Genomic DNA, 45621 nt, shown 5'->3' with positions numbered 1-45621 from the left:
GAACATCGTTTGGTGGCGATGGCGGAGGGGAACCACGCGTTCCCATACCGAACACGACCGTTAAGCCCTCCAGCGCCAATGGTACTTGGACCGCAGGGTCCTGGGAGAGTAGGACGTCGCCAAGCACACAAGACCTACCGTATGTATTTACGGTAGGTCTTTTTGTGTGCGTGGCGACTTCACTCTCCCTGTTGGGAGAGTGTCTGAACCCTATGATCGAAGTAATTCGACGAAGTGTGACCCGGCCTTAAGTGGTAGGTTCAGACGCCGACCGGCGATGTGATAGCTTCGAAGCTGATTCATCGCCGGTGCGGAATGGACGTCGTCCCAAACTTGTCTAATGTAATTGACGAGTTACAAGTTAATACCAACCATTTGGACTAGCCCCAATACTTATGAGATGATAGAACGAGCAAAGCATCTATTGTTCGGAGGAGGGTTATGGATGGGGAACGTACAATTGAAGCTTCTTGGAGATGAGCATTTTCAAGAGAGCATGAAGCTGGCGCAGTTTGCGTTTCAGTACACGAGAACGGAAGAGCAGTTGGAGGAGGCGCGGGTTCGGATCGCGGAGGAGCCATCCGAGAGGTGGGGCGTGTTCGTGGATGGGCAGTTGGCGGCGATGGCGACCGTCTTGAGTTTGACCACTTATATTGGCGGACGGTCATTCGCCATGGGCGGCGTCGCGGGTGTGGCGACATGGCCAGAGCATCGGAGGCAAGGATACGTCGGCAAGCTCCTGGTTCATTTGCTGGAGCGCATGCGCGGTAACGGGCAGAACGTGTCGTTCCTGCATCCGTTCGCATTTGGTTTTTACCGCAAATATGGGTGGGAGACTTATACAGAGCTGAAAACCTATACGATTCAAGTGAAGCAGCTTCCTCCTCGGGTGCCCTATAATGGCCGATTCGAGCGGCAGGATTCATACGAGGCTATCCACGATGTTTATGAAACGTACGCTTCGAGATACAACGGTTCCTTGTCCAGATCCGCGCTCTGGTGGAAGCATCGGATTCCGGTGAGGAAGCCAGGACAAATCGCGTTATATCGCGATGGGGCAGGCGAAGCGCAGGGGTATTTACTATATGAGGTCAAAGAATCGAGCCTAACGGTACACGAGCTAATTTATCTGACGGGTGAAACCTATGAGGCGATTTGGTCATTCATTGCGCAGCATGATTCGATGATCGAGAAAGCGGTGTGGAACGCGCCCATCGACGATAGGCTGCCCGATCGACTGCCGGATCCGCGCATCAAGCAAGAGGTTGTTCCATATTTTATGGCGCGTATCGTCGATGTCGAAGCTTTCTTGAGGGATTATCCGTTTCTGGCGGCGGAACAAGAAGATCGGGTATACTTAGAAGTAGCAGATGAGCATGCTCCGTGGAACAACGGCTGCTTCGAGCTCGTCATTACGCCAGCAGGACAAGCTAAGGTCAGTCGGCTAACCGATGTACCGGAAATTGGCGAGGCGCTCAAACTGGGAATTGGAGCCTTATCCTCCCTGCTGCTTGGGTACCGTAAAGTGTCGGATTTCATCTTCATGAATCGCATGCAAGGGGCATCCGATACAATAAATCGCTTACAAAATCGAATTCCTGGAAGAACGGCGTACTTACCGGATTTTTTCTGAAGATTGCCAAAATTCTGTACAATTAAAGGCGGGAGAAACCGCGCCGTTACAGCCTTTTCCCTGCCTTGACAGCCCCTACCCCCTCTGCTAATATTGCAATAATATACATCAGAGGCATCGAAAATAAGGGAGGAACATACTCGTGTGGGAAACGAAATTCGCTAAAGAAGGGCTAACGTTCGACGACGTTTTGCTTGTTCCGCGCAAATCAGAAGTGCTGCCAAGAGAGGTTAATATTTCGACACGGTTAAGCGACAACATCAAGCTCAACATTCCGCTCATCAGCGCAGGCATGGACACCGTAACGGAATCCGCTTTGGCGATCGCCATCGCGCGCGAGGGCGGAATCGGCATTATTCATAAGAATATGTCGGTCGCTCAGCAAGCGGAGGAAGTGGACCGCGTGAAGCGCTCGGAGAGCGGCGTTATTACGAACCCGTTCTCGCTTACGCCGAATCATCATGTGTATGATGCGGAAGAGCTCATGGGCAAATACCGGATCTCCGGCGTTCCGATCGTTAATGAAGACAAGAAGCTGGTCGGCATCCTGACGAACCGCGACCTTCGTTTCGTACATGATTACTCCATCAAAATCAGCGAAGTCATGACGCGCGACAACCTGGTGACGGCGCCGGTTGGCACGACGCTGCAGGAAGCGGAAGTGCTTCTCCAGCAGCATAAGATCGAGAAGCTGCCTCTCGTGGATGAGGAGAACACGCTTAAAGGTCTGATCACGATCAAGGATATCGAGAAGGCAATCCAATTCCCTAACGCGGCGAAGGACGAGCATGGCAGGCTGCTGTGCGGCGCAGCGGTAGGCATCTCCAAAGATACGATGGACCGCGTGGAAGCGCTCGTGAACGCAGGCATCGACGTGCTTGTCGTTGACTCGGCTCACGGCCATCATATCAATATTCTCGAAGCGGTACGCAAGATACGGAACGCGTATCCGAACTTGACGATCATCGCAGGCAACGTCGCGACAGGCGAGGCGACTAGAGATTTGATCGAGGCAGGCGCATCGGTCATCAAAGTCGGCATCGGACCAGGCTCGATCTGTACGACGCGCGTCATCGCGGGTATCGGCGTTCCGCAAATTACGGCTATCTACGATTGCGCTTCAGTCGCTAGAGAGTACAATGTGCCGATTATCGCGGACGGCGGCATCAAATATTCCGGCGATATCACGAAGGCGATCGCATCGGGCGCAAGCGCGATTATGATCGGAAGCTTGTTCGCGGGTACGGCGGAGAGCCCTGGCGAGACGGAAATTTTCCAAGGCCGCAGCTTCAAAGTATACCGCGGCATGGGCTCGATCGGCGCGATGAAGGAAGGCAGCAAGGATCGCTACTTCCAAGAGAACGAGAGCAAGCTCGTTCCGGAAGGCATCGAAGGCCGCGTTCCTTACAAAGGACCGCTCGCGGATACCGTGCATCAGCTTCTTGGTGGATTGCGCTCCGGCATGGGCTATTGCGGAACTTCGACGCTCGATGAGCTGCGCAACGACACGCAATTTGTCCGCATCACGGGCTCGGGTCTTCGCGAAAGCCATCCGCACGACGTACAAATTACGAAAGAAGCGCCGAACTACTCCCTTTAAGCCGGGATTGCGACGACATCGGCGTGACAAACAAAACCAGCAAGCGACAATCCTCGAAGGTTGTCGCTTGCTGGTTTTTTGCTAGACGTGAATGGGGATGCAAAATACGAGGCGATTTGACAATTTTGGACAGGTTACAGATTGGTTACAGATGAAGGAACTCTCATTCCGCATCAGGCGAAAGAGGTTTAATAGGGCGGTCGCCTATGTTACAATTAGCAGTGGAAAAACCAATGGGAAAAGGGGAAACGACATTGAAAGTAATGGGAAGACCGGTTCGATGGTTGTCGGTCATGGCTACCAGTTTGGCGCTCTGGATCGCTGTGTTGTCTTTGGGCGCGACAAGCGCTCTGGCTGTAGGGTTCGATAATAGGCCCAGCACGGAGAACTCGCTAGGCTTGCAGGTAAAGTCCGCCATTCTCATGGAAGCGGAATCGGGACAAGTGCTGTTCGAGGTGAATCCGGACCAGCCGCTTCCGATTGCTAGTATGACGAAGCTGATGACAGAGTATATCGTGCTGAATGAGATCAAGAACGGGCGAATGAAATGGGAGGACATCGTAAGCGTTCATCCCGAAGCGGCGAACACCGATCCGTCGGAATCGCAAATTTATTTGGCCGCAGGCGATCAGCATTCCGTAAAAGATTTATATATAGCAATGGCGGTTGGTTCCGCGAACGACGCAACGAAGGCGCTGGCCATTCAAGTTTCCGGCAGTCTGGACGCTTTCATCGAGAAGATGAACGCGACGGCGGCCGAGCTGGGCTTAAGCACGGCGCATTTCACAAGCGTTACGGGATTCGAGGATACGACCGTTATGTCCGCAGGGGACATCGCAAGATTATCGCGTCACATCCTGCTGGAGCATCCGGACTTTCTAAAGTACTCCAGTATTCAAGAGTATAAGTTCCGCGAGCGCGATACCAAGCCGATGGTTAACTTCAACTACATGCTGGGCTCGAACGTAAACAATGAATTTCTGCGGCACTTGGCGTATGAAGGCGTAGACGGTATGAAGACCGGCTTCATTAACGCGGCGGGCTACAACTTCACGGGTACGGTGAAGAAGGGCGATATCCGCTACATCAGCGTTGTCATGGACACCGCGACCAAGGACGCTCGTTTCTACGAGACGGCGAAGCTTTACAACTACGCATACGCGACTTTCGAGAAAAAGACGGTGCTGCCTCCGAAATCCGTGGTAGAAACCGTGGAAACCGTCAAAATTAAGAAGGGCAAACAAAAGACGATTCCCGTCGTAACCGACAAAGACATTACGTTCATGGTTACGAAAGGCGCGGAAGCGAAGATCGAGATGAAGGGCTACGAGCTTCTTCCAGAGAGCGAGCTGGTTGCTCCGATTGCCGCCGGCACGAAGGTCGGAACGGTTACGTACACGTACGCGGATCAGGCGACGGGCAAAAACCTCGACTATACCGTTAATTTGGTGACGACGGAAGAAGCGGAGAAAGCAGGCTGGTTCAAGCTGTTCTTCCGCGCGATCGGCGACTTCTTCTCCAACTTATTCAACAGCATTCTCGATTTGTTCTAATTCCGAGCACTTTACAGGGTTAAAGGCTTGTCGATTATCGGTTGTTCCTGTAAAATCAATGGTTAGAACTACTGCGGTATTTAACATTCCAAGGGATGAACAATAGGAGGAACGAGAGAGATGGAGACAGGTACATCGCGCGTAAAACGCGGTATGGCAGAGATGCAAAAAGGCGGCGTCATCATGGACGTCATGAACGCCGAGCAAGCGAAGGTAGCGGAAGCGGCAGGCGCTACGGCGGTTATGGCGCTTGAGCGCGTGCCTTCCGATATTCGCGCGGCAGGCGGAGTAGCCCGTATGGCTGATCCGACGATCGTGGAAGAGGTTATGAAAGTCGTATCCATTCCGGTTATGGCGAAGGCTCGTATCGGCCACTACGTGGAAGCAAAAGTGCTGGAATCCATGGGCGTAGACTACATCGACGAAAGCGAAGTATTGACGCCGGCGGACGAAGTGTTCCACATCAGCAAAAGCGAATTCACCGTTCCGTTCGTATGCGGAGCAAAGGACCTGGGCGAAGCGCTTCGCCGTATTCAAGAAGGCGCGGCCATGCTCCGCACGAAGGGCGAGCCGGGAACGGGCAACATCGTGGAGGCCGTTCGCCATCTTCGTCTGATTAACGGTCAAATCCGCAAAATCCAAGGCTTGTCGAAGGACGAGCTTTATAATGAAGCGAAGGTGCTGGGCGTTCCTTACGACCTGCTGCTTGGCGTACACGAAACAGGCAAGCTGCCGGTTGTTAACTTCGCCGCAGGCGGCGTAGCGACTCCTTCCGACGCGGCTCTGATGATGCACCTGGGCGCAGACGGCGTATTCGTCGGCTCCGGTATTTTCAAATCCGACAACCCGGAGAAGTTCGCCCGCGCGATCGTGGAAGCGACGACTCACTACAACGATTACAAGCTGATCGCGGAAGTGTCCAAAAACCTTGGCACTCCGATGAAAGGCATCGAGATCAGCAAGCTTCACGCTGCTGAGCGCATGCAAGACCGCGGAATCTAAAAAGGGGCTTTGGGGCCTCTAATATTGCAGATTAGCCGGCCAAGCCTTCGGGGGAGGCCGGCCTTTTACAAAAGGTGGCGAGGTTACGATGAAGATTGGCGTTCTGGCGCTGCAAGGCGCCGTAGCGGAGCATATTCGAAGCTTGGAAGCGGCGGGCGCGGAAGCGGTCGCCGTTAAGCGGGTGGAACAGCTGGATGAGCTGAACGGTTTGGTTATCCCAGGCGGGGAAAGCACAACAATCGGCAAGCTGATGCGCAAGTATGGATTCATGGATGCGATTCGCGAGTTCTCGGCGCAAGGCAAGCCTCTGTTCGGGACTTGCGCGGGATTGATCGTCTTGGCCGATAAGATCGAAGGGCAAGAAGAAGCGCATCTGCAGCTGATGAACATGACGGTGGCCCGCAACGCTTTCGGGCGCCAGCGGGAGAGCTTCGAGACCGATCTCGAGGTGAAAGGCATCGAGGAGCCGATTCGGGCCGTATTCATCCGGGCCCCTCTGATCAAGTCGGTCGGGGCAGGCGTAGAGGTGTTGTCCGAATACAATGGCGAGATCGTTACGGCAAGAGAAGGAACGCTTCTGGCGGCATCCTATCATCCGGAGCTGACGGACGACTACCGGCTTCACGCGTATTTCTTGGAGATGGTGAAAGAAGCCGCGGCCGCCAAAGCATAGACTTAAAGCATAAGCACAGCCATTGCTGTCAAGAATGGACTTATTACGCTCTCTAGAGAGGAGCTTGGACTCAACGTGTTGGATGTCAAATTGTTACGGACGGAATTCGAGAAAGTAGAGCAGGCTCTCCGCAACCGCGGCGCATCGTTGGACCTGATCGCGGGCTTCCCCGAGTTGGATCAGAAGCGCCGTGAAGTGATTGGGGAAACGGAGCAGCTCAAGAATCGCCGCAATATCGTATCGCAAGAAGTGGCGAAGCTGAAAAAATCGGGCGGAGACGCCGAAGCGCTGATCGTGGAAATGCGCGAGGTCGGCGACAGGATCAAAGCGCTTGACGACGAGCTGCGCGAAATGGATGTTCAGGTGGACGAGCTGATGCTAAGCATCCCGAATATTCCGAACGAAAGCGTGCCGGTCGGCGCTTCCGAGGAAGAGAACGTCGAGATGCGCCGGGTTGGCGATGTACCGCAGTTCGGCTACGAGCCGAAAGCGCATTACGATATCGCGCAGGAGCTGGGCATCCTCGATTTCGAGCGCGCTGCGAAGGTGACGGGCTCGCGCTTCACGTTCTACAAAGGATTGGGAGCAAGGCTGGAGCGCGCGCTGATTAATTTCATGATGGATCTGCATAGCGACAAGCACGGCTACGAGGAGATTCTGCCTCCGTATATCGTGAACCGCGACAGCTTGATCGGCACGGGGCAGCTTCCGAAATTCGAAGAAGATCTGTTCAAGCTGAAGGATACGGAATATTATTTAATTCCAACGGCTGAAGTGCCGGTGACGAACATTCACCGCGAAGAAATTTTGGACAACGAGTCGCTGCCGAAGAACTTCGTGGCGTACAGCGCTTGCTTCCGTTCCGAAGCCGGATCGGCCGGACGCGATACGCGCGGTCTTATTCGCCAGCATCAATTCAACAAGATCGAGCTGGTGAAGCTCGTGAAGCCGGAGGATTCGTACGATGAGCTGGAGAAGCTGACGGCCGATGCGGAGAAGGTGCTGCAGCTGTTAGGCTTGCCTTATCGCGTGCTGACGCTTTGCACGGGCGACATGGGCTTCACGTCGGCGAAGACGTACGACTTGGAGGTATGGATTCCAAGCGCGAACACGTACCGTGAAATTTCGTCCTGCTCCAACTTCGAGGATTTCCAAGCTCGCCGCGCAGGCATCAAGTTCCGCCGGGAGCCGAAGAGCAAGCCGGAATTCGTGCATACGCTGAACGGCTCGGGTCTTGCCGTAGGTCGTACCGTAGCCGCTATTCTCGAGAACTATCAGCAGGAGGACGGCTCGGTCGTTATTCCCGAAGCGCTGCGTCCGTACATGGGCGGAATCAACGCCATAACCGCTCGTTAACAGCTAGCGGTAACGACTGCTTCGGCAGCCATTAATTACGAGGTGCCACAGGCCAAGAAGAGCTTGCTATTCATTTTTGGCCTGTGGTACAATATCTTTTGTTACGCCGTAACTTTATATGTGGAGAGGTACCGAAGCGGTCATAACGGGGCGGTCTTGAAAACCGTTAGAGTGCAAGCTCACGTGGGTTCGAATCCCACCCTCTCCGCCAAACGAAAAAACAGCCGATTCCTGAAGAGGAATCGGTTTTTTGCGTTTGGCGGGGAGGGATGAGAACGGGCCGTGAAGCGAAGATGCGGAGGAAACATTTGTACGGGAAACGCAATAAGCGAGGACGTTCGCAATCGTATAAAAAGCGCTTCGCCATCGCATCTTAAGCTTGTGGAGGTGCTACTACTTATGGCGAAATCTGATGAGCTTCGAATCGATCCGCAACAGCTTGCCGATGCTTGGCAGCGTACATTGCCGAGGACAATGAACGTGTCCGACCGCTGTGATGTGAAACGCGACGAGGCGGATGACAAAGCGCTGCGCGTCACGATTCATTCGGCTGGACATCAAATGTACGAATTCGATTTCAAAGTGACTTACGTGGACAGCCGCGAAGTCAAAGTGGAGCTGGTCGACGTGGAGAAGGACAATGTCACGGTAGATGAGCGTACGGATATAATCCAACAGTTGATCCATGATTATCAGAGACATCTGCATGAATGCGCGCAAGCGCTGCAGCAGCTGACTCATGCTTAAGGAGAGAATAGGATGACGAAAGCCAAAGGAACGGCGGACAAAAATTTATCCAACGTGGCGGAGGCTCTGGATATGAATCCAGTGAACAGCCATCAAGCGCAGCAATTCAACCAGGATAAAAACGACCGCCGGCATCAGGATTCGTTGAACTTCGACCAGCCGACGGATTTGAGCCATCAACGAGGCGACAGCGACAACTAGCCTCTCGAAGAGCTGCCGATTTTGGAGATTAGAACCCCTATAGGAGGATACATGCAATGAGCAAACCTAGAAGCGTGCCTAATCCGGATGCCGTGCCGCACAACGAGAAGAAACGAATGGACGACGACAGCGGCGGTCCGGCGCCTTTGTCCGGCTCCAAGAAGGTCAAAAGTAGGAATCATGTAAGTCATTTGAACCCCGAGGGTTGATTCCAATAAGGACTTCCGTATCAGATAAATGCTGGTACGGGAGTTTTTTTGTTCCAATTGCTTCTAATCGGCGAACATTTATTATAGAATGGAGGTGCTGTGAAAAAAAGAGATAGTGGAGGTAAACCGATCAATGAAGCAAGTACAACGTTTGGCCCTTATTTTTATGCTTATTCTGACAGTCGTTATCGCAGGGTGCAGCGCGAAGACCCCGCCGAAGGAAGCGTTGATCAACGCTACGATGAAGACCATGGAAGCCAACACATACAAAACGTCGATGACGATCCAGCTTGACGAGCTGGAGCTGCCGGAGGATACTGCCGATGCAGCCGAGATGGGCATGTCGACAGCCGCGGTAGCAGGCATTATCAAGGACGCGACAATTAAAGCCGACGCTACGTTCCAGAAGGATCCAATGCGTATGGATATGAATATGGAGATTATTCTTCCAGGCATGATGGATATGAAGCTGGCGGTGCCAATGATCATTACGGAAGAGAAGATGTTCGTGAAAATCCCGAATATCCCGATGCTGGGTATTCCGGAGACGATCGCCGACAAATACGTAGAGATCAACATGAAAGAGCTGGCGCAGGAGGAAGGCATCGAAATCCCGGAGATGGATATCGCCGAACAGCAAAAGCTGGTTCAAGAGCTCTCCGCCGTGCTGCTCAAGCATTTCGACGAGAAAACCTATTTCTCCGAAGTGAAAGCGGCGGATGCCGGTCTTCCGGAAGGCGTGAAGGCTGACCAAGTCGTGAAGTTCGCGATCAGCGAAGAGAACTACGCGCAGACGGTTGAGACACTGGTGAACAACGCGCTTCCAGAGGTATTAGATATTCTGCTTGCGAACGAATCGTTCCTGCAATATGCGCAGTTGGAGAAGGCGGATCTGGAGCAGGCGAAAGCGGATCTGGATACGAACAAAACAGAAATCCTCAACGTGCTGCAAAATAATCTGAAGTTCAACGTGCTTGAGCTGACTGGCGCGGTTCAAGATGATTACCTGGTCTACCAAGCAGGCAAGATCGGCGTGGAAGTGAAGGACGAAGAGAGTGGACTTGATGCGAAAATCGGATTGTCGATTACATCGCAATACTCCGAGCTGAACAAAGAAGTGAAGTTCCCTGAGTTCCCGACGGACGCTCTGACCATGGATGAGTTGACGGAGCTGTTCGCAGGTTCCATGACCGGACTGTAAGATCATTGCATTAAAAATATAGGAAGGCCCCTCTGCTAGAAGCGGAGGGGCCTTCTTGCGTCTTGCTTTAAGCGATGACCATCGATCGCTTCAGCAGCTCCTTCATCATTTGAGCGCCTTTCACCTTCACGTGAAGGCAAGGGGATATTTCCAGCTCGTAGCGCCCTTCTCGAATGAGACTCCGAAGCTCCTCGGCCGTCTCGCATCGTTGCTCCAACTTATTAATGACGCTGCCGAATTGCAGAGGCTGATGCGAATCGCTTCCGGCGGTGACGGGGAGCATCAGGCGGTCGGCGAGCGCCCGCACCTGATCGGCCGTCTCGAGCCCGGCTTCGTAGAGATCCTTGGCATTCAGGTCTAGAGCGTCCAGTCTGGCTAGCAGCTGTGGATCATGATGGGTCAGCGGCGTGCTTGACCTTGTTGGATGAGCGCCAATGCGCAGCGCGGGCCAGCCTTCGGTATGATCGAGAAGCGAGCTGAGCGGGATGTAGCTGTCATGCTCCGTATGCTTCTCCAAGTCGCGGCGAAGCTGGCGGATAAGGTCGCGGTTCGCGATGATCAGAATATGTCCTTTGCCGCTGACATCGACCTCCATGCCAGTGAATACGCGGAGCCCCTCAACCTCGTAGTAATCCTCTTTATAGTCGAATGAGGCATCAAGCTGGTCCATCATATCGCAGAAGTTCCGCGTATTGAAATGCTCCGTGAGCGCAATCGCTTGAAGGCCGTTCTCCGATGCTTCCCTCGTCATGGAGAGGAAGTAGTCGAGGGAAAACTCTGTTTTTTTGGACAGCTTGCCGTGGGTATGCAAATCGATATTCATTGTAGATTCTCCAATCTGTCGTTTATAGGGGAAAGATAGCATGCGCCGTCCAGAACAGCGCCGCCATATAGATAGCGCTAACGGCCAAGAAGACATAATCCCGCCAGGAGACGCGAAGATAAGCCAGCTTCAGGCGTTTGGCCTCCTTATTGACAAGCGAATACGTGAAGCCCCGCACCTCCAGCGCTTCCACCGTGGTCCTCGTTCGTTTCGCCGTATTCAGAATAAGCGGATAAAACGCGATGACGCTGATCTTCGCCATATATAGCAGGGAACGCCACCGCAGCCAGCTGTCTGCCTCGGGGGCTCTGCCGCGCAGACGGTAGGAGTGAATCAGGTTATGATATTCCTCGATGAGGATCGGCAGCGTCCGATAGCCGTAGGAGACGCCGAAGCTGAATTGCGCGGGCATGCCCAAGCTGAGCAGGGCATCGCTCAGCTTCTCGGGGTCCATGCTGGAGAACACGGCGATGCTGGCTAGCGAAATAATGAGTATTTTCAGCGTCAGAGTGAGGAGAGCCCATATTCCTTCCATGCTGCCGCCAAATAAAAAGGACGCGATGAGGATGTACGCAAGCTCGCTCAGAAGTCCGATGGCCATAATGATAAGGACGAGCGGACTGACTTTGGAGGACAGCGTGAAGAGGATCATCGGCAGCAGCAAGCCGAAGAGGACGGCTTCTTCATGGATAAACCATGGCATGACGGCGAAAATCGAATACCAGATGATGAGTATTCGGGGATCCAATCGCCCGAGCAACGTCGACTGGCGGCCGAATGCCGTGCGCATCAGCTCCAGCTTCACGTTTTCCACGTTTATTTTATCCAGCAGGGTTCGCTTCATGGCTTCCATCGGTCCACCTCCCCTCCTTATGTGAAATAGGTCCAATCCCCATCCGCTCCAAGAAGCGGGATACGGTCAGCGCGGGCGGCGACAAGGCGAGACGATGCGACAGCTCCGTCATTTGCGGGGCAACAAGCCCGGCCTGACGAAGAAGAGCAGGCTCGCTGAACAGAGTCTCAGGATTCGTATCCATCGCAATAGCACCTTCATAAAGGACGATCACCCGGTTCGCCCATTCCGCAACCAGCTGCATATCATGGGTCGCGATGACGGTCAGCTTCACCCGGTCCTGCAGCTCCTTCATCATCTCGCCTAGCTCCCGCCGGCTTGCCGCATCAAGGCTTGCCGTCGGTTCATCCAGCAGCATGACGGTCGGACGCATCGCGAGCCCGATGGCGAGCGTCGCTCTCCGTTGCTGTCCCCCGCTGAGCAATCGACCGTCTCGTTGCTGAAGGTCCTGAAGACGCAGCCTGGAGATGACCTCATCGATAAAGGAAGAATCGTTAAGCTGATGACGCGCCTTCAGAAAATATTCCACGTCCTTCCGGACGGTGTCTTCAATAAACATCTCCTCCGGATTCTGATGAATGTACGCGACGAAGTCGGCCAGCTTCTCCGGAGAAGTACGCGCGGTCTCCCGGCCGCAGACGGTCAATAGGCCGCCTTCCGGCTTCTTGAGCCCGGATATCAGCTTCAGCAGCGTCGACTTGCCGGCCCCGTTATTGCCGACAATGGCGACGCGATCCCCTTCATACAAGTGAAGGTCGGCGCTTCGAATTACGGGATGCCGCTCTTTGGCGACGGTTTTGTAGGCGTAGGAAACGTGCCGGATTTCGATGAGGCCTTCCTTCTTCGCGGAGACCTCAGCATCGGAACGGATTGTCGCCGATTGCCCGGGCAATGAAACGCTCCTGGCTACCTCCCGGAAGTAAGCCTCGCCCTCCTCGAGCGTAATAGGATACAGGGCTCGTGACGGATCCGCCGCATAAGCCGCCCTCGTCACCTGCGGAGGCAGAATTTGAAGAGAGGTCAGCTCCTCGACGGCGGATAGCGCTTCTTGCACAGGCTTCATCCATCGCAGGGTGCCTTGATCCATAAGCACGACTTTACTGCAGTAGTCCGCGATAAACTCCGTATGATGCTCGATGACGATAATGGTTTTGCCGTGGCGCTCGTTCAGCTCCTTAAGCTTGTCATAGATGAGCCGGGCATGATAGGGATCGAGCTGGGCAACGGGCTCATCGACGATGATAATGTCCGGATCGAGCGACAGCGTTCCGGCAAGCGCCGTTAAATGCTTCTGGCCGCCGCTCAGCTGCCAAATCCAGCGCTCCTTCAGACGGGTCAAATCTAACAGGGCCAGGGCGCGCTCCCCGCGGGAGCGGTAGTCCGCGTAACCGAAGTTAAGCGGGGCGAAGATCGCTTCATCGTATACCGTGGGCCGAACGAGCTGATTCTCGAAGTCCTGAAACACATACGCGACCTTGCGGGAGAGGGAGGCTACGCTCTCTTCTGCCGCATGAAGGCCGGCAATATGGAGGCAGCCCGTCAAATCCCCGACGTAGTAGTGCGGGATAAGCCCGTTCAAGCATTTGCAGAGCGTGGACTTGCCGCTGCCGTTCGTACCGATAATCGCGACGAATTCGCCGCGCTGCACGGTGAGCGAAACATCGCGGAGCGAATCCGTTTCGGCGCCGGGATATCGGAAGCTGACGTTCTTCAATTCTATCGCGGGAGCCGCTTGTGCAGGCTCCTCGACTAGATGGTGACTTGCGGCAGCCGGAATCACGGCGTTACATCCTTCGGCAATCCGGCTTGGCGGCGTTTCGCCCGAAGCGCAGCGATAATGGTCAGGACGAGCACCAGCGCGGCGGCGCCTATGCTGACCCACATAAATCCGTTCCCGTATTGCTCCAGAAACTCCGGCTCCCAGACGGCGAAGTTGATATCGGATTCCGCCATAAATTCGGAAACGGCCGCAATGAAAATAAAGATGATGGCGATCAGCAGGAGGCGAGGCCTCATGATTTCGCCCAACGATACCGGAATACGGCTGTCTCGCGGCTTCATGCCGAGCAGCGGCTCGATCTTGCCGTATAAGCGCGGAACAAGATACCAGGTCGGCAATAAGGAGAACAGAATGCCGGTTATTAGCATCGCGTTTAGGAAACCGACACCCTCAATTAATAGTAAGCTTTCCGGAATGCCGGGAAGCGTCTCCAGCTCTTCGATGCCGAACCAAACCTTGCCCATATCGACGATGGCGCTAAGCATCTGATCGATGCCGACGGCTACGAACGAAGCAATGGCAAGCTGCTTGCGGTTGCGGGGATCCCGGACGAGCAGCCCGGCTATGTACATCGCCAGAGTAAATTCGATAAATTTCTCGAGCTCGCCTAGCCCGCCGAATTGGCCAAGCAGCAGCTCCCCGAAGATCACTTCGCCGAAGGACGCTCCGATTGCGGCGTACAGGGGGTGGAACAGAATGCAGAGCGTAAGCGGAATGAAAGCGAAGTATTCCACCTTGAGCTCGATGGGCCCGAGCTGAATGGCCGGAATAAGCTCGGTGAACATGTTGGAGATGCCGTACAGGGACATGGATAGAATGAACACCATCAGCTTCTGCGACTGCGTCAGCTCGTATCGCTTCTTGAGCGGGGAAATCATGATCAAATCCTCCTTCAATTGGTCTTTTCGTTTCCAATAGTAAAGAAGGTATGTTTTCGTATCGTCAACGCGATTTAAGTATATTGTAAATAAAATTTCATTATGTATTATATGCAAAAAATATTTCACAAGTTTTCATCCTGTGCTATACTCGGGCGAAGAGAAGACTTTCGAGGTGATTCGTAGTATGACGGAGATTAAATGGGGAACGGAGCTCTCCTCCCTGTCCAAGAGCCAGCAGGCGATAGCGAACTATATTATGGGCGCTTTGCCGCACATTCCGTACTGCACGGATGAGGATATCGCACGGCAAGCCGGGGTCAGCACGGCGACGGTATCCCGATTCTGGCGCGCCGTGGGCTACGCGAATCTGAAGGCCTTTAAGCTTCATTTGCTTCAGAACGGACAGGCAACCCCGGCGAAAAAAATGAAGCAAATTCTCCGCAAAGTCGATCATGCGGAAGCGGATATCATCACCGAGATCGCTGACATCGCGGCATCCAATGTCACGGAATCGGGGAAACGCTTGGACCGGGAGCAATTCCGGCTTGCCGTCGAGGCCGTCCATGAAGCGCGCAAGCTCTATCTGTTCGGGGGAGGCGCCGCCGGATGCGCGGCCGAGCTGCTCTCGTTCCGTCTGAACCGAATCGGCGTTGACGCCGTCCGAATGGCGGCGAGCGGAAGCGAGCTGCTCGAGACCCTGATGCATGCGGGGGAAGGGGACGTCTTGCTCTTGTTCGGATTCGTGAAGCGAACCCCGGAGCTGACCGTGCTGCTGGCGCATGCCAAGGAAGCGGGCTGCCGATCCGTGCTGATTACGGATTTGCTTGTTTCCGATATGATTCAGGAATGCGATTATTGCCTGCAGATCGATCGGGGAGAGATGGACGGCTTTCATTCCATGACGGCGCCCATTGCCGTGGCGGAGGCTTTGGCGGTCGGGGTTACGAAGAGAAGAGACGGTCAAGCGATGGAGAAGCTGGACCGTCTGAACGCGCTGCGCAAGCGATACTCGGCCCAACTGCCCAAATAGAAGCGCAAACGACAAAACCCGGGGTGTCCTTTGTAGAAGGATACCCCGGGTTTGGTTTTGCGGCGCGCGCAAAGTCTATTTTATAAAACGAAGGGTCATCGGGTAGCGGTACAGCTTTCCTTCGTTGGCCTTGACGGACCCGATAATGACGAAGATGATCCAGAAGATGCCGAGTGCAATGAGAAGAAAGACGCCGATGACGATCAGGCACAGAACAGCCCCTACAATGGCGTAGATCGCGCAGCTGATCTGGAAGTTGACCGCTTCCTTCCCTTGATCGTTGATGAAGGCCGATTGGTCCTTCTTAATAAGCCACATGATCAGCGGGCCGATAATCGTACCGAATGGAACAATGAATCCGCTGAAGGCAAGGATGTGGCACAGCATGCCGTATGTCCGTTCTTCATTGGAAACGGGGTAGAAGGGTTGATTCAAGTTGTTTCCTCCTCTGCGACGGGCCGTCCATCGCGTAATATATTGCGCTGTGGCATTATATGCGGCAGGAGCCTCGATGTAGTACCGCGCGTCTTAAGAGAAAGTTGTCAAAAGACGCTGAATGTTGAAAGCCGCGGGGCCCATCCATATAGTAGCAGAAAACTCTCAATTTGCGATAGATAGCATTTTACTACCGAATGAACGTATTGGCTACGCGCTCCGACTTCAAGAAGTAGGGAATCCAGATCGCGCATGTAATGGCGGAGCGGACAATATCGGTATAAATGCCGGTGTCGCCGCCAAGCACGCCTGTCTCCCTGTCAATGATCTGCATCAGCACCGAATCCACGACCGTCAGGAGCAGGTTGCCTGCGTAGAGAATAATGAAGAAGCGCGGGACAAACGATTTTCTCATATAGAAGCACGTGAAAAGGATGATGACGGCAAGCAGAGTGAGTAAGCCGTATGCGGTTTCAAAGATAAGCAGCGGTCCCCATAAAGGGTGATACCATTCCGAGCCCGGAGTGGCGAAAACCTCCCATACCTCGGGCTGGAAGGAGGGGATGAAGGTTGTAAAGATCGAAATAAATCCGCCGATTAGGGTGATGTACAATCCGATCTGCACCAAAATCAGCCACCCGCCAAATCCGGAAACGCCTAAGGGCAGGGTATCGTACTTTTTCTCTTCCTGTAATGAAGCCTCCAGTGTCAGCACATCCTTTTTGTAATTCGCAGTTTGCAACATCTTCCATGTCCATGACGTTTTGTAAATTGTGAGCTTCCACGGATTGGATAATTAACGCAATTCCTTCAAATATACCATCGAACCACAAATGTGTATAGACACGCAAGGAGGAGTAGGGTGAACAAGAAGAAAACGTCAGTGTTGCTCGCGGCGGCGCTCCTTTTTGCAGCGGCTTATATTATAGTGGGCCTTCGTATCTCTGATCAGGCCAAGGAAATCGTCAGAACAGCCATGATGCCGCCCTCCATGATTCAGGCCAATATGACCAAAGAGGTGTACAACGAGCTTTACCCGCCTATGAGAAGAATGACCGGCTACGAGGACAGCTATGAACAGGATCGCCATCAATACGGCATTAAGGGATTTCCGCTTCATCTCTTTTTTGTCGCTAAGGTTACGGTAGAGAATCGTTATGACGGTGACCGGTTGGGCTTCCTTGAGGAAGTGGAGCTCGGTGTCAAATGGCGGAAAGGGCAGTGGGTGGCTACGGATGTTACAACTCTGCCCTAAGCGACAACAAGCCGGCGTTCGCTTGCTCCGCGAGCAGCGCCGGCTTGTTGCTAAACGGTGACTAATCGGTATCTACATAAAAATTAAGCCCGCCGATCTGAACGTCCAAGTTGTCCGGCGCGTCTTGAACAAAAAACAGCTTATGCACCGTCCGCCCGTCATTATAAGCGAATGTGATCGAATTACCCCGAATGCGATAAGTGCCCGTGCTGCCGTCCGTAGACACGCTATTCGTAACCGAAGAACCGGCATCGAAGCTTCCGAGGGTGGTGCTGTCGGTCTCGAACGCGCCGTTCGGGTAAAACGTGATGTACTCCGTTGAAGATGAAGAGAAGCCCGTAATGCCGACAAAGCCCCAGTAGGTAATGTTCTGGAACGTGTTATCCAGACGGAGATCGTCCGCAGCCGGCTGCACGGCCGTCAGCAACACGTCGTCAATGACAAGCTCGCCTTTCTCCAGCTTGATGCTTAGCTTCTCGCCGCTGCTAAGCGTCAAGCTGCCGTTGCTGATCGTATAAGACAAGCAGCCGTCCCTCTTGCAATCTATTGTTTCGGGACCGCCCTCCGGCGGTTCGCCGACCAGAACCTTCCCGCCCGGCAGGAAGGTATAGTAATGCCAGCAGATGCCGCCGCATTCATAGCCACCGAAGTCGTCGCTGAAGCCGTAATACATCCCTTGCAAGCTTGAGAGGGTAATAGGTTCGCCAGTCGCCGGCTTGTATGTGCCGTCGCCCTTGGGTTTATCCGGCACTTCCCCCGCTGGTATCGAAGGGGACGGATTCAACGGAACGGCCGGATTAGGGTCGGGATGTGTCCCGCTCGAATTATTCTGCGCCTCCCACTCCGACGCCAGCTGTCTCATTTCCTCCATGGTCACGCCAAGCGACTCGGCAAACTCTTCCGTAATGATCGTGATCTCTCTAAGCTTGTTATCCCAGACTACGATGGCCCCAGTGGATTCGCCGACGAAGCGAAGCGGCACGAGCGTATGGCCCGATACGATCCGGGGAGGCTGGAGAAGCGGGAGCTTCTTGCCGTTCACGTACGCTTCTTTGCTGCCGATCGTCAGCTCAATGCTCAAGTCGTCCTTCGTCCCCGTCACAAGCCTCTTCTCTGCATTCCACCCGACCTTGAGGCCCATGGCTTCGAACAGCACACGGAAGGGGACCTGCGTTGTCCCGTCTTGGAGCATCGGATCTACGGCGAATTGCAGCTGCGAATCATTTAGAAATACCTTAATCGGCGGTGCCTCCGCCGCTTTTGCCGCTCTCGGCGAAGCCAGCGCGGTCATGGCTACGGCCAGCAACAAGATAAGTGCCGTCTTCCAGACAGATGCCTTGCTTGGATACCTAACAAACACGGATCTCGCACACTCCTTATCATCTCTTTGTGGAACGCGGGCATCGCGTGATCCCGACGCCCCATATGTATATTGTCGAATGAGTGGAAACAGAAGCGGATAGAAAAAAAAGAACCGCGTGACGGCGCGGTTCCAGGGCTTTTGTGAGGATAGAGAGGCAGCAGGAAGGAAAGGTTAGGCCTTGGCTTTTTTCGGCCAAATGCTGAAGCTGAAGCTGTACAAGAAGTCGACTGTAATCGCGATTGACCATATTCGCAGAATGCCTTGCAGGCTCTCGGTCCGTGAAACATCGTCTACATACCAAATCATGCCGAGCAGCACGAGTCCGCCAATGATCCAAGCCAGCAGATGGTGGAACCACATCCGGCGCTCATAGCGCGCATGCTCAGGGCCGTGCTTCGGCCTCGGTTCCGGAGCGGGACCGCCCGCGAACCGGTGTGCGAAGCGTACGTCCGCCCACGCGATCATCTTGTGCCCATATGCGATGGATACCCCGATATAGATCGCTGAAATCCCGTGAATGGTCGTGGCGACGGCGCCGCCGCGTAGATCGATGACCGTCGCGATGATGAGCACCAAGTCGACGACCGGGGTCAGAAGGAGAAGAATTGCGCCCAGCGTCTTCAAGCGGAGCAAGTAGCGGCTAGCGAGACCCGCGAGCACGAGCACCCAGAATCCGATTTCGCAGCCGATGATGAAAGCCGTAATCATAGAATGAGGCCACTCCCTTTTTAGTACAGTTGTATTACTTAAATGATAAACTCATTTTCGCACAATTGTATTAAAAAAGCAATTCATGTTAAAATAAAACCATGCCTAAAATCGTAGATCATGATCAACGCAGGGAACAGCTGGCGGAAGCGGCTTGGCGCGTCATACGCCGGGATGGGGTGGAGGGAGCATCCGTGCGCAGCGTCGCGGACGAGGCCGGGATGTCGCTCGGCTCGCTGCGGCATTACTTCACGACGCAGTCGGAGCTGCTGGAATTTTCGATGCGGCTGGTTTCGGAGCGAGTTAATAAGCGGATTCAGAATATGACATATAGCGGGAACCCTCGTCAGGATATCGAAGCGATTATCGGCGAGTTGGTCCCCCTTGACGAAGAGCGCCTCGCGGAATGCGAGGTGTGGCTTGCTTTCGTCGGGAGCGCGCTTGCGCATCCGAAGCTGAGGGAGCTCAGCGAAGAAGTGCATGATACTTTGTACGCGGGCTTCAGGCGAATCGTGGATTCGCTTATTCAGATTGGCATGGCGAGACCGGAGACCGACCCCCATCTGGAGGCGATGCGTCTTCATGCGCTGGTGGACGGGCTTGTCGTGCACGGCGTAACGCGTAAGCAAACGATGTCGCCGGAGGATATTCGACAGGTGATTGTTTATCATTTGGACCGGATGGCAGGCGAGGGGTGAAATCATGAATATCTCAAAAAAAGAAGTACTCCTATCCTTTCTGACGGGCGCTCTTAGCGCAGTTATCTTTTTTGGCGTTTCTCTGTTATTTGAGGATGTTGTTCGGACTTTCTTTATTCTTATCGCTGCGTGCCTTACGACAGTGGGAATATATGCTGTCGTTTATTGTATCCAGCACTTCAGCACGACAAGCGCTCGTTACTTGTTGCAAATGCTTTTTACGGCTCTCCTGCTATTCAGCATAGCCGGGTTACTGCTAATCCTATTATCAACATAAGAAAAGCTACCTCATTCAAGGTAGCTTTTTTGTCGGTTGCCCAAAAGACTCCCCTAAAAAACAAAAAACCTTGCCATAACAAGGTTTAGGAAAGCTGGCGCGCCCGATACGATTCGAACGTACGACCTGCAGTTTAGGAAACTGTCGCTCTATCCTGCTGAGCTACGGGCGCGCAACACTACACATTTTAACATGCGGGGTTGGGGGCTGCAAGACTCCTCCGCCGAATTCGTCCATTTGGTTCATGCCTTCAGGTACCGCTTCCATTAAAATAGAAATTTGGGGTTCTATTATTCGACAATGACCCCGCGTTAACGGTATCATGTAGAGAGTGCGATTGTACGAATTTAGAGGTGAACTCATATGTGCGGTTTTGTAGGTTATATCAAAGGAAACAACAGCATCGATCATCCTTCCGTTATTGAAAATATGCTCGAAACGATCATTCACCGCGGTCCCGACAGCGGCGGCGTACATGAGGACGACAGCGTCGTGCTCGGCTTCCGCAGGCTCAGCATCATCGACTTGTCGACGGCGGCTAACCAGCCCTTGTATAGCGAGGACGGGAACATTGTTCTCGTGTTCAACGGCGAAATTTATAACTTCCAAGAGCTTCGCGAGGAGCTGAGAGAGAAGGGGTACACGTTCCGGACGTCCTCGGACAGCGAGGTGCTGATTTACGGCTATCTGGCCTACGGCACCGACCTTCTGCAGCGCCTTCGCGGCATGTTCGCGTTCTGTATCTGGGACAAGCGGGACGGCACGACGTTCATTGCGCGCGACGGCTTCGGCATCAAGCCGCTCTACTACACGCGCCATACGGCGGACGGCACGTTCCTGTTCGGCTCGGAGATCAAGTCGTTCCTGCCGCATCCATCCTTCGTGAAGGAGCTGAACAAGGATGCGCTTCGGCCGTACTTGACGTTCCAGTATTCGGCGATGGACGAGACGTTCTTCAAGGGCGTGTACAAGCTGCCGCCCGCGCATTACATGGTGATCAAGAACGGCGAGATTACGATTCGCAAATATTGGGACAAAGCGTTCCGCGAGGAAGAAAACACGCTCGAGCATTACACCCAGCAGATTCGAGAGACGGTACAAGAGTCGGTAGCGGCGCACAAAATCAGCGACGTGAAGGTCGGCTCGTTCCTCTCCGGCGGCATTGATTCCAGCTACATTACGGCGCTGCTTCGCCCGAACAAGTCGTTCTCCGTCGGCTTCGCCGATTACGAAGCGATGTTCAACGAGACGAACCTGGCGAAGGAGCTCTCCGAGCAGCTGAACGTCCAGAACGAACGCAAAATGGTAACGGCGGAGGAGTGCTTCGACGCGCTCCCGACGATCCAATACCACATGGACGAGCCGCATTCCAACCTATCGTCTCTGCCGCTGTATTTCTTGGCGGAGCTTGCCCGCAAGGATGTAACGGTCGTGCTCTCCGGCGAAGGAGCGGACGAAATTTTCGGCGGCTATCCATGGTATCAGAATTCTCCGAAGATGGAGAGCTACGAAAAGCTGCCTTATGGCATCCGGCGCACGGTGCACCATATCGCGAAGAAGCTGCCGAAAAACCGGATTTCGGAGTTCTTGATCAAGGGCGGCCAGAAGGTCGAGGAACGGTTCATCGGGGAGGCGGTTATTTTCTCCGACGAGGACGCGCTTGGCGTCCTGAAGCCGGACTATCGCAAAGGCCCGTCCGTCGCGAGCATTACGCGCAAGGTGTACGACAACGTGCAGGGCGCGGACGACGTGACCAAGATGCAATATCTCGACCTGCATCTGTGGCTGCCGGGCGATATCCTGCTGAAGGCGGACAAGATGAGCATGGCGCATTCCATCGAGCTTCGCGTGCCGTTCCTCGACAAGCAGGTGATGGAACTCGGCAAAAAAATCCCGTCCCGTCATCGCGTCAACGCGATCGACACGAAATACGCGCTGCGTCAGGCGGCGCTCCAGGACCTGCCTGAGGAATGGGCGAATCGTCCGAAGCTGGGCTTCCCGGTTCCGGTTCGCCACTGGCTGCGCGAAGAGCGCTACTACAATCTCGTGAAGGAGACGTTCTCCGCGGATTACGCGCAGGCTTTCTTCAACACGGACAAGCTGATCGGCTATCTCGACGAGCACTACCACGGCCAGAAGAACCGCGCCCGCTACATTTGGACGTCATACGTGTTCCTGGTCTGGTACAAGCGGTTTTTTATTGATATGTAATTAAATGAAAGTTCAAAGAGTTCGCCTTTCAGCACCGAGAAGTTTGGATGAAGCTAGGAAATGAGGAGCGGAGCGTAGCTGGAAGCTACGTGAGCACCGGAAGTTCCGGCTGAATTCAAAATTCGAAGTCGATTAAGCTTCAGGGAGATGCTTCGTGATCAAAGGAGTACTCTTTGAACTACCTTAAAAGGAGATTGATTAAGTGGCTAAGCAGGACTTTATCCCCGTCATTCTCGGCACCGATATTAACGCCTACGGCATGGCGCGCTCCTTCCACATGGAATACGGCGTGATCAGCCGCTGCATAGGCAAGGGCCGGCTGTTCATGACGAATTACTCCGATATTACGACGATCAAAGTCGTCGAGAATCTCGATGACCCGGCCGTCTTCGCGGACGAGATGATCGCCTTCGCGCGCGAGCTAAAGCAAGAAGCGGACAAGCTCGTGCTTATCGCCAGCAGCGACAGCTACGCGGAGCTGGTCATCCGCAACCAGGACAAGCTGGCGCCTTATTACGAGCTGCCGTTCGTCGCCGAGAAGTGGATCGACGAGCTGCTGTACAAGGACCGTTTCTACGCTCTCTGCGAAGAGTATGGACTCGACTACCCGGCGACGTATATCGTGACCCAAGAGAACGCCGCATCGCCGCAGCTCCCGTTCGGCTTCCCTGTGGCTCTCAAGCCCGCGGACAGCATCGCGTATCTCGAAGCGTCGTTCGAGGGCAAGAAAAAAGCTTACATTATTAAGGATCAAGCCGAGCTCGAGAGCACGCTGAAGGCGATCTATGGATCGACTTATACCGGCAAAATGATCGTGCAGGACTTTATTCCGGGCGACGATTCCAACATGCGCGTACTGAACGCTTACTCCGACCAGAACGGCAAAGTCCGCCTCATGTGCCTCGGCCGGCCGCTGCTGGAGGACTGCACGCCGACGCTTGTCGGCAACTACGTGGCGATCGTGAACGAATACAACGAGGACATCTACAAGCAGTACCAGCAGTTTCTCGAGAAGCTGGGCTACACGGGGCTTGCCAACTTCGACATGAAGTACGATGCACGCGACGGCAAATACAAAATTTTCGAAATCAATTTGCGCCAAGGGCGCAGCAGCTTCTTCACGACAGGCAGCGGGTACAACCTGGCGAAGTTCATCGTGGAAAGCCTCGTTTACGGCAAGCAGGAGCCTACGGTCTACGCGAACACGGAGCATCTGTGGCTCGGCGTGCCGAAGGAGGTCGCGTTGACCTATACGGAGGACAAAGAAGCCGTCCAATATATGAAGAAGCTCATTAAGGAGAAGAAGTACTGCATGACCCTCCAATACGACGCGGACAAGGCGATCAAGCGCTGGTGGCACGTTCGCAAGTATTACAAGCAGTATGAGGACCGGTACAAACAATTCTACGAGCAGAAAGGAAATCTGTAATGCCGATTGTTGACAACACGAATACAGAGGAACTGGACCGCTACGAGCGGTTCGTCCGCACGTCGCCTTATGCGACGACGACCCAGGATACCGGATGGTCCGAGGTGAAGAGCAACTGGATTCCCCTCTACGTCTATCTAGAGGAAGCGGGGGAGATCGTCGCCGCCATGTCCGTTCTGATGGTGAACGCCGTAGGCGATCAGAAGCTTGCCTATTGCTGCAAAGGCCCCGTTTGCGATCCGAAGGATGTGCAGCTGGTAGACCGTCTTATGAAAGAAGCGGAGGCGGCAGTAAAGGAGCATAACGCGTTCGTGCTGCGAATTGATCCCGAGACGGCCTTCGACGAAGAGCTGCATAACCGGTACGCCGAGCTCGGCTATGTGCTTCGCAACCGCAACGTATCCTCGAAGGATACGACGCAGCCGCGCTTCAACATGGTGCTCGATTTGAAAGGGAAGACGGAACAGGAGCTCTTGGAGAGCTTCCATCACAAGACCCGCTACAACATCCGGTTGTCCGAGCGCAAGGGCGTTACGACGAGATACAGCACGGAGAAGGCGGACTTGGAAATCTTCCACGATCTGTACGTGGTCATGAGCAACCGGCACGGCATCTCGTACCGGCCTTACGGCTATTTCTCCCGCATGCTGGATGCTTACCGCGACTACACTCGTGTGTATTTGGCGGAGCATGAAGGAGAGATCATCGCTTCAGCTGTCGCCATCAGCTATGGAGACAAGACGTGGTACATCTACGGCGCGAGCGGTAACGAGAAGCGCAATCTAATGGCTCCTCATCTGCTGCAGTGGGAAATGATTAAATGGGCGGTGGAGCAGGGCAAAGAGCGGTACGACTTCGGCGGCGTGTTCAAGCTGGACCAGTCGGACGGGCTGTACCGGTTCAAAGAAGGCTTCTGCCACCCTGACCGCTATTCGGAATATATTGGCGAGATCGACCGCGTGTTCGATGAAGAAGCGTACCGGAAATTCGTAAGCCAGTAGTGCAGCAGGTCGCCGGACGCATCGGCAATAAGTCAAACATGGAGGGACGGACAGTTGAAGAGGCTTATCTTGTTAATGTTCGCGGTGGGCTTGATCGTCGTCGCCGTTCTGGTCGCAAAGGAAGGGCTGGAGCTCGGAGGCGGCGGAGCGGGACCGACCGGAGGCGCCGGAGGGCAAGCGGAGAGCACGCCTAACGTTGTCGAAGAGGTTATCGAGCAGGGGACTATTACGATTATTCATACCGACAGCGCATCGCAGCATCCGATTCCGGGGACGGAGTTCGAGATTCTGGACGGCAGTACGAATCGGACCATCGAGACCGTAACGACGGACGCGAACGGAAGGGCCGTGACTTCTCCGCTGGATTACGGGGATCAGTACGTGGTGAAGCAGAGCAGCGTCATGGCGCCGTTCGAGCTAAGCCTTGAGCCCGTCAGCGTCTCTCTTCAGCAGGAAGAGAAGGAATTAGCGGTAGCGAGCTCCATTCCGGCTTTTGTGAAAGGTTATGCTTGGGGCGAGGATGGGAAGCTCAATGTTTCTGAAGTGTATATCGATGAAGTTCCGGTCGTCATGCAGAAGCCGGAGCTTCCGAACGGCTGCGAGATCACGTCGCTCACGGCGGTGCTGAACGGCCTCGGCTTCGACCTGACGAAGGAGAACATGGCCGACAACTACCTGCCGCAGGAGCCGTTCTACCGCAAGGACGGCAAGCTGTACGGAGCTGATCCGAACAAAGCGTATGCCGGCAATCCGCGGGACAAAATCGCTTGGTTCTCGTATGCTCCCCCGATCATCGAGGCGGCGAACAAGGTGTTCGACCAGTTCGGCGGCGATTATACGCCGGTCGATCTGACGGGCAGCACGCGGGAGCAAATCTACGCCGAGCTCGACGCGGGACGGCCGGTCGTCATTTGGGTAACGCTCGATTTGTCGCCGCCGAAGGTGACGTCGTCGTGGTATTTCAACACGACGGGCGAGCTGTTCAAGGCTCCGGTCAATTTGCACTGCGTCGTGCTGAACGGCTACAATAGGACGAACAACACCGTGCATGTCATGAATCCGCTGCAAGGGCAAGTGACGTACGACGCGGACCAGTTCTTCGCCTCTTACGATGCCCTTGGCACTCACGCGCTGGTCATCCGCTAAAATCAAAACCTCCGCACTTGCGCGATCTGAAGCGCTGTGCGGAGGTTTTTTGGTTTGCTTGGCCGTAGCCCTTGTCTGTTATTTCGCAGAAGTCTCCTCGCACCTGCAGAGGAGGGAGTCTCCCAGAGGGGAAGATAGCGGCGATAATGGCACTATTGTCGATTGATAGAGCTGCCGGGATAATAATAACGGCTATTTTGGTGCTATTTTTGTCTGAATCCCCGGAATGCTCGTACTCCGGAGCATTTAACATTAAGATATCCGTTATTTGTGGTGCAAAGCGAGTTTGCGGCTATATTAACGGTAGTTTTGCCACTAATCGTCCAACCTTAACCCTCCCAGCCCGTTCGGCAAGCCGCGGGCTAGTCCCGGTCGTCTCGGATTGCCGGCGAGTCGGCCGCAAGCCGTCCTAAGCCTGACCCTTCACGGACCGGCCTGAGAGCGTGATCGAGCGCTCGACCAGCACTTGCATGGCGTCCACGACGCCTTCTACATAGTCGGGCCCAAGCTCGATGCAGCTCAGCTCGGTGCACGCCAGGATGACGCAGCCGCAGCCGTGCTCCTCCTGAAGCTCGCGGATCAGGACCTGCAGCTCGTCCGGGGAGAAGTCCATGTCCCGTTTCACGTTGGAGTAGATAATTTTCATCACCTGCGCCTGCGCCGCTTCGTCCGGAGCATAATGCTCCATGCCGTATTTCTCGCACGCGCGGGCATAGACGCCGCTCTTCATCGTGCCGGACGTCGCCAGCACGCCGACCTTGAGGCCGCTGCCGTAACGGTCGCGGATCAAGCGCACCGTCTCGTCGACCATATGAATGATCGGCACCGAGGTCATGGCCTGCATCTGATCATAGAAGTAATGCGAGGTGTTGCAAGGGATGGCGATATGGGCGACCCCTGCTTTCTCGAGCAATGCCAAGTCACGCTCGACCGCTTGGAGAAACCGCTCTTCCGTCCCTTCGAGAATGACGGTCGTTCTGTCCGGAATGGTCGCATGATTGAGAATAATCATGTCGACATGCTCCTGGTCGCGCTGGGCGACGGTGTTCTCGATCACTTTGTCGAAGAAGACGGCGGTCGCCTTCGGACCCATGCCGCCTATGACGCCTAAGCTTTTTTGATCCATGGTCAAACCTTCTTTGATGAGGAATTCGATTTGCGGGCCGCCATGATCTCCGTGACGATCTCCGCTTCGTTGAACGGAATTTCCGTCTTGCCGATGACCTGGGTTGTCTCATGACCTTTGCCCGCGATGAGAATAACGTCGTCCTTCTCGCTCATATCGATCGCGAACTGAATCGCTTCCCTACGGTCGACGATGCCGCGATAAGCTCCCCCTGCGGCTGCCACGGCGGCGGACACCTCCGCGATAATCGCGTCGGGGTCCTGATCCTTCGGATTGTCGGAGGTCACGATGGAGAAGTCGGCGTGCTCCGCCGCGATCTTGCCCATCGCCTCGCGTTTGGGGCTACCTACCGCGCCCGGGGCCGCGTAGACGCCGAAGACGAGCAGCAGACGTCCTTGGGTGAACGGGCGAAGCGTCGACAGGGCTTTCTCGAGGCTGTCCTCCGTATGGGCGAAGTCGACGATGATTTTCCTCTCGTCGTCGTGATAGACGACCTCCAGCCGGCCTTTGATTCGCTCGACCGCTCGAATACCGGCAGCCGCATGCTCCAAGTTGATGCCGCTGCAATAAGCGCACGCGACGGCTGCCAAGCTATTGTATACGTAGATGCTTCCAGGGAGATTGACCGTAATCTCGATGCTGCCCGCTGGGGTATGCGCGAGATACGTGGTGCGGTCCGCTTCGTAACGGATGTCGGTTGCCCGAATGTCCGCATCCTCTTCGATGCCGTAAGTGACCAGCTTGGTGTCGTAGCCTTTCACCTTGTCGATCAGCTGACGGCCGAAGTCGTTGTCGACGTTGATAATATTGAAATCGCTCGTCAGATCGAAGAGCATGGCCTTCGCCTCGAAATACTCCTCCATCGTCTTGTGCAGCTCCAGATGATCGGGCGTTAAGTTCGTGAAGACGCCGATCTTGAAGCGGGTTGCCGCCGCGCGGTGCAGGCTGAGCGCATGGGAGGATACTTCCATGACGCAATCCTGTACGCCGGCCTCCGCCATATCCGCGAACATGCGCTGCAGATGCAGCGATTCCGGCGTTGTCGGAGTCGTCGACTTGGTACGGAGAGGCTCGTTCCCGACCATCGCGCCAATGGTGCCGATGACGCCGACCTTACGGTCGTTTTGCTCGAGAATCGACTTGATGAAATAAGTCGTCGACGTCTTCCCGTTCGTACCCGTGATGCCGATCAGATTCAGCTTCTCGGAAGGCCTTCCGTAGAACCTTGCGGCTACTTCCGCGAGAGCTTGCCGAGTATCCTGCAGCTTCAGCACGGTAACGTCCGCGTCGACGTGGATGTCCTTCTCGACGAGAACGGCCGCGGCTCCCAGCTCCACGGCCTTCTCGATATAGCGATGACCGTCCACGGTGAAGCCCGTGATTGCTACGAACAGCCCGCCCTTCGACACTTCCCTTGAATCGAAGGCGATGTCAGATATATCCACGTGGAGATCACCCTGCAGGGTGCCGTATTCCAGCCCTTCCACTAATGCAGCCAGCAGCATGTTATCCACTCCAATCCTGTTCCTGTCCTCTTCCTATCCTCTTCTTGTCTTCTTCCTGTCTGTTACGTCTCCGAATCTTGTTCCAAAGCTTGCCCGCGATTATCGACGCGAAGGCGAACGCCGGCTTCGGATCCCGCCATGACCAGATGGCATAGGCTTTCGGCTTCAGCAGCGAACGCAGCACGTTTCCTATGCCGAGCTGACCGGAGCGCCAATAATCCCGAACCGCCAGCATATCTTCGTAGAAATACCAGAAGACGCGATTCGTGTCCCGCCTGATCACTTGGGGCGCTAGCGGCGTGCCGACAAGCTCCATATAGGCAACGTAAGGGAAGTTGATCCCTACCTTCCGCAGCAGCTCGTTCAAGTTCGTTGTCCGCACGTTCACTTCGATAAGATAAAAAACGCCCGTCTTCGCGTCCTTCTTGAATTCGATCTCCGCGAAGCCCTTCCAGCCGATGCGTTCCAGGAACGATCCGCCGATGTCCATCAGCTCCGGCACGTAGCGCTGCCCCGTATAGACGGAGGCGCCGAAGTTAATGGGGAACTGCCTGAATTTCTGGCAGGTTACCTCGTGCGTGACTTTGGACTCCTGATTCAAATAGGCGTCGTAGGTGTACATATGGTCATCAAACCCCGGAATAATCCGCTGAACGATGATATCCAGCCCCGCGCGATTCGCTTGATCAATCGCCTCCAGCAGTTCCGCGCGATGATGCACGATAAACAGCTTCCGCCGGAAGGCGGCGACGAAGGAGGGAGAATCGGTCGGTTTAACGATGCAAGGGTAGCCCAGCTCCCGCTCGACTCGCTCCAGGAAATCCTCTTCGTCCGGACGGATCGTCTCCGGTACCGGCACGCCGAGCCCGCGGGCCAGCCGGTGCAGCGATTCCTTGTTCATAACTTCTGTGTACAAACCCTGCCGCGTCTGGGGGATCAAATAGAGCTCCCTGAGCTCGACGAGGTGCTCGTCGATCGCCTCGACGTATGAATCATGACAGGGGATGAGCACGGGTGGGAGCTCCTGCTTCCTCGCGTATTCCTTCAGGAACGCGATGAAAGCTTCTTTCTCTTCTTTATAATGAGGCGCAATCAGTCGCTCCGACGTATATTTCGACAACGCGCCGTAAGCGCGTTCCGGGGAATAATCGACTGCAACCGTATGTATGCCGTGCATGCCCAAGCAACGAATGGCGCTTAGCCCAATATAATAATTACAGCCAAGAATGACCGCTTTATGGCGCACAGTTTCGCCTCCCGCCGCACGATTGCGGTATGGATTTCATTTTACTGTATCGTTTCTTATATTACAATTATGTGAATAGACAGCTAGGAACATTGCGCTATCGCTAGTTCAATAGTACTATAAAATGGAATCAATATCCTTAATTTGTCGAATGATGCCTAAAAATTGTAGCCATCCGTCGACACGATTTTACAAACTCTTCGACTTGCAAAGAGTATAATGGAACTATTACCGCATGATTACTAGATAAGGAGTGTGCCTCGAAGCGACCATGGAAAAAAAACACTTGCTTAGACAGTTGCAGTCGCTTCGGCAAAAGCTTCACGAAATCGCCGAAGCGCGAGGCAGTTTGACCGACCCGGCGGTTCTGGCGATCAGCGAGGAAGCCGACCAGCTTATCGTTGCTCTTCAACAGATACAACGTACCGAATTCGAATTATCCGCGCACCGCGACAAACTCTAATATAATTTACCTACCACGCAGCCGACGAAAGAATCGAGTGAGCAGCAATGCGCATTCCGTCTGAAGGACGCCGCTTGTGAGCTCCGTTTCGTGATTGAAACGGGGCTCTTGTAGTAGGTTCATGAGTGTACCCGCGCAGCCGGCCTTCGGGTCGTGGGTGCCGTATACGACGCGCTTCACGCGCGACTGAACGATGGCTCCGGCGCACATGGGGCACGGCTCGAGCGTGACGTACAGCGTGCAGTCCAGCAGTCGCCAAGCCTCGATCTTGTCGCAGGCGTCCCGAATGGCGACCAGTTCGGCATGGGCCGTCGGGTCATGGCGCGTTTCCCGCAAATTATGGCCGCGGCCGATGACCTCGTTATGGCGTACGATAACGGCGCCGATCGGCACTTCGCCTATGCTTTCCGCTTTCTCGGCCTCTGCAATGGCCTCGAGCATCCAGCGCCGGTCTTCTTCTTCTCTCTTCATGAACAGTCAGACTCCTTACTCCAACAAGGTCATCGGATTATCCAACGAACATTTATTCCGATGTTAACATACTGTTGATAGATTTGTGGATAACTTTTTGGTTGTGCACATAATTATTCACAATTTATTCACTCCTGTGTATAACTTCTGTTAATAGTGTGAATGAAGTGTGAATAGTCAATTGGTACTATGTCTTACCGATCATCTCGCCGAAGGATGTGTCGCTCATTGTCGATCAAGACCAAGCTCTGCATCGCCATCTCTCTCGTATTGTTTGTTGTTGTCATTCTATACCATCTACTTAGCGAATATTCGATGGTGAGAGGAATTAAAGAATTCAACAAGGCATCGATGGAACATAACTCGGTCGAGACGGTGGAGTTCATCGAAAATTATGAAGCGGCGAGAAAATCGGCGGACGTGCCGGATACTCCGGAGCCCGATTTCCTGTTCGAGGCGATGAGCGTCATGAACCGCTCGATTAAGGAAGTGTCGGTGTTCCGGAAGGATTCCTTAGACGTCCATTACGGGACGTATACCTATATTGATGCTAACAACGATCTTCCCTCTGTGCAAGCGGCGAAGCCGGGCGAATTCTCGCTGCGCGTCGCGACGATCGACGGCATTGAATATTTGCGCAGCTTTTACGCGAGCGATAGGCTGGGAGAGTACGTAATCAGCGTCGTCTATGACCGAAGCATGCTCGATACGCTTGTCGGAATGAAACGCGATTATACGCTGCTCTACACCGGCATTTTTTTGCTGATTATGCTAGTCGCCATTTACTGGTTCGTCGGGTTCATCATAAGGCCCCTTAAGGATATATTGTGGAAGGTCAACGAAGTGTCGTCGGTTCGCTTCCATAAGCCGATTCAGATTAAGCGGAAGGACGAATTCGGTCTCCTTGCGCTTAAGATAAACGCCATGTCCCAGAACTTGAGTATCTATATGAACAAGCTGCGGAAGGCTTTCGAAGAGAACCGCCGGATGAAAGAGCATCTCGAATCGTTTATTAACCACTCCAATGACGCGATCCACTTGATGGACCTGGACGGCAAGGTGATTCAAGTGAATCATGCGTTCGAGCAGCTATTCGGCTACGAGGAAGCGGAAGTGCTCGGTATGAGATATCCGACCATCCCCGAGACGCATCGGATGGAGAAGCGCCAGATGATCGGCCTGCTGCTCGCGGGCAAGAAGCTGCCGGCCCAAGAGACGGTCCGGGTTACGAAGACAGGGGAGAAGATTCCGGTAAGCGTGACGCTGTCTCCGATTCGGGATTCGGATGGTTCGATCCGCGCGTTCGCCAGCATCTGCCGGGATATGCGCAGCCGAAACCGGATGGAGGAGCTGCTTCGCCGCTCGGAGAAGCTGACTACGGTCGGCCAGCTCGCGGCGGGCGTGGCGCACGAGATCCGCAATCCGCTTACGACGCTGAGGGGCTTCCTCCAGCTCCAGCTGCAGAGCAAGAAGCTGAATACATCCCATGTGTCGCTCATGCTGTCCGAGCTGGACCGCATCAACCTCATTGTCGGAGAGTTCTTAATTCTAGCGAAGCCGCAGGCAATCAAATTCGTGACCAAGGATGTTCGCGACGTGCTCCAGGATGTCCTGTTGTTCCTGAACAGCGAGGCGCATCTTCACAATATCGTGTTCCGCACGGTTATTACGGAGGAAGAATGCCTGATTTCGTGCGAGGAGAACCAGCTCAAGCAGGTGTTCATCAACCTGCTGAAGAACGCGATCGAAGCGATGCCCGGCGGAGGCTCGGTTCATATCTCGATTCAGAGGAAAGGCGCAAGCATCGCCATATCGATTACGGACGAAGGCATCGGCATTCCGGAGGAGATGATCTCGAAGATCGGCGATCCGTTCTTCACCGGTAAGGAGACGGGCACGGGACTTGGCATTATGGTCAGCCAGCGAATTATTAACAGCCATCAAGGCACATTAGATATACAGAGCCAAGTGAATGTGGGAACCTCCGTGAAAGTAACGCTTCCTGGCATGAAGGCGGAGGAAGAACCCGTCAAATTGGAAGCGTAGAGAGATAGAGCTAATGCTTACGAAGTCATCTTTCTCAAAGGCTATTGCCGATTTGAGGATAACGTTTGAGGGGGAACAGCAATTGGAGCGTAGAGCGCTTATTGCGGGGGCGACCGGGCTTGTCGGCGGCGAGCTGGTCAAGCTGCTGCTCAGTCGGTCGGACTACCGCAAAGTGACGGTACTCGTTAGAACAAGAATAAATCTGGCGCATCCCCGCTTGGAGCAGCTTGTCATCAACTATGACGAGCTCGGCATGCTGCCGGCCGAGAAGGTGGCAGGCGCGGACGTGTATTGCGCGCTAGGGACAACCCGGAAGAAAGCGGGATCGAAGGAGCAGTTCGAACGTGTGGATTACGTCTATCCGCTCGAGCTTGGCCGATTGGCGGCGACGCATGAGGCCGAGCGTATGCTGGTCATTACCGCGATGGGATCCGACGAGAAATCCCCGTTCTTCTACAGCCGTGTAAAGGGAAGACTGGAACGCGAGCTGCAGGCTTTACCGCTGAAGCGGCTGCATATTTTCCGGCCGTCCCTAATTACCGGAGATCGTAAGGAGTACCGGTTCGCGGAGCGACTGGCGGCCAAGCTGGCCGAGAGGATGCCCTTCTTGTTCAAAGGACCGATGAGTCCGTATAAGCCGAATCCGGCCCGGCAGATTGCCGAAGCGATGCTGGCGGCTGCCATCGGGCGGGAAGCGCAGCCCGGCATGATCCCATCCGGCGAAATCGCTCAGCTGGCGGCGCGGTTGCGCAATTCCTCGTCATAGTGTAGGATACGCTACAATGAGGTGAATCTGCATTGAGAATCAATAAATTTATTAGCGATACGGGATACTGCTCCAGGCGCGAGGCGGACAAGCTCGTCGAAAGCGGACAAGTGACGATTAACGGAATCGTAGCGGAGCTTGGCAGCCAAGCGGAGCCTGGAGACGATGTCCGTGTACAAGGAAGAAGAATCGGCGAGCAGAAGCGCCATGTCTATATCGCGCTCAACAAGCCGGTTGGCATAACGAGCACGACCGAGCGTCATATTAAAGGAAACATCGTGGACTTCGTAGGCCACAAGGAGAGGATATTCCCGATTGGCAGGCTGGACAAGGATTCCGAAGGGCTTATTCTGCTCACGAATGACGGCGATGTGGTTAATCCGATACTGCGGTCGGAGGGCAAGCACGAGAAGGAATATATCGTGACGGTTGACCGTCCGATTAACGACGCCTTCGTCAAAGGCATGTCGGAAGGCGTTAAGGTGCTGGGCAGCCTGACGCTCCCGTGCAAGGTGACCCGGGTAGCGGAGAGGACGTTCCGGATCATCTTAACCGAAGGGCGCAATCGCCAAATCCGCAGAATGTGCGAAGCTTTCGGCTATCATGTGCGCAAGCTGAAGCGGGTCCGGATCATGAACATTCGGCTCGACGAGCTGCCGGTCGGCAAGTGGCGCGATCTGACGGAAGGCGAGCGCAGGGAGCTGTTCGGCCTATTGAACTATACACCGCAATAAGAAGAAGAGCCGTCGGCGGTTGCCGGCGGCTCTTTTTTTGCGGAACGAATAGTTTACTGCTTAACCTGAAGCTGCTGCGGGTTCGTGGAATCGACGTACGAATGGAGAATCGATACCTCTACGCGGCGGTTTTTGGCTTTGTTAGCCGCCGTCGTGTTCTCCACGAGAGGGTGGTATTCGCCATAGCCGACGGCGCTGAACCGCGTCGGATCCAAGCTTTTGTTCTCAAGCATAATATCCAGGAACCGGATAGCGCGCATCGAGCTAAGATCCCAGTTGGATCGAAACTCGGAGCGTCCGACAGGTGTATTGTCCGTGTGGCCGGCCACGATGACTTTGTAGGTCGGGTACTCCTGGAGCATCTTGGAGATGGCCGAGGCAAGCGCCTCGGATTCCTGCTTCACCGTAGCTTGTCCCGGCGAGAAGAGCGCATTGTCGCTGATCGTGATGAGCAGCTGCGACATATTGAGCTTTGTCTCGAGATCCGAGGTCAGACCTTCCTTGTCGATATAGTCATCGATCTTCTTCTTCAGATCCTCCAGCTCCGCTTGCTCCCGCTTAATAAGCTCCTCCATCGAAGCGTCCTCCTCGGAGGTCGCGTCCTTATTGACGTTGGCATCCGGCTGCTTGTTCGCGTCCGTATTGTTCTTATCGTCGGCATTCTGATCATTTTTCTTCGGATCCTGCCCTGTCTCCACCGCCGACGGGAAATCGAGGATACCCGCGCCGCTGTTATTGAACGCCACGCTGAACGCCTGGGACATCTGCTCGAACTTCTTCACGTCGACGGAGTTCATGGCATAGAGAACGATGAAGAGCGCAAGCAGTAGGGTGAGCAAGTCGGCGTAAGGAATAAGCCACGATTCGTCTACGTGCTCTTCGTGATCGTCATGCTTATGCTTTTTGCTCATCGGCTGCGCCCTCCTTCTCGGCCATCTTCCTCCGTTCGGTCGGAGTCAGGAAGACGGACAGCTTCTGGTGGATGGCGATGGTCGATACGCCGGATTGAATCGAGAGAAGTCCTTCCAGCATCATAAGACGAATCTGAATTTCGCGTTTGGAGATACGCTTCAGCTTATTGGCAATCGGATGCCACAGGACATAACCTGTGAATATACCGAGCAGCGTCGCGATGAACGCGCCTGCGATAGCGTGGGCCAGCTTGTCCATGTCGCTCATATCCGCCAGGGCGGCAACGAGACCGACAACGGCGCCGAGAACCCCGAGCGTCGGAGCGTAGGTGCCTGCTTGCGTGAAGATTAGAGCGCCGGCTTTGTGGCGTTCCTCGGTTGCGGCAATATCCTCGAGCAGAACGTCGCGCACGAGATCTTGGTCGTTGCCGTCGATGATCATGCGCATGCCGTTACGGAGAAAGTCGTCTTCGATCTCGTCTACTTTGGCTTCGAGGGCGAGGAGGCCTTCGCGGCGAGTGATGGACGCCCATTCCATGAAGCGGGCGATCAGATCTTCGCGGGAAGGAAGCTTCGGCTCGTTGAAGACGATCTTGAACAGCTTGCCGAGCTTGCCCAGCTCGGACATCGGGAACGCGATCAGAATGGATGCGGACGTACCGACCAGAATGATCATATAGGCAGCGGGATTAAGCAGCGAGGACAAGTGCGCGCCCTTCAGCACCATCCCGCCAAGAATCGCGACAAGACCCACTATAATACCGATAATCGTTGAGTTTTTCATCATGCACCCCGTCCAATATGTTTAGTTTCTTATGGCTTTCTGTTTATAACAGCCTTCACTACTTCTATTTATATCGACAAAAGGGTATTCTGAAATTATAGAGGATGTTCAACTTTTTGAACGTGAACTTAAAGTAATCCGTAAGCGATCAATAATTTGAAGGAGTTGTGTCGAAATGGGAGTGCGCCATGCGCGGGAGTACGCCGATATATTAAATGAATTAACGGATGCCGTCGGCAAAATAGAGGAGAGCTACACGTTTTTCGAGATGGAGCCGGAGGAATGGGAAGCGCTTGGCGCGGAAGACCGCCGCGAGGTGATGGAGGCGCTCGCGGACGACGTATTCTATGGGCTGGGCGAGCATGCCCAGATCGAGGTCGGGGGAGGAGCCGTGATCTATAACAGCAAACATCATGTGATCGAGGTGTCCCAAGGGGATAACGTCATCCAAATCGTTCGGCTGATTTAAGCGAGAGCCTGCCTCTAGCGCGCGAATGGTGTCGAAAATCTTTACATTGCGGGAAGCCTCCATTACAATGAGAGGAATATCGTGATAGATTATTTGACACGCACGTAACATAGAGGTGGGCCGATGCCAAACTTGCCGATTAAACAACCGTTGCCTATATCGCTTGGACTTTATGACGAATCGATAACAGCCTACTATCAGCCGATCATTGCTCTGGATTCGGGCCGTATTACCGGCTACGAGGTTCTTGGAAGGGCGGTGGGCGCAGCTTCCGTGAGAAGTCTCGGACCGTTCTTCGGCGACTCGTCAATTCCGGCCGAGGAGCATCTGGCGGTCGACCGGATCATCCGGGAGCGAGCGATCGAGAGAGTGGGGCAGGAGAAGGATCCTCCGTTATTGTTTTTGAATCTGAAGCCTGGTTGGATTTACAGGATCGGAGAGTCCGGGGAATTGTACACGCTTTCGCTGCTAAAGAAGTTCGGCGTCGATCCTCGCCGCGTCGTTATCGAGATTACGGAGGAGAGCTTCGGCGGCTCCATGGAGGTGCTACGCGCCGTCGTGGAGCGTTATCGCGAGCAAGGCTGCCTGATCGCCATCGACGACGTGGGGAGCGGGTTCAGCAGCGCCGACCGGATCGCCCAGATTCAACCGAATCTGCTGAAGATCGACGTTCATATGGTGAAGAAGAGCGCCACGCATAACGGATATTTCGGCGTGCTGCGGTCCTTCTCGGATTTGGCGGAGCAGATCGGGGCATCGCTTCTATTCGAAGGTGTAGAGACGCGGGAGGATCTGGAGCGCGCCATCGGATCCGGCGCAAGATACGTGCAGGGCTTCTTCTTCGCCGGAGCGGAGCCGGACTTCATGGAATCAAGCCGATTCGCGGATGTAATCGATAGCGAGCTTTCTCGGCATAGGAAGCAGTATGCCGCGTCGGAGAAGCTATGGCACAGCCAGGCGGAGCTCCTTGCGGAGCGGATACTCCATTCGGCGGGACCGCTTGGCGCCCGGGATGACGCGGACGCCTGGATAGAGCGGCTGCTGCCCGGGCTCCACGAAAGCTGCCTTCGGGTTTACCTTTGCAACGAGGAAGGAATCCAGTTGACCGCCAATTATATCCGCGAAGGCGAGAACGAATGGCGGCGCGAAGAACGGTTTCGTCATGCGAACTGGAGCTGGCGGCCGTATTTCGTCCCGAATGTGGTGCAGCTTGGCGAGCGGCGAAGATCGATCGTATCGAAGTCATATGCCGATCTCGACACGAGGGAGTGGGTTCGGACGATTCTGATACTGGCGCGCCCGGGACACATATTGTTCGCGGATATTCGGGACGCGGGCACGCGCGCAAGCAGCAGTTAGATATGGTAGTTATGGAGCGTAGACCATGCAGTGGCACTCCTGTTCGCCGTCCTTCGTTGGCCGCATGTACGTATCTTCGATCCGGAAGCCGGCTTTCTCGTAGGTTCGGATCGCCCGTGCGTTCCAAGTCAGAACTTCAAGGTCGACTTCGGCGCCGGGCGATCTTCGCCGGGCTTCCTCGGAGACGGCTCGGACAAGCAGCTGACCGAGTCCAAGCCCGCATAGCTCGGGCCGAAGCCCGAGTCCTAGCCTGATGACGGAGGTCCCCAAGGGGAAGAACTGGGCAAAACCGATAAGCAGGCCGCCGGGACCAAGCACGGACGCATATTGATTGTAACGGAGGACGGGATCGCCAAATTCGATTCCGTCCTTCTTCATGTCCTCCCACGCCGGCCAATTATAGAAATCGTAAGGCGGGTCGTACCGCCACTCGCATAGCTCGGCCGCATGGATATCGGTCATGGGCGCCATGGTCACGGTCCAATCGTTTGGTTTATAATGAGAGAAGCGGATTAAGTTCGTCATATAGGCATTATATCAGAGGAACGTCGGCAGGGCGTGAAGAACAAGGAGATTGGATGGCAATGAAGAAGCTCATGTGGATGGGCTGCTTATCGTATCTGGTGATCGGCATCGCGCACGTCGTCGGCGGGGCCGTTCTGGAGCAGCTCATCGACTATTACGGTCTGACGTACAAAGACGGCGGGCAATGGATCATGAACCAGTTCCTCGGCTTTCTTGCGGGCGTGCTGCTGGCCCCGACCCTCACGGCAAGAGTCGGGAAGCGGGGCGCGGTATTGCTCGCGATGGGGGCGCTCACTATCGCGGAAGCGGCCTACAGCCTGCTGCTGCCGTGGGGTTGGATGCTGGCGTTCGCGCCGATCGCGGGAATCGGCTTCGGAATGACGGAGGCGATTGTCGGGGCCGCCGTTATCGATTTGATGAAAGGAAAGGCGTCGGCGATGAGCCGGCTGGAGACATTCTTCGGTATCGGAGCCCTTATTATTCCGATTACAGCAGCCTATCTGATTCAGCAGCAGGTATGGCAGCTGTCCTTCCCCATTCTCGCCGCGATGGCGGGGATCACTTTCGTTCTGTGGCTGACAATGTCCTTCGGAAGCTTGGACGACAGTCTTGGACCAAAGCGGGTCGAAGCGGGGGAGCAAAGACGGGACAACGCGGATGGCCATTCCGGAAAGCGGACAGCTTCATCGGCGGGAGCAGGACGCGGGTGGCTCGGTTACCCAGCCAAGTCGCTGCCGTTTCTGTTCTTAAGCGCGCTTTTCTTCCTGATCTATGTAGGGGTGGAGATGAGCTTCTCCAATTACTTGCCTTCGATGCTCATTGAACGAACCGGCATGAAGGAGTCTTCCGCCGCCGCGGCGCTCAGCTTATTCTGGGGGACGATGGTATTCGGTAGGTTGTTCGCGGGCGTGCTGGCGGACCGGATGGGCCACGCAAGCTATTTGGCCGTCTTCTCGGCCGGGGCGGCGTGCGCCTTCGTCGGCATGGCGGCAACCGCCTCGGAGGGCTGGATGCTCGTCTTGGTCGCGTTCAGCGGCTTGTTCTTCTCCGGCCTGTTCGGCATAGCCCTGGTCTATGCGAACGGCTTGCTCCCGGGTATGACGGAGCGAACGACCAGCCTGCTCGTTGCTCTCGGCGGAGTCGGCGGCGCGATTCTGCCAAGATTGACGGGATGGTTCATGGACAACTACCCGGTACGGACGACGATGTGGAGCATCGCAAGTACCGTCGTCATCCTCCTGCTCGTGCTGATCGCATGGCTGGGCTTCGGCAAGAAGCAACAGCAACTCATAGGCGACAAAAAGGCTGCTCCTTCGTAGAATCCTACGAAAGAGCAGCCTTTTTTGCCTTATAAATTTACTTCACAGCTTCAGCGTACGTCTTGAACGTTTCCTCATCCATTACGCGGCGCGCCGTAACGAAGCGCGATTTGTAGTAGGAGGAGTCCAGCTTGTCGATCGTTACGCCCTTGCTTGTGGATGCATGAGCAATATTGCCGTCTCCCACGTAGATACCGACATGCGAGATGCCGCCATTGTTTGAGCCGCTGGTGTCGAAGAAGACGAGGTCGCCTGGCTTGAGATCAGCTTTGGCCACCTTGGTGCCTTCCGACGCTTGATCTACCGATCTGCGAGGAAGGTCGATGCCCATCTTGTCGAACACGTACCCCGTGAATCCGGAGCAGTCAAAGCCTTTGGTGGATGTACCGCCGTACGAATATCTCGTACCAATTAAGTCGTCGATAATGCCGTCCATCTTGGAAGCGCTTGCGAATGCGCTGCCAGCCTGGAATGCGAGCAATAGAACGAGGCCCGCAAGAATCATGCTTACTTTCTTCTTCAATTGGTGGAGCTCCTTCCGGTGCCTACGAGGTTAGCTGTGGGGTTCGGTTGAAGGTTCCCTATGATTCCCAAGGCGATCGGCGTGCCGAACGTCGAAATCAATTCACCCAAAGTGGTTCCCCCGTTTCCCGATCGGGAATTAGGCAGTATGTTTGAACAACTTAAGCTCTACTATAATGGGAAAATGTAGATTCGTGTTGAAAGTGAGAGGATTCTAATAAAAAGGAATGTTATAAAAAGTTTCAAAGCGGGTATATGATGCGAATAATGACTGGAAATCCGCTTGGAGGACAAGCAACGACGGCGTTTTGCGCGTGTATTTTCCCCAAATTTTGTGTATTATAAATAGATAACTATTTTCGATTGGGAAAGGTTGGTCGCGGATGGAGAGCGCAGTGGAGAAGACATCATCCTCAAACTTTATCAAAAACATCGTCGTGGAAGATTTGAAGAGCGGCCGCGTGCAGGAAGTCATTACGCGATTCCCGCCGGAGCCGAACGGATACCTTCATATCGGACACGCCAAGTCGATCTGTCTGAACTTCGAGCTGGCCGACGAATTCAAAGGCAAGACGAACCTTCGTTTCGACGATACGAACCCCGTTAAGGAAGATACAGAATACGTTGAATCCATCCAGGAAGACGTGAAGTGGCTCGGCTTCGAGTGGGAGGAGCTGCGTTTCGCCTCCGATTACTTCGAGGAGCTGTACAATAGGGCGGTTCTGCTTATTAAGAAGGGCAAGGCTTATGTCTGCGACCTGACGGCCGAGCAAACCCGGGAGATGAGGGGCACGCTGACGGAGCCGGGCAAGGAGAGTCCGTATCGGGGCCGCAGCGTGGAAGAAAACCTGGACCTGTTCGCGCGCATGCGCGCGGGCGAGTTCAAGGACGGAGAGCGCGTCCTTCGCGCGAAGATCGACATGGCTTCGCCGAATATGACGATGCGCGATCCGGTGCTCTATCGCATTTCGCATGCTCATCACCATCGTACGGGCGACGCCTGGTGCATCTATCCGATGTACGATTACGCGCACCCGCTCAGCGACGCGATCGAAGGCATCACGCATTCGATCTGCACGTTGGAATTCGAGGACCACAGGCCGCTGTACGACTGGACGATCGAGGAGTGCGAGATGGAGGCGAAGCCTCGCCAATATGAATTCGCGCGCCTGAACGTGACGAATACGGTCATGAGCAAACGGTACTTGAAGCAGCTCGTGGACGAAGGCATCGTGGACGGCTGGGACGATCCGCGCATGCCGACGATCAGCGGCCTCCGCCGCAAGGGCTACACGCCGGAAGCGCTTCGCGCGTTCTGCCGTGAGATCGGCGTCGCGAAGAGCAACAGCGTGGTGGACGAGCGGAACCTGGAATTTTTTATCCGGGAGGATCTGAAGCTGAAGGCGCTGCGCACGATGGCGGTGCTGAAGCCGCTGAAGGTCGTCATCACGAACTACCCGGAGGGGCAGGTCGAGATGCTGGAGGCTGAGAACAACGCGGAGAACGAAGAGATGGGCACCCGCCAAATTCCGTTCTCGCGCGAGATCTACATCGAGCAGGACGACTTCATGGAGAACCCGCCGAGCAAATACTTCCGCCTGTTCCCGGGCAACGAGGTGCGGCTGAAGCACGCTTATTTCATCACTTGCCAGGAAGTCATTAAGGATGAGAACGGCGAAGTGATCGAGCTTCGGTGCACGTACGATCCGAAGACGAAGAGCGGCAGCGGCTTCAACGAGCGCAAGGTGAAGGGCACGATTCATTGGGTAGAAGCGTCTCAAGCCGTGCCTGCGGACTTCCGCCTCTACGAGCCTCTTATCCTCGACGAGTCGAAGGAAGAAGGCGCTTCGTTCCTGGAGCGGATTAATCCGAACTCGCTGACGGTGGAAAGCGGCTTCGTCGAGCCGAACATGAAGGAAGCGGCCGGAGGAGATAAGTTCCAATTCTTCCGTCACGGCTATTTCAACGTCGATCCGAAGGATTCGACGTCCGAGAAGCTGGCGTTCAACCGCATCGTCTCCTTGAAGAGCTCGTTCGATCCGTCGAAAGCCTAACGATAATCGGCAGGCTAACAGCCCGTCAGGCATTGTCGCTTGGCGGGCTGTCTGTATGCTCGGGAAGCGAAGGGGGAGCCGAGTTGAAAACGGAGGGGAGACATCGGCCGCTACATGGCCTGATTCTGGCAGGCGGCCGCAGCAGCCGGATGGGAATGGACAAGGCGCTGCTGCCGATTGACGGCATGCCGCTGCTGGAGCGGCTCGTCTTGCAGATGCTTGCGCTGACGGATTCGGTCACGATTGCGGCCGGTACGGAGGAGCGGGCATCGATATACCGCGAGGCGCTCTCGGGCTGCCGGGAGGAGCTGGCGGCGGGGAAGGTGCGGTTCGTCGCCGATGCCTATCCTGGCGGCAACGGGCCGCTGGCCGGGTTGCACGCTGGGTTATCCGCCATTCCTCGCGGGTACGCGTTCGTGATGGCTTGCGACATGCCGGCGGTATCCGGAGTGCTGCTGGAGCAATTGTTGGAGGCGATCGACGGCGGTCGAGCCGAGGCGGATGTCGTTCATGCCGCGGGACAGCCGTTCCATGCGCTGTACCACACCCGCGTCGCCGGGGCGGTGGCGGAGGCGCTGGAGAACCGGGACTACCGGGTTATGGGGCTGCTCGGCAGGCTGAAGACGACAGTGGTACCGCTAGCAGCTGGATCGGGGACGGAGTCAGACGGCGCGGGCATAGCGGAGGCAGAGGAAGGGCTGCGCAATTTGAATACGCCGGAGGACTACCGGAATTATTTGAACAACCTTATACATCACCAGAGAATGCGGAGAGATGAGACATGAGCCTGCCAGCCTACACCATTCACGATGCCGGGAGCTCCGATCTGGAGCGCATCGTAGAGATCTACAATTCGACTATCGCGAGCCGCATGGTTACGGCCGACCTGGAGCCGGCGACCGTGGAGAGCAAGCGGGCATGGTTCGACAACCACTCGCCGGACAAACGGCCGATCTGGATCGTCCGCATGGAAGATGGCGAGATCGGCGCCTGGCTGAGCTACCAATCGTTTTACGGTCGTCCGGCCTATCAAGCGACGGCGGAGGTCAGCATATACATAGACGAGAAGTACCGCGGGCTTGGCCTCGGCTCCGTCCTGATCGAGAAGGCGATCGGAGAGAGCCCCCGCCTGGGTCTAACGACGCTTCTGGGCTTCGTGTTCGGGCATAATGAGCCAAGCCTGAAGCTGCTTCGCAAATACGGCTTCGAGCAGTACGGCTTCCTGCCCCGCGTGGCGGTGCTGGACGGTGTCGAGCGCGATCTCGTCATTCTGGGCAGGAAGGTGCCGGGCGGGTCGCCCGAATGAAGCGAATGAGGTGATTGCCGTAAAATTATACCGGAACGCGTACAGCAAGCGGATCGGGTTCAACTTGACCGTCACGGTGCTGGCCGTGCTGTATGCCGCAATCATGATGAATCTCTTGTTTCTGCGGGATCGTTATTTCATGGACGAATACGCGTACAATCTCGTGCCGTTCGAGACGATCGAGCGTTACGTGGTGTACCGGGACCATTTTAATTTCGTGACCTGGGTCAGTAATCTATTCGGCAATTTGATCCTATTCATCCCGATCGGCATGTTCCTGCCGCTGCTCCATACGAGATTCAGCCGCAGCCATATGCTCGTGGCCGCCTGCATCTGCTTGATCGGCGCGGTGGAGATCGCCCAAATGCTGCTGAAGGTAGGCAGCTTCGATATTGACGATATTATATTGAACACGGCCGGCGCTTGGATCGGATTAATGCTGACCCGGCCATTCATGAGGAGAGGAATCTGACAATGAGCAAGTTTTGGAGTCCGCTTGCCGGGTCGCTCGAGCCTTACGTGCCTGGCGAGCAGCCTAAGGACAAGACTTATATTAAGCTGAATACGAACGAGAACCCGTATCCGCCGTCGCCGAAAGCGTTGGAAGCGATAGCGGCCGCGGCGGATGCCGACCTGCGGCTCTATCCGGATCCGACATGCGACGCGCTTATTCAAGAGGTGGCGCGCTGCTACGGCCTGTCGCCGAAGCAGATTTTTGTGGGCAACGGCTCCGACGAGGTGCTCGCGTTCGCGTTCGCCGCGTTCTTCGATCCGGCGAAGCCCGTCCTGTTCCCGGATATTACATATAGCTTCTACAAAGTGTATGCGCAGCTGTACCGTCTGACGCCGCGGCTGATTCCGCTGGACGACGAGTTCAACATTCCGGTTGGCGAGTTTACATCCGGCGGCGATCACGGCGGCATCATTCTGCCGAACCCGAACGCTCCGACGGCCAAGCTGCTGCCGCTCGCCGACATCGTGGCGATGCTCGAAGCGAACCCGGACCGCGTGGTCATTATCGACGAGGCGTACATCGATTTCGGCGGAGAGTCGGCAGTGAAGCTCGTGCCCGACTACCCGAATCTGCTCGTCATTCAGACGCTCTCGAAATCGCGTTCGCTGGCGGGCCTCCGCGTCGGCTTCGCGTTCGGCTCGGAGGAGCTGATCGAAGGACTTGACCGGATCAAAAATTCGTTCAACTCCTACACGCTGGACAGGCTGGCGCTGCATGGAGCCGTCGCTTCGCTGCAGGATGAAGCCTACTTCCGCGAGACGACGGAGAAGGTCATCCGCACGCGGGAGCGCGTCGCGCGGCAGGTAGCCGAGCTCGGCTTCCGGGGCACGGAATCGCGAGCGAATTTCTTGTTCATCTCGCATCCATCGATCGCGGCTAAGGACATTTTCCTCCGGCTGCGGGAGAAGGGTGTGCTTGTCCGCTATTTCGCATCGAAGCGCATCGACAATCATCTGCGCGTGAGCATCGGCACGGACGAGGAGATGGACGCGTTCATCGCCGCCTTGCGGGAGACGGTGGAGGAGCTGCAGTAACTCGGGGGTCTTTCGTGCTGCGTGCACAAAAAGAGCCTCGCCATTCCGTACAGACGGGATGGCGAGGCTCTTTTTGCATAGGTCGGCATTCGGCCTTCCGCTGCTCGGGTTGAGTTGATGCATAGGGAAATAGCGGCCATTTTACCTTTATTTTCGGCAGGTTGGCGGGTACGTATTGCAATAGCGGCGATAGTACCGTTATTTTCGCGTTCATCATCCCGTAGGAGAGAAACGCTCAGGAATAACGGTACAATCGCCGCTATTTTTCAGTATCCCGATGACGTACAATAAGTTGTGTACCAACATTTGGAGTCTTTCCAAGACACAAAAAAGTAGAGTATCCTCGGGGTTACCACGCCACCAAGAAGGGACTCTACTCGATGACAATCATACCAGAAAACC

At 55.1% G+C, this 45621-nt stretch carries 45 protein-coding genes, 2 tRNA genes, 1 rRNA gene and 1 riboswitch; of the genes, 31 read left to right on the top strand and 17 right to left on the bottom strand.

The window, feature by feature from the left end; all coding sequences use genetic code 11:
- Positions 1-8: 8 nt before the first annotated feature.
- The 12 genes from rrf (at position 9) to NQZ67_RS28725 (ending at position 10175) form a co-directional block, all read left to right on the top strand.
- Positions 9-125 (top strand): 5S ribosomal RNA (gene rrf, locus NQZ67_RS28780).
- A 320-nt stretch (positions 126-445) separates the two neighbouring features.
- The gene (locus NQZ67_RS28775) at positions 446-1633 is read left to right on the top strand and encodes a GNAT family N-acetyltransferase (RefSeq protein ID WP_257452756.1); all 1188 of its coding nucleotides are present in this window, start codon (positions 446-448) and stop codon (positions 1631-1633) included.
- A gap of 142 nt (positions 1634-1775) precedes the next feature.
- On the top strand, positions 1776-3233 hold the full coding sequence (gene guaB, locus NQZ67_RS28770) for an IMP dehydrogenase (RefSeq protein WP_257452755.1): 1458 nt from the start codon (positions 1776-1778) through the stop codon (positions 3231-3233).
- 263 nt (positions 3234-3496) lie between these two features.
- Entirely contained in the window at positions 3497-4786 is a 1290-nt protein-coding gene (locus NQZ67_RS28765; RefSeq protein ID WP_257452761.1) for a D-alanyl-D-alanine carboxypeptidase family protein, read from the top strand.
- Positions 4787-4906: 120 nt separating this feature from the next.
- Complete coding sequence (gene pdxS / locus NQZ67_RS28760; protein ID WP_257452754.1) at positions 4907-5788, top strand: pyridoxal 5'-phosphate synthase lyase subunit PdxS; 882 nt, start codon at positions 4907-4909, stop codon at positions 5786-5788.
- Positions 5789-5876: 88 nt separating this feature from the next.
- Positions 5877-6461 carry a pyridoxal 5'-phosphate synthase glutaminase subunit PdxT gene (gene pdxT / locus NQZ67_RS28755; RefSeq protein ID WP_257452753.1) on the top strand — a complete coding sequence of 195 codons (585 nt, stop codon included), beginning with the start codon at positions 5877-5879 and terminating at the stop codon, positions 6459-6461.
- A 75-nt stretch (positions 6462-6536) separates the two neighbouring features.
- Positions 6537-7817, top strand: a complete 1281-nt coding sequence (gene serS, locus NQZ67_RS28750) for a serine--tRNA ligase (RefSeq protein WP_257452752.1) — start codon at positions 6537-6539, stop codon at positions 7815-7817.
- Between the two features lie 122 nt (positions 7818-7939).
- Positions 7940-8028, top strand: a tRNA-Ser gene (locus tag NQZ67_RS28745).
- Positions 8029-8216: 188 nt separating this feature from the next.
- Positions 8217-8564 carry a hypothetical protein gene (locus NQZ67_RS28740; protein ID WP_257452751.1) on the top strand — a complete coding sequence of 116 codons (348 nt, stop codon included), beginning with the start codon at positions 8217-8219 and terminating at the stop codon, positions 8562-8564.
- A 12-nt stretch (positions 8565-8576) separates the two neighbouring features.
- Positions 8577-8765, top strand: a complete 189-nt coding sequence (locus NQZ67_RS28735; RefSeq protein ID WP_257452750.1) for a hypothetical protein — start codon at positions 8577-8579, stop codon at positions 8763-8765.
- A 56-nt stretch (positions 8766-8821) separates the two neighbouring features.
- Positions 8822-8974 (top strand): small acid-soluble spore protein P, encoded by a 153-nt coding sequence (locus NQZ67_RS28730; RefSeq protein ID WP_257452749.1) that lies wholly within the window; start codon positions 8822-8824, stop codon positions 8972-8974.
- A gap of 133 nt (positions 8975-9107) precedes the next feature.
- A complete protein-coding gene (locus NQZ67_RS28725; RefSeq protein WP_257452748.1) occupies positions 9108-10175 on the top strand; it encodes a hypothetical protein in 1068 nt (355 codons plus the stop codon).
- Between the two features lie 67 nt (positions 10176-10242).
- Here NQZ67_RS28725 and NQZ67_RS28720 read toward each other — a convergent pair whose 3' ends face one another.
- The 4 genes from NQZ67_RS28720 to NQZ67_RS28705 are packed head-to-tail and all read right to left on the bottom strand — an operon-like array spanning position 10243 to position 14506.
- The gene (locus NQZ67_RS28720) at positions 10243-10998 is read right to left on the bottom strand and encodes a PHP-associated domain-containing protein (RefSeq protein WP_257452745.1); all 756 of its coding nucleotides are present in this window, start codon (positions 10996-10998) and stop codon (positions 10243-10245) included.
- A gap of 22 nt (positions 10999-11020) precedes the next feature.
- Positions 11021-11851 (bottom strand): energy-coupling factor transporter transmembrane component T family protein, encoded by an 831-nt coding sequence (locus tag NQZ67_RS28715; RefSeq protein ID WP_257452743.1) that lies wholly within the window; start codon positions 11849-11851, stop codon positions 11021-11023.
- The gene (locus NQZ67_RS28710) at positions 11820-13631 is read right to left on the bottom strand and encodes an ABC transporter ATP-binding protein (RefSeq protein WP_257452740.1); all 1812 of its coding nucleotides are present in this window, start codon (positions 13629-13631) and stop codon (positions 11820-11822) included. The genes NQZ67_RS28715 and NQZ67_RS28710 overlap by 32 nt, the downstream gene beginning before the upstream one ends.
- Positions 13628-14506, bottom strand: coding sequence for a DUF8171 family membrane protein (locus NQZ67_RS28705; protein WP_371825370.1), 879 nt, complete (start codon positions 14504-14506; stop codon positions 13628-13630). Before NQZ67_RS28705 ends, NQZ67_RS28710 begins: the two co-directional genes overlap by 4 nt.
- Positions 14507-14696: 190 nt before the next feature.
- Between NQZ67_RS28705 and NQZ67_RS28700 the strand changes: the two genes are divergently transcribed.
- Positions 14697-15542 carry a MurR/RpiR family transcriptional regulator gene (locus NQZ67_RS28700; protein WP_257452737.1) on the top strand — a complete coding sequence of 282 codons (846 nt, stop codon included), beginning with the start codon at positions 14697-14699 and terminating at the stop codon, positions 15540-15542.
- Between the two features lie 75 nt (positions 15543-15617).
- Here the strand turns inward: NQZ67_RS28700 and NQZ67_RS28695 are convergent, their stop codons facing one another.
- Positions 15618-15977, bottom strand: coding sequence for a DUF4870 domain-containing protein (locus tag NQZ67_RS28695; RefSeq protein WP_257452735.1), 360 nt, complete (start codon positions 15975-15977; stop codon positions 15618-15620).
- 190 nt (positions 15978-16167) lie between these two features.
- A complete protein-coding gene (locus NQZ67_RS28690) occupies positions 16168-16722 on the bottom strand; it encodes a DUF2569 domain-containing protein (protein WP_257452733.1) in 555 nt (184 codons plus the stop codon).
- A gap of 117 nt (positions 16723-16839) precedes the next feature.
- On the opposite strand from NQZ67_RS28690, the gene NQZ67_RS28685 reads away from it, so the two are divergent.
- Positions 16840-17232, top strand: a complete 393-nt coding sequence (locus NQZ67_RS28685) for a hypothetical protein (RefSeq protein WP_257452732.1) — start codon at positions 16840-16842, stop codon at positions 17230-17232.
- A 61-nt stretch (positions 17233-17293) separates the two neighbouring features.
- Here NQZ67_RS28685 and NQZ67_RS28680 read toward each other — a convergent pair whose 3' ends face one another.
- Both NQZ67_RS28680 and NQZ67_RS28675 read right to left on the bottom strand, forming a co-directional pair.
- Positions 17294-18592 carry a copper amine oxidase N-terminal domain-containing protein gene (locus NQZ67_RS28680; protein ID WP_257452730.1) on the bottom strand — a complete coding sequence of 433 codons (1299 nt, stop codon included), beginning with the start codon at positions 18590-18592 and terminating at the stop codon, positions 17294-17296.
- A 174-nt stretch (positions 18593-18766) separates the two neighbouring features.
- A complete protein-coding gene (locus tag NQZ67_RS28675) occupies positions 18767-19303 on the bottom strand; it encodes a hypothetical protein (RefSeq protein ID WP_257452728.1) in 537 nt (178 codons plus the stop codon).
- 101 nt (positions 19304-19404) lie between these two features.
- Between NQZ67_RS28675 and NQZ67_RS28670 the strand changes: the two genes are divergently transcribed.
- Positions 19405-20001 (top strand): TetR/AcrR family transcriptional regulator, encoded by a 597-nt coding sequence (locus NQZ67_RS28670; protein WP_257452727.1) that lies wholly within the window; start codon positions 19405-19407, stop codon positions 19999-20001.
- A gap of 372 nt (positions 20002-20373) precedes the next feature.
- Here the strand turns inward: NQZ67_RS28670 and NQZ67_RS28665 are convergent.
- A tRNA-Arg gene (locus tag NQZ67_RS28665) sits at positions 20374-20450 on the bottom strand.
- A 191-nt stretch (positions 20451-20641) separates the two neighbouring features.
- Between NQZ67_RS28665 and asnB the strand changes: the two genes are divergently transcribed.
- From asnB to NQZ67_RS28645, 4 genes are all read left to right on the top strand, one after another.
- On the top strand, positions 20642-22489 hold the full coding sequence (gene asnB / locus NQZ67_RS28660) for an asparagine synthase (glutamine-hydrolyzing) (protein ID WP_257452726.1): 1848 nt from the start codon (positions 20642-20644) through the stop codon (positions 22487-22489).
- A gap of 202 nt (positions 22490-22691) precedes the next feature.
- Positions 22692-23918, top strand: coding sequence for a carboxylate--amine ligase (locus NQZ67_RS28655; RefSeq protein ID WP_257452725.1), 1227 nt, complete (start codon positions 22692-22694; stop codon positions 23916-23918).
- Positions 23918-24919: a lipid II:glycine glycyltransferase FemX gene (locus NQZ67_RS28650; RefSeq protein WP_257452724.1), complete on the top strand. Its 1002-nt coding sequence runs from the start codon at positions 23918-23920 to the stop codon at positions 24917-24919. Before NQZ67_RS28655 ends, NQZ67_RS28650 begins: the two co-directional genes overlap by 1 nt.
- Before the next feature lie 54 nt (positions 24920-24973).
- Entirely contained in the window at positions 24974-26065 is a 1092-nt protein-coding gene (locus NQZ67_RS28645) for a C39 family peptidase (protein ID WP_257452723.1), read from the top strand.
- A gap of 409 nt (positions 26066-26474) precedes the next feature.
- On the opposite strand, the gene cuyB is transcribed toward NQZ67_RS28645, so the two are convergent.
- Genes cuyB through NQZ67_RS28630 form a run of 3 tightly spaced genes read right to left on the bottom strand, consistent with a single transcriptional unit; the run spans position 26475 to position 29942 of the window.
- Positions 26475-27191 carry a cysteate racemase gene (gene cuyB, locus NQZ67_RS28640; RefSeq protein WP_257452721.1) on the bottom strand — a complete coding sequence of 239 codons (717 nt, stop codon included), beginning with the start codon at positions 27189-27191 and terminating at the stop codon, positions 26475-26477.
- 2 nt (positions 27192-27193) lie between these two features.
- Positions 27194-28696: a UDP-N-acetylmuramoyl-L-alanyl-D-glutamate--2,6-diaminopimelate ligase gene (locus NQZ67_RS28635; RefSeq protein ID WP_257452759.1), complete on the bottom strand. Its 1503-nt coding sequence runs from the start codon at positions 28694-28696 to the stop codon at positions 27194-27196.
- A gap of 1 nt (position 28697) precedes the next feature.
- Entirely contained in the window at positions 28698-29942 is a 1245-nt protein-coding gene (locus NQZ67_RS28630) for a carboxylate--amine ligase (protein WP_257452719.1), read from the bottom strand.
- A gap of 286 nt (positions 29943-30228) precedes the next feature.
- Here NQZ67_RS28630 and NQZ67_RS28625 point away from each other — a divergent pair, with 286 nt between their 5' ends.
- Positions 30229-30405 carry an aspartyl-phosphate phosphatase Spo0E family protein gene (locus tag NQZ67_RS28625; protein ID WP_257452718.1) on the top strand — a complete coding sequence of 59 codons (177 nt, stop codon included), beginning with the start codon at positions 30229-30231 and terminating at the stop codon, positions 30403-30405.
- A gap of 6 nt (positions 30406-30411) precedes the next feature.
- Here the strand turns inward: NQZ67_RS28625 and tadA are convergent, their stop codons facing one another.
- On the bottom strand, positions 30412-30876 hold the full coding sequence (tadA, locus tag NQZ67_RS28620) for a tRNA adenosine(34) deaminase TadA (protein WP_257452717.1): 465 nt from the start codon (positions 30874-30876) through the stop codon (positions 30412-30414).
- A 228-nt stretch (positions 30877-31104) separates the two neighbouring features.
- Here tadA and NQZ67_RS28615 point away from each other — a divergent pair, with 228 nt between their 5' ends.
- The 3 genes from NQZ67_RS28615 to rluF all read left to right on the top strand — a co-directional run bounded on the left by NQZ67_RS28615 (position 31105) and on the right by rluF (position 34422).
- The gene (locus tag NQZ67_RS28615) at positions 31105-32922 is read left to right on the top strand and encodes a PAS domain S-box protein (RefSeq protein ID WP_257452715.1); all 1818 of its coding nucleotides are present in this window, start codon (positions 31105-31107) and stop codon (positions 32920-32922) included.
- A gap of 82 nt (positions 32923-33004) precedes the next feature.
- A complete protein-coding gene (locus NQZ67_RS28610) occupies positions 33005-33688 on the top strand; it encodes an NAD(P)H-binding protein (protein ID WP_257452713.1) in 684 nt (227 codons plus the stop codon).
- Between the two features lie 32 nt (positions 33689-33720).
- A complete protein-coding gene (rluF, locus tag NQZ67_RS28605; protein WP_257452711.1) occupies positions 33721-34422 on the top strand; it encodes a 23S rRNA pseudouridine(2604) synthase RluF in 702 nt (233 codons plus the stop codon).
- 53 nt (positions 34423-34475) lie between these two features.
- Here the strand turns inward: rluF and NQZ67_RS28600 are convergent, their stop codons facing one another.
- Positions 34476-35333, bottom strand: coding sequence for a flagellar motor protein MotB (locus tag NQZ67_RS28600; RefSeq protein WP_257452708.1), 858 nt, complete (start codon positions 35331-35333; stop codon positions 34476-34478).
- Positions 35317-36117 carry a flagellar motor stator protein MotA gene (motA, locus tag NQZ67_RS28595; RefSeq protein ID WP_257452757.1) on the bottom strand — a complete coding sequence of 267 codons (801 nt, stop codon included), beginning with the start codon at positions 36115-36117 and terminating at the stop codon, positions 35317-35319. Before motA ends, NQZ67_RS28600 begins: the two co-directional genes overlap by 17 nt.
- Positions 36118-36292: 175 nt before the next feature.
- On the opposite strand from motA, the gene NQZ67_RS28590 reads away from it, so the two are divergent.
- The gene (locus NQZ67_RS28590; RefSeq protein WP_257452706.1) at positions 36293-36586 is read left to right on the top strand and encodes a hypothetical protein; all 294 of its coding nucleotides are present in this window, start codon (positions 36293-36295) and stop codon (positions 36584-36586) included.
- Between the two features lie 123 nt (positions 36587-36709).
- The gene (locus NQZ67_RS28585) at positions 36710-37945 is read left to right on the top strand and encodes an EAL domain-containing protein (protein WP_257452703.1); all 1236 of its coding nucleotides are present in this window, start codon (positions 36710-36712) and stop codon (positions 37943-37945) included.
- Between the two features lie 9 nt (positions 37946-37954).
- Here the strand turns inward: NQZ67_RS28585 and NQZ67_RS28580 are convergent, their stop codons facing one another.
- Positions 37955-38470, bottom strand: coding sequence for a GNAT family N-acetyltransferase (locus NQZ67_RS28580; protein WP_257452702.1), 516 nt, complete (start codon positions 38468-38470; stop codon positions 37955-37957).
- A gap of 59 nt (positions 38471-38529) precedes the next feature.
- On the opposite strand from NQZ67_RS28580, the gene NQZ67_RS28575 reads away from it, so the two are divergent.
- Positions 38530-39789: an MFS transporter gene (locus tag NQZ67_RS28575; protein WP_257452700.1), complete on the top strand. Its 1260-nt coding sequence runs from the start codon at positions 38530-38532 to the stop codon at positions 39787-39789.
- A gap of 37 nt (positions 39790-39826) precedes the next feature.
- Here the strand turns inward: NQZ67_RS28575 and NQZ67_RS28570 are convergent, their stop codons facing one another.
- Complete coding sequence (locus NQZ67_RS28570; protein WP_257452698.1) at positions 39827-40312, bottom strand: C40 family peptidase; 486 nt, start codon at positions 40310-40312, stop codon at positions 39827-39829.
- 4 nt (positions 40313-40316) lie between these two features.
- Positions 40317-40467, bottom strand: a riboswitch (cyclic di-AMP (ydaO/yuaA leader).
- 227 nt (positions 40468-40694) lie between these two features.
- On the opposite strand from NQZ67_RS28570, the gene NQZ67_RS28565 reads away from it, so the two are divergent.
- The 5 genes from NQZ67_RS28565 (at position 40695) to hisC (ending at position 45219) form a co-directional block, all read left to right on the top strand.
- Positions 40695-42365, top strand: a complete 1671-nt coding sequence (locus tag NQZ67_RS28565) for a glutamine--tRNA ligase/YqeY domain fusion protein (protein ID WP_257452696.1) — start codon at positions 40695-40697, stop codon at positions 42363-42365.
- 83 nt (positions 42366-42448) lie between these two features.
- The gene (mobA, locus tag NQZ67_RS28560) at positions 42449-43150 is read left to right on the top strand and encodes a molybdenum cofactor guanylyltransferase (protein ID WP_257452694.1); all 702 of its coding nucleotides are present in this window, start codon (positions 42449-42451) and stop codon (positions 43148-43150) included.
- On the top strand, positions 43147-43671 hold the full coding sequence (locus tag NQZ67_RS28555; protein WP_257452692.1) for a GNAT family N-acetyltransferase: 525 nt from the start codon (positions 43147-43149) through the stop codon (positions 43669-43671). Before mobA ends, NQZ67_RS28555 begins: the two co-directional genes overlap by 4 nt.
- A gap of 10 nt (positions 43672-43681) precedes the next feature.
- Positions 43682-44143 (top strand): VanZ family protein, encoded by a 462-nt coding sequence (locus NQZ67_RS28550; protein WP_257452690.1) that lies wholly within the window; start codon positions 43682-43684, stop codon positions 44141-44143.
- 2 nt (positions 44144-44145) lie between these two features.
- On the top strand, positions 44146-45219 hold the full coding sequence (gene hisC / locus NQZ67_RS28545; protein ID WP_257452688.1) for a histidinol-phosphate transaminase: 1074 nt from the start codon (positions 44146-44148) through the stop codon (positions 45217-45219).
- The last annotated feature ends 402 nt before the right edge of the window (positions 45220-45621 follow it).

It is taken from the genome of Paenibacillus soyae (genome assembly GCF_024623455.1).
Lineage (GTDB): Bacteria > Bacillota > Bacilli > Paenibacillales > Paenibacillaceae > Pristimantibacillus > Pristimantibacillus soyae.
The sequence above is the reverse complement of the archived record's forward strand: the minus strand, read 5'-3'. Positions and strand labels throughout refer to the sequence as shown.

Coding starts and splice junctions, on each gene's coding strand:
- NQZ67_RS28700 (WP_257452737.1), top strand. CDS start 14,697: ATGACGGAGATTAAATGGGGAACGGAGCTCTCCTCCCTGTCCAAGAGC.
- pdxT (WP_257452753.1), top strand. CDS start 5,877: ATGAAGATTGGCGTTCTGGCGCTGCAAGGCGCCGTAGCGGAGCATATT.
- NQZ67_RS28590 (WP_257452706.1), top strand. CDS start 36,293: ATGGGAGTGCGCCATGCGCGGGAGTACGCCGATATATTAAATGAATTA.
- NQZ67_RS28565 (WP_257452696.1), top strand. CDS start 40,695: ATGGAGAGCGCAGTGGAGAAGACATCATCCTCAAACTTTATCAAAAAC.
- NQZ67_RS28575 (WP_257452700.1), top strand. CDS start 38,530: ATGAAGAAGCTCATGTGGATGGGCTGCTTATCGTATCTGGTGATCGGC.
- NQZ67_RS28690 (WP_257452733.1), bottom strand. CDS start 16,722: ATGTTGCAAACTGCGAATTACAAAAAGGATGTGCTGACACTGGAGGCT.
- NQZ67_RS28715 (WP_257452743.1), bottom strand. CDS start 11,851: ATGGAAGCCATGAAGCGAACCCTGCTGGATAAAATAAACGTGGAAAAC.
- hisC (WP_257452688.1), top strand. CDS start 44,146: ATGAGCAAGTTTTGGAGTCCGCTTGCCGGGTCGCTCGAGCCTTACGTG.
- motA (WP_257452757.1), bottom strand. CDS start 36,117: ATGAAAAACTCAACGATTATCGGTATTATAGTGGGTCTTGTCGCGATT.
- NQZ67_RS28765 (WP_257452761.1), top strand. CDS start 3,497: ATGGGAAGACCGGTTCGATGGTTGTCGGTCATGGCTACCAGTTTGGCG.
- NQZ67_RS28730 (WP_257452749.1), top strand. CDS start 8,822: ATGAGCAAACCTAGAAGCGTGCCTAATCCGGATGCCGTGCCGCACAAC.
- NQZ67_RS28650 (WP_257452724.1), top strand. CDS start 23,918: ATGCCGATTGTTGACAACACGAATACAGAGGAACTGGACCGCTACGAG.
- NQZ67_RS28735 (WP_257452750.1), top strand. CDS start 8,577: ATGACGAAAGCCAAAGGAACGGCGGACAAAAATTTATCCAACGTGGCG.
- NQZ67_RS28670 (WP_257452727.1), top strand. CDS start 19,405: ATGCCTAAAATCGTAGATCATGATCAACGCAGGGAACAGCTGGCGGAA.
- NQZ67_RS28725 (WP_257452748.1), top strand. CDS start 9,108: ATGAAGCAAGTACAACGTTTGGCCCTTATTTTTATGCTTATTCTGACA.
- NQZ67_RS28720 (WP_257452745.1), bottom strand. CDS start 10,998: ATGAATATCGATTTGCATACCCACGGCAAGCTGTCCAAAAAAACAGAG.
- NQZ67_RS28585 (WP_257452703.1), top strand. CDS start 36,710: ATGCCAAACTTGCCGATTAAACAACCGTTGCCTATATCGCTTGGACTT.
- NQZ67_RS28580 (WP_257452702.1), bottom strand. CDS start 38,470: ATGACGAACTTAATCCGCTTCTCTCATTATAAACCAAACGATTGGACC.
- tadA (WP_257452717.1), bottom strand. CDS start 30,876: ATGAAGAGAGAAGAAGAAGACCGGCGCTGGATGCTCGAGGCCATTGCA.
- NQZ67_RS28775 (WP_257452756.1), top strand. CDS start 446: ATGGGGAACGTACAATTGAAGCTTCTTGGAGATGAGCATTTTCAAGAG.
- NQZ67_RS28600 (WP_257452708.1), bottom strand. CDS start 35,333: ATGAGCAAAAAGCATAAGCATGACGATCACGAAGAGCACGTAGACGAA.
- NQZ67_RS28675 (WP_257452728.1), bottom strand. CDS start 19,303: ATGATTACGGCTTTCATCATCGGCTGCGAAATCGGATTCTGGGTGCTC.
- asnB (WP_257452726.1), top strand. CDS start 20,642: ATGTGCGGTTTTGTAGGTTATATCAAAGGAAACAACAGCATCGATCAT.
- cuyB (WP_257452721.1), bottom strand. CDS start 27,191: ATGGATCAAAAAAGCTTAGGCGTCATAGGCGGCATGGGTCCGAAGGCG.
- pdxS (WP_257452754.1), top strand. CDS start 4,907: ATGGAGACAGGTACATCGCGCGTAAAACGCGGTATGGCAGAGATGCAA.
- NQZ67_RS28555 (WP_257452692.1), top strand. CDS start 43,147: ATGAGCCTGCCAGCCTACACCATTCACGATGCCGGGAGCTCCGATCTG.
- NQZ67_RS28635 (WP_257452759.1), bottom strand. CDS start 28,696: ATGCTGCTGGCTGCATTAGTGGAAGGGCTGGAATACGGCACCCTGCAG.
- NQZ67_RS28740 (WP_257452751.1), top strand. CDS start 8,217: ATGGCGAAATCTGATGAGCTTCGAATCGATCCGCAACAGCTTGCCGAT.